Below are 56,353 nucleotides of genomic sequence, written 5' to 3'. Positions count from 1 at the left end.
GTGATCGGTCGATATGATGGCAGCGCGAGAAAAATCCGTGCCGGCAGCCGATTGACCCAATCGGAATCGCGGTCGACGGCATCGAGGATCGCCCGCTTCGCGCCCGGAGCGGTTAGCACCGCGAACTCGCCGGGGTCGTCAACGAGTCGCACCTCGTGTCCTCGACCGATCTTTGCGCCGACTGCGTCCCGCAGGCCAGCCACCGTCGATTGCAGGAACTGTTTGGGCTGTCGCAGCGAGCGACGGAGTTCCTGCCGGCCATCAACGAAGGGAGCCGTTGCGATCACGCCGGCGACGCGGAAGTCATCGGCAGCGACCGAGAGGACGTGACCACCGGAAAAGGAGTAGCCCCAGAGGATGAGCCGATTGCTGTCGACAGCGTCGGTGTCAATCATCGCTTCGATCGCAGCCTCGTAGTCGGCGATCTGTTTTTGTGGATCGGCGAGCCCCCGTGGCTTACCCTCGCTGTCACCGTGATGGCGGAAATCAAAGACGAAGGCAGCGAAGCCAGCAGCCGCAAACCGCTCGGCGACCGCGGGGAGGACAAAGGATCGCCACATGCCGAGCCCAGGTGCCATCACCACAACCGGTGGCGTGTCGATGTCGGCGGGCAGGTACAGCGTCCCGACACAGGTCTCGCCGTCGCTGTCGAACTCGATGGTACGGATCGAGTACGCTTCCCGCGTCGGACGGCGAAGCGACTGCTGGGCTCGTGCGTTCGGGCGTCTCCGACCACGGGAATGGGCTGACTCGCTCATGGGGCCTCCAACTGTGGGAGTGCTGTGGCTGTCATACGTCTCATCTGTCGGCTGGGAACTAAACCGTTGACCCTGAAATGAACACAAAACTGATCGACAGTCTCGACTGTGGATGCCTCCCATGCCAAATGTTGGGTATGATCGACGCTGCGGGTCGTTTTCGAGGGCTTTTACTTGATAGCGACAGCATGTTTGATCACTACCCCGCTATGAGAGCCCATCTCCAACGTGCGTTTGAAACGATCGGGTGGGCCGGAACCGCCCTGCTGTTGGTGCTTTTCGGCCTCTATCAGGGGATCCAACAGCAGGTGCTCACCGTCGAGCTGCTGTGGCTCTCTCTCGAAATCGTCTGGCTCGATGCCATCTCGGCCAGCCTCGTCTTTACCGGCTTTCTCCTGTTTAGCGGGCTGTTGTTAATCCACGAAGTCTCGACGCCTGCGACCAATGTCGCCGAACTCACCGACGGCCCGAAGCTGACGGCGATTATTCCGGTCTATCGAGACGCGAATGTCCTCCATCGGAGCGTCGACAGCCTGCGAGCGTCGACCTACGAGAATCGTGAGATCGTTATCGCCTGCGAACCCGACGACGAAGCGACGATCACGGCTGCCAGATCCATGACCGACGATACCGTGTCGGTGATGATCAACGAGCATCCGGGCTCGAAAGCCGGCGCGATCCAAACAGTCGTTGAACGGGCTGAAAGCGACGCCTTCGCCGTCTTCGACGCCGACGAGGTCGTTGACGACTCGTTCCTTGCCAGCGGCATGGGCGCACTCCACATCGAGGGCCACGACGTATTCCAGGGTCGTCGGATCCCCGAGCCAACCGGCTTCGTCGAGACGTTGGCCTACTGTGAGCGCGTGACGTTCCACGCCAGCTACAAGCTGGTTGAGTTGACCGGGTTCCGCAACTGCCGGAGTTCGTCGACGGTCTTTACCCGAGAAGCGTACGAAACAGTCGGCGGCTACGACGATCTGCTGACCGAAGACCTTGCTTTCGCCCACAAATGCTACCGCCATGATCTGTCGGTACGACAGGCCCGAAACTACACGAGCCTGATGGAGGCCCCACACACGCTCACAGACTTCTGGGGACAGCGCAAACGATGGCGCATTGGACAGGTCGAAGTGCTGCATGCGACGCTGATGGGGCGGCTCACCGACGGGATTCGACACCGCCGCTGGATCTCGATGTCGCGGATGATCACGAGCATCGGCGGCAGCATCTTCCTGTTGGTGTTGCTCTCGAAGCTCTCGGTGTTGGTGCTGTTCGATGCCACGCTGTTTTATCTTCTCCCGATTTTCGCGACCGCGCTTATCGCCGCCGGCGTCGGCTGGGCGGACACCCGAGCCGGCGACATCGACTCGGTTGTCTCGATTACGCTCATCGCACCGTTTGTCTACCCGGTTTTTGGCGTCCTCATGCTCAAATCAATCCTTGAGTACGCCGTCAGCTGGGACGGCACGTGGTACCACGTCGAGAAGACCGGTGCCTGAGCGGCATCGCGTCACTTATTGAACTCGCCGGCGCACCGCCGGTATGTCCCGGCTGCTGCGTGATCGACAGTCACTGCCCGCTCGTGATGACCTGCCGTGGTGGCTGTCGCCGGTGCCAACCACCCAGGAATCTCGGCTTCCGGCTCGTCTGGCTCGTTGTCGCCATCAACCTCGCGGGCACCGCCTTTGGGTTCTGGTACTACCGCGCTCAATTTGCCGCGACGCCCACAGAAATGTGGCTCTTTGTCCCTGACAGCCCGATGGCAACGCTATTTATCGCGGGTGCGTTCGCGCTGTGGGCTGTTGGGCGAGCCAACGACACGCTGACGACATTGGCCTTTTTTGGCAACATCAAACTCGGCTTGTGGACGCCGTGGGTGTTGGTTGTCTTCGCCGAGGAGTTCCTCGCGTTCACACCGCTCCCGCTGTATGCCTTCCTCCTCGTCAGCCATCTCGCCATGGTCGTCCAAGCGTTCGTCCTCCACCGAATAACCGACTTTCCGGTTCGGGCGGTCAGCCTCGCGGTACTGTGGTACACAGTCGACCTCACGGTTGACTACTTTATCCCCATTGTCGGTGAGCCACACCATACAGCGATCCCGCTGGCCCGCGAGACACCGATCGCACTGGAGGCAACGGCGTTTCAACTGGCGGGGTGGGCTGCGGTCGTCCTGACGGTACTGCCGCTGTTGTGGGCGTTGGCAACGCGGGTTCGGAAGCTGAAAGCGGGGGATTCATTCGATCGCTGAGACGGCAGCCGACGAGAGGTTTTACCGGCTGGCGCGCTATCGGTCTGTATGTCCACAGACGACGAGAGTCGCCTCTGTATCGTGGGTGCCGGACTCGCCGCGGCGGGGATGGCCGACGCACTCAGCGACGAGCCGGTGTCGGTTACGGTGCTCGAAAAGAGCCGCGGCGTCGGCGGCCGCGCCGCGACCCGTCGCCGAGACGGCTGCCGGTACGACCACGGCGCGAACTATATCAAAGACAGCGACGAGCGAACCCGTGAGCTGCTGAAGTCGCTTGGGGCCGACGGCCTCGTCGACATCGACGCACCGGTGTGGCCCTTCGACGGCGAGGGCACGATCTCGGAAAGCCAGCGGCCAGAGTCACACAAATGGACGTGGGAGGCCGGGATCACCCAACTCGCCAAGCGACTGTTTGGCCGCACCGATGCTGAGATCAACAAAGAAACCCGCGTCGACGCACTCGAAGAAGGCGACTCAGGCTGGACAGTGAGTGATACGGACGGAGCAACCCACGGCCCGTTTGATGCGGTCGTGTTGACACCGCCGGCCCCCAGACGGCCGACCTCCTGCGGGCGACCGAACTCGTCGATGGCGACGGCGACCTCGCCGCGGCCATCGATGCCGTCGATCAGGTGCCGTATCGGACGATTCGATCGCTGCTGTTGCACTACCCCTTCGAGATCGATCGCCCATACTATGCCTTGGTCAACGACGACCGCGACCACGACATTGGCTGGCTGGCCCGGGAATCCTGCAAACCCGGCCACATACCGGACGGCGAGGAACTACTGGTCGTCCAGATGGCGCCCGACTGGTCGACAGCAAACTACGATAAGCCGGTCGACGACGCCGCAAGCGAGGTTGCTGCGAAGGCCGCCAGGCTCCTCGATGACGACCGCCTCACGGAACCGGACTGGGTCGACGATCAGGGCTGGCGATACGCCGTCCCGGATGCTGGCGTCGACAGCGAAGCCGTCGAGCCGCTGGAGGCACACGGTCTCTATGTCGCCGGCGACTGGGTTGTCGGCGAGCCACGGGCTCACGAGGCCCTGTGGTGTGGCGTCGACGTTGGCAAGCGGCTGGCGGCGACGGTGTGATCGACGCCGAGTGCCGAGCTTTTTGTTCGTGTAGGGCGTTTTGAATCGTATGTCAACCCTCCAGCTCGATTTTCACGTCCACTCGGAGGGCTCCTACGATGGCCACGAGCCGGTCGACCTCATCCTCGAACACGCCGCCGACATCGGGCTCGACGGCGTCGTCATCACCGACCACGACGTGATCCACGAATCCAAACGTGCGGCCGCTCTCGCAGCCGACTACGGACTTATCGGGATCCCCGGCGTTGAGGTGTCAACCGCCCACGGCCACCTGCTTGCGATCGGCGTCGATGAGATGCCGCCACGCCGTGCGCCGTACGATGAAACGGTCGCGTGGATCCGCGACCACGGCGGCGTCGCCATCGTCCCCCATCCATTCCAGCGAACCCGCCACGGCGTCCGCAAGAAGAACATCCCCGATGTGGACGCGATCGAGACGTTCAACGCTTGGCTGTTTACCGGCTACAAGAACCAACGCGCTCGGCGGTACGCCGAGGCCTACGGCTACCCGACTGTCGCCGCCAGCGACGCCCACACGCTGCCGTACGTCGGGCGAGCGTACACAGAGATCACGATCCCGGAAGTCGATCGCGAGGCGGTTACACGCGAGGATGTGCTCACGGCGATCCGCAACGGCTCAACGGCGGTGCAGGGACGACGGGCGCCGGTGCCGATGGCGGCCAAACATTACGCGATCGGTGCAGCCAGAAAAAGCGGCTACTACGCGAAGGCAGGCACACTACAGACGGCTTCCTATGCCAGATTTGGGACACTCAAGAGCGGGTCGCTCCTCAGAACAGGCGTCGAAAAGGGCCTCGCGGGGATGGAAAAGCTGGTCGCAGCACTGCGATAACGAGGTGGATTAGCGGGTCACCGGGAAATCAAGCACGTCGTCGAACTCTTCACGGAGGGCTTCGGTGTCGACCGGTTTTGTCACATAGCCGTCGGCACCGGCGCGGGCAGCCTCTCGCATCTTCTCGTTTTGGGAGACGCTCGTCACCATCACAATCGTCGTTTCTGGGGAGCGAGATTTGATTCGGCGGAGGGATTCGATGCCGTTGAGCTCCGGCATCATGATATCCATGGTGATGACATCCGGGCGCTTCGCCTCAAAGACCTCGATGGCCTCCTTCCCGTTTTTCGCCGTCCCGACGACATCAAACCAGTTCCCGATCGTATTCGAGACGATATTTCGCTGAAACGAGGAGTCATCGACGACGATCGCCCGCTGGGTCATAGCGGTACGTTACTGGGCGACTATATAATGGTTGCTCATCATGTTTCAGTAGTGGATAGTGTCGATTGCGGTGCCCATATCAGTCGTCTTGTGATCGCGGCCGAAAAGAGAGCGTTGGGCCGTCGAGGTACCAGCCACGGAGAAATCGGCCGAGTACCCACAGTCCGGCGACGAATGAAATGATGTAGAGATACCGCAGTTCCCATGACGCTTGGAGAAGGGCCCGGTCGACTGCAACAGTGTCAGGCGACTGCAACGTTCCGTGAGCACCAATTTCAGCCCCGATCGATGCGTCAGCCACCGGCTCACCGGTTAGCGTGAATCGAACACGTTGCCCACGTGGTTCGGCTTCGATGATGACAGGATCAGTTGCAACGACCGTTCCCCACACCGTCACCGTGTCACCGACGAGGGCATCACCACCGGTTGCGATAGCTTCGGGACCGGGATATCGCCCGTCTGCCGCATGTGGCACAAGCGTGCCATGCCACACTGAGAGACCGGCCAACAGCCCAACGAGGAGTGCGACGGCGAGCAGTCGGCGGCCGCGAGGCGTCATTGACCAGTATATCGACAGCACGCTCAAAGCTATTGGGATCACAAATTAGAGCAGAAAGATCCAGGGGCGAGAATCGAACCGAAGCCAGACGTGCTCGCTGACGCTGCGCGCGACTGGCAGGGTTCGATCTCTTCAGATGGACTTGTAGCTCCTCGCGTAAGTTCTCGGAGCAAAAGGTCCAGGGGCGAGAATCGAACCTCGGTCGTTCCGCTCGGTATCGCTCACTCCACTCCCTGCTTCGATTCTCTTTCGTTGAACCTTCTCCTCACAGCGTTCTGTTCGCGGTGCTCCATACGGAGCACACGCTCACAAGGAGAGAAGTTCGGAGAAGGTCCAGGGGCGAGAATCGAACCCGCGTCTCAGCCTCCACAAGGCTGAAGGATAGTCCACTACCCTACCCCGGACACGCATTCCATCGTATTCCGTTCGGGAAGATATACGTTACGACTCGGGGACTCCGCGGGAACGCCTGGCATCCAACCGCTGGCCGCCGAGCGCGACGCTTTTGTCGTCGCCGCCGTTACGGGCAGGTAGCTGTGGCCATCACGGACAAGATCTACGTCAAAAACCATCGCCAACTCGCCTCGCAGTTGGACACCAGTTTCCCGAAAAGCGCGTTTGCCGGGGCAACGCTTGATATGCTGTTTACCGGCGATAGCCTCGCCAAACTCGACAGCACGACTCGTGATCGCGTCCTCGATTTCTCGGAGGATTTCCTCGACTGTAGCTGTGAGTCTCACCCCTACTGTGGCTGTGCCGAACGGAAATTCATCGACTACCTGCTGGAGCTTCGCGCGCAAGGATTCGGGCCCGACGCTATCGTCGATGTAATGGGCGACGACTACATGCTGTATGCGTACTCCGGGGATATCCTCTCATTTCTCGACCAGTCAGTCCGCACGCTGGAGGCCGCCGAGGCACTCGCCGACATCGAAGACACAGGCCGGAGCGAAGCGATTCGCACCGCAAAACGTGATCTGACAGGGTAACTTACCCGAGTCGGAAGGTCGGTTCGTCTTCCTCGCCCGTGTCGACCTCTGAATCGAGATCTTCCAGCCGGACGACCTCCTCTTCGTCTTCGGTTTGCTCATCAAGCCGGTCGTGGAGATACGTCACGTACTGTTTGTGCTCTTCGAGCTGTTCGCGGAGGTGGTCGGCCTCAAGTTCGAGCCGTTCGTGTTCGCGGACGAAGCTTTTCGGCACCTCAACTTTCGGCGGGAACGCATCGGTGTCGTCGGCGTCGTCGATGCGCGCTTCGGGGACGACCTCGACTTGGCCATCGTGGGCGACGAGGGTTTCGACGTACTCCCGGAAGACGGCCGACAGCGAGATGTCACGCTGTTCGGCGATCTCCCGCAGTTTCTCGAAGGAATCCTCGTTGACACGGAAGGAAATGGTCTTGTTTTTGTTTCCCATGGTGTGCGCTCAGTTGTCCACATATGGCAGGCGCGAATACTTAATGATTCGTCAGACGCAGCACAGATACGGCGTGTCGACGCGGAACCCACAATAAACGAGGGTAAAAACGGATCGCTAACAGCTACGAGGACAGTTACGGTTGCGGGCTCGGGTCAGCCGTATCGACGGCGTCGCCCTCGGCGTCATCGTCGGTCGCATTCGCAGTATCACCGTCGGTGTCGGCAGCCACATCCGCATCGAGTTCATCCGTTGTTTCGAGACTTTCCAGCCCTTCGACGACGGTCTCAGTGTATTTTGCGACAGCATCGCCGTACTCATCGCCCGCCATGCGGGCGTACTCGTTGCCAGCCGCATCGAAGGCGTCGATCCGGTCGAGTGTTCGGTCAGCGGTTTCGACAACCCACTGATCCCGGGTTGCGGCGTCAACCTCGGTGATTGACTCGGGACGAACGGAGACGTTGATATCGCCTTCGTCAGTTTCGTAGGTGCGGGGCTTGCCGACGACCGCAACGTAAGCCGGCGGTTCAAGCTCTCGCAACGCGCTTGCGGCGTCGGGCTGATACTGACCGGCGTAGACGAAGAACGTCCCCGTCGGATCGACGATCCGGCCGCGCCAGTACTCGTTGTCTTCGCCGACATCCTCGGTTTCGGTGAGGGTGCCGACGACGAAGATCCGGTTGGCGCGCTCGCCGGTCGGCAACAGCAGATAGACCGGCGCGCGGTCGTCGTCGCTTTCCTTGAATGTGTAGCTGGCGTCGTTGAACTCGGCGGCGAACACACGCTGTGCGACCTCGCGGCTGACGGATTCGGATTCACTTTCGCTCATGTTAGATCGACCTCGCTTTGATCAGCACGCTCTCGGCATCCGCTGGCCCGTCGTGTTGGTCGAACTCGTTGGCCAGCACGTAGCGGCCAAGCGTCGGCCCTGTGACGGTGTAATACCGGCCGAGGATGTCGGCACGCATCTCGTCGGCAACGACGGTCGTATCGAGAGCGTCCTTAGCAAGCTGTTTGGCTTCGTCCAGCTCAATACCAGTGAGCTCCTCGGTCGCCTCGCGGTTGAAGATCACGTCTTGTACCGTCTGGCCGTCATCAAGCACGGCTTTGATGCGGAGGTCGAACTCGCCGTCGACCTCGCCGTGTTCGGCACACCGGCCGTTCTGGAGAACGCGCGTACAGTCGTCCTCGGGACAACGTTTGATGAGCCCGCTGCCAGACTGGACATCCACCAACGCACCCTCGACGGTGTCGCTGTTGTCGCCGACCTCGATTTCCTCGTCGATCTCGGTGATCGTCGTCGTGCGGTTGAGTTTGACCGAGTATGTGCCCTCGTACTCGTCGGTGACGACATTCGAGAGCTCGTAACTCTGGCCTTCCGCCAGTTTCTCCAGTTCGGAGGTTTTGAACGCGACGAACTTGATCGTCCCCGATTCGTCGCCCAGCAAACCGACCTGGGAGATGGAGTCGCTGCGGGGATCCCAGAGGTCGACCAGTTTGACGCGGAGGTCGACCCACTGCTCGTCTTGGTCGATCTCGTTGACCAGCACTTGGTCGCTGCCGCCCTGGCTGATCTCGTCGCGCTCCAAGCCGGCCTCTTCGAGGTAGCTGTTTCTGACACTCCGGGTGGCCTCATCGAGGGGGACTTGGTACTCCTCGACGAGCTGTTGGAGCTTGGATTCGACCTCGTCTTCGGTGACCTCGACGTGGTCTGAGAACTGTTCCGCAATCTCGGCTGCGTGTGTTCGCAATTCGGTCATAGTGGTTGCCTCCGCGGTGTTTTCAATGGGAGACATACGTCGATTGATGCTGCATCGTATAAAAGATATGGGGAGCAGGCTGAAAGTGAAATTCGACAGCAGGCGGCGAGGACGAACGACAGCGCATCGACCTCCTCGATGACCCTGCTTCGACCCATCCCTGCGGGCCGCCAGCAACGAGCCTATACCGACTGCCGTCGAAAACCGACCATGGACGAGCGGCTTGAAGCGTTCCTGCGGGAGCGGCTCCGCGCAGTCGGCCGGAACGTCGAACGCACTCGCGCTGCCTTCAGCGAAGGGAAAGTCGGGGGTGACGACGACGCGATCGCAGCGTTGCCGACCGACGATGTCGGCCGTGCGCAACTCGTGTGTCGCCGCCATGCAGTGAAGCGCGCCGCCACGATCGACAGCGAGGGCCGCCCTGCCTGTTTCGACGCCGAGCACGTCGACTGCCGTGGCTGTGTCGAGGATATCGACGCCGGACGGATCGAAACCTGGGAGGCCGACGGAAACCAAAATACCGACAGCTAGTGCGTTGCCTGTCGGACGCGAATCGCGCCCTCCGAAGTGACACTAACGAACAGCCGGGTTCTGACGTTGCGGCCTTTGATCGCCGCGGAGGCCTCATCGCTGATCAATTTCATCAGATCGGGGGCGGTGTAGGTAACCTTCACGTTCGCCTCGTCGGCCGCATCAAAGATCAGATTCGGCACATCATAGAGATCCGTCTCGGCGGGGATTTCGACGCGAACCGGTGCCGACAACGCTTCGGCAAACCCGACCGTCTCGGTCGCCTTCTGAACATTTTCGCGCGCACTGCTCTCGATGTTTGAGACGTTGGCCCGGGAGGTGCCGAGTCGGTCGGCGATATCCCGCTGGCGGAGGCCGTGTTCCCGGAGCGCGAGTACCTCGGCTTGCCGCTGGGTCAACACATTGGTCTCGGGATCGAACCCGATCCGATCGAGGAGTGCGGCCACATCGAGTGACGCGCCGTCCTCGTCCGGTGGCGTTGCGGTTGGCGTGCCATCGCTGTCGGTCATTGCTCACGTATTGTCGGGGAACTGCAAAAAGCTACAGACTTCGTTGTCCACGGCGGCATCGCTCGGTGACCGACCTCAGCCACCCCAGAAGTTCTCGCGGCTACCGAGGCGGTCGCGGTCGGGACGATCTGGACTGTCGTCGCTGTCGTCCGTGTCTCCCTCCTCATCGGCTGATTCCTCGGTATCGCCGTCGTCGTCACCGGTGTCGGCGGCGGTATCCGCATCGTCGGTCTCCTCATCGTCCAAGTCGGCATCGGCGTCTTCCTCGGATTCCTCGTCGGCTTCCAGTGGGAGCCGTTCGACGATCTTCTTTGCGCGGGCGTGACTGCCTTTGACGCGATCGATCCGCACCTTCGCCCGAGCCGGCGGCAGCAACCCATCGACAAACACGATAAACCCATCCTCGGTGCTGCCGACGCCGGCCCCGCTTTCGTGGATATCGTCGATGTCGACGATAACCTCCTCGCCGGGGGTGACCGGCTGCTGTTTGAGTTCGGTGATCGGCATCCCGTAGTGTTGGCACCACTCCGCGCCGCCGCGGTTCTCCTCGTAGTGTTGACACCCCATGCCTTGCATCCGCTCGGAGAAGCTTGGACAGTCCTCCGCCAGTGGACAGTTCGCCATACACCGTCGTAGCGAATCCCCCGTCTAAACGCTTCCGCTGCCGGGATCGAGAACCGCGTGACTCTTTGGCACCCGCCGCGAGGTGGCTGTATGAACCGGTATGCGCCCGAGTTGGCCCTGATCGCCGGGGGAATCCTCGGGGGCGGGATCGGTGGATTCGTCCTTTTTTCACTTGGCGATCCGGCCGCAGCGATCGTCGCCACCGTTGTCTGCTGGTACCCCTTCGGGGCCTACGCGGTACGCACCAGCGACTCGCCGACGGGCGTCTTACCGCCGCGATTCCTTACGATCATCGCCAGCGGTGCATCACTTGTCGTCTGGGGCGGGATCGTTCGCCAACAGCCACCAACCATCGACACGGTCGTGTTCGGCTGGCTGTTGGCACTCGTCGTCTTTCTGCCGGTTGCGGGCTACGCCAGCAGCTACGGCACCCCACCAGCGAGCCTCAAGCCGCGTGTTGTCGTTGTCATAACAACGCTCGGTGCGGCCGGGCTGCTTGCTATCGGAACGGTCGCCGCCACCGGCCCGGCGGCGATCAGCGCGCTGTTGGTCTTCCTCGCCGGCTGGCTGTTCTACGTCGGCGGTGTACAGCCGACACAGCAGCGACGCCGAAACACATTGCTCGGTGGCCTCGGCGTGGCTGCCGGCTTGGTTGTCATCGCCGGAGTCACGGCCGGGCCATCTGAGCCGCTTGTCGCCGCCGCGTTAGTCGCCGCCTTCGGGCCGCTGTTTGGCTATGTGTTGACGACAGATCCGCGGTGAAGTCGCCGCGACCTACATGAAGTCTCGTACGTCAGAGTACCACATATCGTGGTGATCAATCGCATCGATTCGCTCGGCGATCTCGACGGCCAGGGCGTGCCAGCACTGTTCATCCGCGTCGAGATTGTACTGGCTGTCCTTGCAGGTGCAGCCGCCGTCTTCGATCACGTATTCGGATTCGTAGCCGACGACGACGGTAAAATCGCGGTACCGCTTCACCCGTTGTTCAGCCACCGCGTCGATGGCTTTGCCGCCGCGGTCGCCGTGGGCCGAGAGGATGGCGGTAACGATCGCCGGCTGTAGCTCACCGGCCGCATCGAGTGCCGCCCGCCAGTCGTCGACCTCGCTCACAGCGGGCTTACAGGACACCGGGCCTAATCAGGTTCGGTGTCCTTTTTCCGGCGGCGGCACCCACGGTCGCTATGGAACTCAGCGAGGGCGGCGTCGAGATCGACGTCGAGCAGCCACGAGACGGCACCCGGGAGGGCAGCGGCGACGGCGTGTTCTTCAACCCGACGATGGAGCTCAATCGGGATATCACGGTCGCCGTGCTGCGGGCCTACCAGGAGCGGGAACCCCGTGTTGCCACCTATCTCGATGGGATGGCTGCCTCCGGGATTCGTGGCGTGCGAGCCGCAAACGAAGGGTACGACGTGACCTGCTGTGACACCGACAGCGAGGCCGTCGCCCTCGCCAGACAAAACCTCGCTCACAACGATCTCGACGGTGCGGTTGTTGAGCGCAATGTCAACGCCCTCCTGCATGAGGAGATGTTCGATATCGTTGATCTCGATCCCTTCGGCACGCCGATCCCCTTCGCTGACGCTGCCTTCGCTCAAACCCGCAATATGGTCTGTGTGACGGCGACCGACACCGCACCGATCTGTGGCGCGCATCTCAATAGCGGGAAACGCAAGTACAGCGCGGTGCCGCGCAACACCGACTACCACCCTGAGATGGGGCTGCGAACGCTCATCTCCGCGTTAGTTCGGACGGCCGCCCGCTACGATGTCGCCGCCGAACCGATCTGCTCCCATGTCAGCCGCCACTACGCCCGCACGTATTTGGAACTCGACCACAGCGCGAGCCGTGCCGACGACCTGCTCGAATCGCTGGGGTTTGTCCACCACTGCGAGGACTGTCTCGCCCGCGAGCATGAGTTCGGCTGGTATCCCGAGTCGGTGCCCGAGACCTGTCGGAACTGTGGGAGCAATCGCGTCGTCACCGCCGGCCCGATCTGGCTCGGCGGGGTCGCCGACAGCGAGTTTACCGAACTGGTTCGTCAGCAACTCAGCCCAGAATTGGGCGAACGAAAACAGGCTGACAAACTGCTGGCGACGGTCGCGGACGAACTCGATACACCGACCCATTACGACCAACACCGCCTCTGCAAGCAGTGGGGCGTCCCGGCCAACGCGATGGACGACTTTCTTGAGGATCTGCGAGCCGCCGGCTACGAGGCGACCCCTGCCCAATACAGCGGGACGGCGTTCAAAACCGACGCGGATGTCACAGAGATCCGGGAAGCGGCGGCTCCCGACGCCGACAACTGAGCCGCGAGAGATCACCCGCTGAGTCAACACACCAACCCCTTTTCGGCGATCCACGATAACGGACGGTCGTGAACGCGCGAACCCGGACGATCGTGGCGACAACAAAAGCGGTCGTGGCGACGGCCAGAGACAGGGAGATCACGTTTCTGGCCGCCGCGGTCGCCTACTATGCCTTTGTCTCGTTGTTGCCCGCGCTCCTGTTGTTGCTCGTCGTGGCGACAAGCGTCGGCGGCGCGAGCGTCGCCGAACGGCTCGTCACCCTGACCAGTGGGTTTCTCACACCAGCCGGCCAGGAAGCCGTCGCAGGAGCGATTGCGAACGCGCCTGGAGCCGGCAGCGCGACCATCGTTGGGCTCGCTGTCCTCGCCTGGAGTACGCTCAAAGTCTTTCGCGCGCTCGATACCGCCTTTCTGACCGTGTACGGCCAAGGCGACACCGCGAGTCTCGGCGGCCAGCTCCGGGATGCGAGCTTGGTTCTCGTCGGGATCGGCGGCGGCATCGGGATCATGGTCGTGCTTGCGGTCGTGTTGGCCGCGCTGCCGCTCGACACAGGCAGTCGGGTGGTCGGCGTCCTCGGCCTCCCTGCCGTGTTGACGCTGCTCTTGGTGCCGGTCTACCGGCAGTTCCCGAATCCCCCGATACCGATCCGAGACGCCCTCCCGGGAACACTCTTTGCGGCTGTGGGCTGGACACTGCTGCAGGCCGGCTTTCAGCTCTATGCCGCCAGTGCAACCCAGTATACGGCGTATGGGGTTATCGGCGGCATTCTGTTGCTGGTGACGTGGCTCTATCTCGCAGCGAATATCGTCATTCTGGGTGCGATCATCAACGCGGTACTGGCCGGCGTCGACAGCGTGGCGACACCGACCTGAGACAGCACCCACCAGCCGATCGCGGTTCCGGATCGGCAGTTACAACACCCCGGCAACCGAGGTGTCGGATACATGTCGCCTGAGCGAACCGCCGAGGAGTCGATCGCTGACGATGGGGCAGGTGGCGGCGACACCCCCGGTGCCGACGAAACGACCGCCAGCGACGGCGGTCACGTCGAGCCGGAGGGGGCCCCGGATATCAGCGATCTCGACGCCCGTCTTGCGGAGCTTCGCGCGGAGTTCGACGACTTCGAGGCCGATATCGAGGATCGAACCGTCGACAAGCCAGCCCTCAAAGCCGACCTCGAACGCTATATCCGCCGGAAGCGCCGCCGCGGCCACGCCCGCGGCTGGGACCATATCTAGTCTTGTTGTACGGCACCGTCATGACCCTCGGGGCGTTTTATTGGCTCCAGAATGACTGGCTGGCGATCCTCGCCATGGTGATCATCTTTCTGTCGACGCTCGGCCTCTATACCCTGTTTGTGCTTGTCGGCGTCGGGTTCAACGCCCTCGGCGCACCGGGGAAGGCCCTCGATGTCGTCCGCGATCGGCGGGACTGATCGTCGGCTGCTCGCCTGAACTGCTTGGAGTCTATCCCGCCACATCGGCGGCTGACGGGCGTCTGACGCTGGGATAGGCTTACGTAGCTGCCACCCAACACCGAAGACAAATGGTCAAATCCACAGTCAGGTTCTCCGAGACGGTGATGGATCGGGTCGAGGAGCTGGTCTCCGGCGACCAGTTTTCCAGTAAATCGGAGTTCCAGCGGTTTGCCGTCGAGTACGTCCTCTCCGAGATTGACGACTACGAACCCGAAATGCTGGATTTCGAGGACGTCCGCGATGAGGTCTTTCCCGACCACGCTCTGGGTCGCGAGGAGCCGGAAGGCGAGGGTGACGGCGAATTCTATCAGGTCGCCGCCCGCGTCCGGCAGTTTGCTCTCCGCGGTGAGGTCGACACCGCCCGCGAGCTGATCGACACGCAGTATCCCGCGACCGACCCGCGGGCGATGGTGCTCGACGATATCATCGAAACCTATCGCCACGGCGAGTAAGGCTCACCTGTGGCAGTCCAGAGAGCCGGAAGCAGACCGATTATACTCATCCAGCCCCCAGACAGACCATGAGCGAAGATCCACTGGAGACGGTGCAGACGCTGCTTGAATCGGTGATCGAGGAGACCGACGACCAAGAGGTACACTACAAACTGCGCTCGGCACTCCAAATACTGGAAGCCAGCAAGGTGGAGGTCTCAACGCTCAAAGAGGCCGTCGCAGATCACCCCGAACTCGAAGACCGACTCAGCGATCTCGGCTACCTCTGAACTGATTAGACCGGCCGGAGATGTTCACAATCGCCGGCATGGACGACTTCTTCGCCGCTATCGGTGTCGACGACGAGCGCGCCAGGGAACTGAACGTCGACAGCCCTCCCCTCGATTTGCTCGCGGCCGGTATCGACACGCACCGCGCGGCCGAGCGTGCTGCTGTAGGCCCGCCACTGCTCGATGATCGTGTCCGGGGCAGCTACCAACGTCGACAGCGATTCAAGGATCGTCTGGATCACTGCCCGACGATCAACGTCGCCGCCCTGTTCCTGGAGGCTGGTCGCGCCGTCCGGCAACGCCTCGCGTGCGATGTTGGCGTTGAGTCCAATTCCCACGAGGAGCCAGGAAACGCGGTCGGCTTCCCCTCCATCTCGGTGAGAATGCCGGCGAGCTTCTGACCGCCACGGTCGCTGTCAGGGTCGTCGCCGACGAGCACGTCGTTGGGCCATTTGAGCGTCGCCTCAACACCAACGGCGCGGCAGGCGTCGACGACAGCGACGCCAGCGGCTAATGTGACCAGCGGGACATGAGCGGCCGGCAACGTCGGATCGAGCACCGCCGAGGCCCAGATCCCGCCAGGCGGCGAGTCCCATGAGCGCTCAAGTCGTCCCCGACCGCCAGTTTGTTCGTCGGCAACGACGACGATATCGCGGTCGCCGTCGGCCGCGAGCTCGCGGGCACGATCGTTCGTGCTTCCGATCGAGTCGTGGTACTCGACCGTATAGGGCGCGTCGAGTTCATACTCGATTGCGGCCGCGCCGTACGCCGGGACGCTCGTGACGGCGTAGCCGTCCGGTGTGCTTTCGATCTCGAAGCCGGCCTCGCGCAGCGCGTCGACCTGTTTCCAGACGGCGGCCCGCGAAACGCCCAACTCCGCGGCGAGTTCCGGGCCCGTTGCCGGCCCCGCAGCGAAAGCCGACAGCAGTGTTCGGCGCGTCTCGTTCATGTGGCTGGCTTTGTGTGCGGTGGCAAAGAGCCGTCGGATACAAACGGACTGGGGCCGAACCGGAGGTATGCGCACGCTGCTCGCCGGCGGGACGGGGACGCCGAAGCTGCTGGCCGGCGCGAAAGCTCACGTCGATCCCGCCGAGGTGACCGTCGTCGGCAACACCGGCGATGATGTCGAGCTCGGCGGGCTGCTCGTCTGTCCGGATCTCGATACGGTGCTGTTCCACGAGGGCGGGGTGCTCGATACCGACCGCTGGTGGGGGATCGACGGCGACAGCCACGAGACAACCGCGGAACTCCACCGACTAGCCGACGCCGCCGGCCTCGACGACGGGCCGCAATTTCTGCCCGACGACAAGCAGACCACCGGTCGCGAGATCGCTCGCTGGCGACGCTTTTCGGGGATTGCGGAGTTCATGACGATCGGTGACCGCGATCGAGCGGTTCACATCACGCGAACGAGCCTGCTGGACGAGGGGCACTCGCTCACCGAGACAACTGCGATCCTCGCTGACGCCTTCGGTGTCGAGGTGACGCTGCTCCCGATGAGTGACGATCCGGTCGCGTCGCTCATCCACACCGACTCGGGGCTGATGCATTTCCAAGCATACTGGGTCGGCCACCGCGGCAACGTTGCTGTCGACGATGTGGAGTTCCGCGGAGCCGACGACGCTGAACCAACCGACGACGTGCTTGACGCCCTCGACAACCCGGTCGTCATCGGTCCTCAAACCCGGTGACGAGTATCGGCCCAATGCTCGCCCTCGACGGCATCGAAGCCGCACTTGACGAGACCGATGTCGTCGCTGTCTCGCCGTTTATCGAGGATCGTGTCTTTTCAGGGCCAGCGGCTGATCTCATGGCCGCGACCGGCCGGGAACCGAGTACACAGGGTGTCGCCGACGCCTACCCGTTTGTCGACGCCTTCGTGCTTGATACCAACGACGAGACCGATTTGGATCGCCCCGTCGTTCGCACTGATACCACGATCGAAACGGTCGCCGACAGCGAGCGCGTGTTCGCGGCGATCCAGGAGGCGTTGGCGCGTGTTTGAGCCACCGCTTGCGCTGGCCAGCCTGAGCGGCGAGGCCGACGCCGAGTGGGCACTGGCTGCCGCCGATCACGCTGGCGCGGCGTTTCTCGGCGGGATCGCCCTTGATGAGCCCGCCCGCGAGGCCGCCCGCCAGCTTGTCACCCGCGATCGCGAGGAGTTCCTCCCGGCTGATCCACTGGCGTTCATCGACGACCAACTCCAGACGGTCGCCACCGATACCGCGTCGATTCGCCCAGCCATCAACGTCAGAACCACGACCGCCGACCCGATCAGAGCGGCGGCAGCGATCTGTACCGACTACGACGCGATCCTGGAGATCAATGCTCACTGTCGGCAGGCTGAACTCTGTGCGGTCGGCTGTGGCGAGTCCCTGTTGGCCGACAGCAGCCGGCTGGCCAACTACGTTGCCGTCGCCGCCGAGGAAGGGGCAGCTGTCAGCGTCAAGGTCAGAGCCGCCGTCGACGGCGTTGATCTTGTCGCGGTCGCCGAAGCGATCGAGGCGGCCGGTGGCGATGCGATCCATATCGACGCGATGGACGCCGAACCCGTCGTCGGTGCGGTTGCCGACGCAACCGAGTTGTTTGTTATCGCTAACAACGAGGTCAGAGACGCCGACAGCGTCCGCGAATATCGTCGCTTCGGAGCCGACGCCGTCAGCGTCGGGCGACCGAGCCGCGATCCCGACGGCCAGGTAGTGCGCCGTGTCGCCGACGCCGTTGCACAGCACAGCCCGGAGCCAAACCCATGAGCGACGATACTCAGCCGGCGGCCGGCACCGACCGAGACCGAACCCCAGCCGAAAACGCACAACTCGCCCTGCTGCTCGAAGTCAGTGGCACCCCAAAGCCGGGGAATGTCGACCGCCACCGCGATCTCGATGAGCTCCGATTTGAGCACTTCATGGCCGGCGCGGTCGGCGCAGCCGAGGGCTCCGTCGGGCGGAAGCCGGCGATCCCGTCGGCGTCGCCTTCGAGGTGGCGGTCGCCGGCATGGCAGCCCAACAGGGCGGCAACACGCAGTTTGGCTGCCTGCTGTTGCTCGTGCCACTCGTTCGGGCTGCGGCAACCGACGATCTCTCACCGGCCGGCGTTAGCGAGATCGTTGCGGCAACGACCGTCGACGACGCGGTGCAGTTCTATCGGGCCTTCGAGCATGTCGATGTCGCCGTCAGCGACCTGCCGCCGGAGGCTGACGCACTTGACGTGCGCCGGGGCGCTGCGGCCGCGTCGACGCTCCGAGAGCGAGAGCTATCACTGGGTGAGATCATGGAACTTGCGGCCGATCCCGCCGAGGGGGTTCCTGATGGCAACGCCCGCGAGTGGGTCACCGGCTTCGACCGCGCGTTCACAGCAGCCGACAAATTGCTGGCCGACAGTGGGCCGGTCGGCGATCGCACGGCGCGACTCTTTCTCGACTTGCTGGCTGCGCAGCCGGATACGCTCGTGGCGACAACACACGATGCAGCAACCGCGCGCAAGGTCTCCCAGCGGGCCGCCGCAGTCGCCGAGCGCGTCGATACCGACGGCGACCTCACGGCCGCCGAGGAACTCGCCGCGGAGTTCGTCGACGCCGGCTACAACCCCGGCACCACGGCGGATCTGACCGCCGCCGCGCTGTTTATTGCGCTTGAACGTGGGCTGTCTGTATGACCAGCGACGGCGGGCACCCCGACGATGGCGTCGCCAGCGACTGGCCGGTCGCGCTCCGCGGCGTCACCGAGTCAATCGTCGCCACCCTCGGCCCGAACGACCGCTGGAACATGGCTGCCCTTGGGTTGCATGCCCCCGACGAGTCAGGCGAGCCGGTCGAAGCGACAACCTGGGGCAACACCCGCACCAAGCGCAACTTTCACCGGCAGGGCGGTGGTGTCGTCCAGTTCACCCCTGACCCACGAGCGTTCGTCGATGCTGCGGTGACGATCCGAGAGGAGGAACATCCCGTATTGCCGAGTGCCGACGCATGGGTCGACGTTGCAGCCGAATCCGTCGCAACCGGTACAGATGGCGGCACCGAGTGGGAGCGGTGGAAGCTTCGGCCAACCGACACGGGGACTGTCGCCGCCGAACGACCACACACGATCAACCGCGGTTTCGGGGCCGTCATCGATGCGACCGTCGCCGCCTCGCGGTTGGATGTCCCGAGCTATGACACTGAAACGCTGCTCGATCGACTGGCATACTTCGAGGAAACAGTTGAAAAATGCGGGGGCCCCAGGAGCGGGCGGCCTTTGAGGCCCTGAGTGAGGCGACCGACTGGCGGTCGCTGACCGGTGATGAGTGCTGAACGACGACTGTCGCGGAACGAATCGTTTTAGTGGTGCTCCGGGTAATCCCGTGTATGGCAATCAAACCGAAGTACGTCAAGCAGCTCGGTCGCACCCTGCTTGAGGACTATCCGGAGGCGTTCAACACGGATTTCGAGACGAACAAGGAAAACGTCAGCAAGCTCACCACCGTCGAATCGAAGGGTGTCCGCAACCGGGTCGCCGGCTACATCACCCGGAAGAAGGCCGCGAAAGTCTAATCGGATCTTTTGACGACGTTGTCCCCGCAAGCGCGTGTCACAGCACATCGCGTAGCGACCGTATTCGCCACGTCGCTCAGTAGACGTAGTCGTTCTCGGTCAACTGCGTGTATCCCTGCTTCCGCAGCCGGCGTTTCTGTTTTTTGTACTGATAGAGGATCTTCGCTCCTGAGAGCCCGGAGCGGAGCGTGTTCATCTCGAAGAGATTCACGCCCTCGGCGGTGAGCATCCCTCGTACCGATTTAAACGTGCGATCCCAGTCGTCCGGGCCGTAGTCCCGACACAACTCCGCAAACGTCACATTCCGAAGCAACTCGTCGCCGATCGCCGATCGCCAGCGGTCGTTGTACGCCGCCAACTCACCGGCCGCCGCCAACTCGCCGGCGATCTTTCCAGTTCGAACGGCGACGTGGTCGCCACCCTCATGGAAGGCCGACGTGGTTCCCATCGCCCCACCGACGACGGCGATCCCGGCGTCGACTGGTGATTCGATCGGCTGTGTCGAGGAGATGCTGTAGGTTTCGGTGCCGTCGCGTTTGCCGCAATCCTCAACGATCGGGAAGTCCGCCTCGATATCGTACGCATCGCCCCACTCCAGTTCGAGTAGGCGGCGGATGTAGGTTGCCCCGTTTGGGATCGTCTCGTCGTCAGCTTCGAGTAGCGGGTAGGCGTCGCGATCTTCGACCGCGTCGATGTCGAGCCCGATCGGCATCGTTAGCCCGATCCGACAGACGCCGTCGTCGTTGGGAAACACCCACGGGTAGGCGGTGTGGCCGGGCATATGCCCCCACCAGAAGGTGATCGCGGTTTTGAGCTCCTCGAAGACGGCGTCGGGCACCCGACGGTACTCCTGGTAGGCGATGTGGTTGGCTTTCGGGGCGGCCAACCGCTCGGAGGCCGGCGTGTCGGCGGGGAGGTAGTTGTCGAGCACCTGGTTTGTGACGGTTCGTTGTGGCCCGTCGGCAAGGATCACGACATCGGCACCGATGTCCTCGCCGTCGGCGACCACGACCCGGTGGCGAGGCTCGTCGCCGGCGGCATCGAGGGTACTCTCGACAGCTCTGACCCGCACGCCGACCCGGTAGCTCGCGCCGGCGGCTTCAGCCCGTTCCCGAAGCCAGTCATCAAAGCGGGCGCGTTGGAAGGTATAGCCGAAGTGGTCGTATGAGGAGTCGATGCCGGTGCTCGTCAGCGTGCAGGCCTCGGTCGGGCCGACAAACTCCGCGCGGTCGAGTTCCTGGCAGACGACATCGTCGGGAAACTCATCAGGGTGAATCCCCATGAGATCAACCCAGTAGTCGAGAATCCCGGCGGCGTCCGTCGAATCCGGGCCAAGAAAGTCGCGGTCGGCTCGAGGGACGCCCTTTTCGAGGACGACCGCCTCGGCAGCCTCACCGGCGGCAGCGTGGGCTGCGGCCGCCCCAGCCGGGCCGCCACCGACGATGGCGACATCTACGCGTTCCATACAGTCACCCGGCCTGATCGAGGCTTAAACCCACTGAAACAGCCCGCTATTTTCCGAAACGACACCGCCGCGAGGATGGATCTCAACGCCTACATGGCTCGGTCGCCAACCGCTGGTATGGCTGAATCAGCGGACATTGGGGCTCTACTTCGGCGGCATGTCGACGACGACGGGCCGACGATCCCATCGACAGCCGTTGCCGACTCGCTGGCGGCGGCCCTTGGTGAGATTCGAACGGCCGCAGCGCCCGAAACATACGGCGGTGGCGACGAGCCGGCGATCGGGTGGGCGACGCCCGCGATGGACACCGCCCCGATCAGCATGGTGATCACCGGCCCAGCCTACGAGGACAATCCGGTGTGGTACGTCAACGACGCCTTCGAGTCGCTGACCGGGTACGCCGAAGCAGACGTGCTGGGGGAGAACCTCCGGTGTCTGCAAGGCCCCGAGACGGCCGCCGAACCGGTCGCTACGCTGCGAGAGGCGACCGAGATCTGGACAGCCGCGATTACCGAGTTGCAAAACTACCGCGCCGATGGCACACCATTTTACAGCCGGGTTGCCATCGCACCCATCCCCGACGAGACAGGGACGATCAGCAACTGGGTTGGGTTTCAGGAGCCGATCGAGGAAGCCAGCACAGCCGAGTCGCGTTAGGATCGGCGGTCCGGTGCGTTGGCCTCGTGTTGGTCGGCCGCCTGCTGGTTGATCTCGTCCAGTGCAGCCTCTTGTTCGCCACGCGCTAATCCACCGGAGTCGGCGTGTCGACCACCATACTGTCGGCTCGGGATCAGCTTCCAGACGGCCGAAGCACTACTGTCGGTGGTTTCATCGGCAGGCGAGGATTGCAGCCGACGAACCCCCAGCCAACCGGTGACACCGACGGCGACGAGAGCCAGGCCTTGCCAGCCGCCGCTTGCCCACAGCGCGGCCGGAAGCCCACCACAGAGGAGGACAGCGACGATGATGACGCCGAGCCGAGACTGCCCACGGTCGTCACGGCGGAGCGCACCCATAGCAATCGTTCCACGCACAACAGAATATGTGTGTCGGCTGATGAGACGTGTGGGTGTGGAACCGCCCAGCAGCGAGTGGCACATTTTAATGTGGCAGACAGCCGAACCGCCGGTATGGGCTCCCCAACAATCGCCGTGTTGCGACAGAAGATTCACGGGCTGTCGGCGAACGACTACGCGACAGCGTTGCGGGCTGAACTCCCGGAGACCGACATCGCCGTCGCAGACACGCCGGCTGCGGAACGCGAGCTTGTGGCGTCGGCACCAATCGTCACCGGCTACGACCTCGATGCGGAGCTGATCGAGACCGCCGAGAATCTCGATCTCTTCGCCGGTGTCTACGCGGGCGTCGACCACCTCCCCTTGGATACCTTCGAGGCCAACGATGTCGCGGTGACAAACGCCTCCGGAGTTCATGGGCCGAATATTGCGGAGTACGTCATCGGCGCGATCTTGAGTCACGTGCGTGGCTTCCCGCGAGCGCGACGACAACAGGAGCAACGTACCTGGCAGTCGTATCCCGCCCGCGAACTACAGGGCAGTACGGTGACAGTCGTCGGCCTTGGGGCGATCGGCTCAGCAGTCGTCGACCGGCTCGATCCCTTCGGCGTCGAAACCCTCGGTGTTCGCTACACCCCCGAGAAGGAGGCCCAACCGACGAGGTATTCGGCTTCGACGAGCTGCATACGGCCCTTGCTCGCACCGACTATCTCGTCTTGGCCTGCCCGCTGACAGAGACGACCCGTGGGCTGATCGACAGCGAGGCGCTGTTGACGCTGCCGACCGAAGCGTTCCTCGTCAACATCGCCCGCGGTGGCGTCGTCGACACCGATGACCTCGTGAGCGCGCTGCAGGCCAACCGGATCGCCGGCGCGGCGCTTGATGTGACCGATCCCGAGCCGCTACCGGAAGACCATCCGCTGTGGGGGTTCAACACCGTCTCGATCACGCCACACAACGCCGGCCACACGCCGCGGTACTACGAGCGCACCGCCGAGATTCTCGCCGACAACATCGAACGATACCGAAACGGCGAGACCGACTTTGAAAACCGCGTCGTCTAACGCATTTCAGGGACTCACCGACACCACGACCGCCGGTACGACCACCAGCACCGTCAGCCCATAGACAAGGGCTGAGCGGAGCCACTGGCCGCGAACCGCCGTTGCTTGTTCCTCGTAGGGGCGACCGCCGGCCCGCGGAAGAACGAGATGGGCAAAAAAGGCGTAGATGAAGCCGACAACGACGATCACGCCGACCAGATGCGCGGGCAGGCCGACACCAACGGTCGGCGGCAGCGTCGGCGTCAGTCGGTCAACACCGAGGGCGACAAGCGCGTACAACAGGCCGGCCAGCCCGCCAGCGAGATGGTGGGCGAACATTGCCGTCCGAAACCGAACGTCGGTTGGCGGCGTTCGGGTCAGGACGCCGGCAGCGATATACGCCGGCGTAAAGCCCTCGGGCTGGCGGCTCATTGGCCAATCCATCACGAGTGCGGCTACGACGCCGGCAGCGATGCCGATAGCCAGAAACCACAGCGGGGCCAGCCCGCCGGTCGTGAGGCCACTCGTGAGCGATTCCATACCCGACACACCGTGTCGATCCGTAAATAAGCACGTCAGACGAGAGACGCCCGCCGACGCCACGCGACGTTAGCTGTCAGGCAGCGTGATGTAGAACGTTGTCCCGTCGCCGGGTGTTGACTCGACACGGATCTCGCCGTCGTGGCGGGTGACGATCCGCTCACAGACTGCCAACCCGATCCCGGTGCCGTCGCTGTCGCCACCTTTGTCGAAGAGCCCGAAGATCTCATCCTGCTGGTCGGCCGGGATGCCGGGCCCGTCGTCGCTGACGGCAAACTCGACGCCCTGTGTCGTTTCAGTGGCGGTCACCTCGACGGTCGTTCCCTTGCCGCCGTGATCGATCGCGTTGGTGAGGAGGTTCTGGAACAGTTGACCGAGTTGATCGAAGTCAGCGGCAACCGTCGGGAGATCACCGACGATGATCTCGGCGTCGGCCTCCGCGATGGCCAACTGGAGGTCGTCGACAACGCCGTCGACAACGGCCTCGGCGTCGACGGATTCGAACGCCTTGCCTTCGGTTTCGACCCGGGAGTACTCCAACAGCCCGTCGATCATCCCCCGCATTCGCTCGGCGCCGTCGACAGCGAACTCCATGTACTCTTGGGTGTCTGCGTCGAGATCGTCGCCGAGTTCACTTTCGAGGAGATCGACGTAGCTGGAAACCATCCGGAGTGGTTCCTGAAGGTCATGGGAGAGGATGTAAGCGAACTCCTGGAGGCGTTCGTTTGAGCGTTTGAGGCGTCGTTCGTACTCCTTGCGGTCGGTGATATCCTTCGAGATGACCGCCAGCCCGTCGTCGTCGGGATAGATCTGCAGAACCGTCCAGTAGTCCGCCGGCTCGTAGTAGTACTCACAGGTCGTCGACTTGCCGGTGGTCATTGCCTCTCGCAGCCGCTCTTCGACGACGGTGTCGGTGATCTCGGGGAAGTACTCCCAGAGATTCTCACCGATAACTTCCTCGCGTGGCACGTCCAATCGGTCGGCGATCGCGTCGTTCCAGTAGGTCACGGTGAACTCGGTGTCGACCGCGTAGTAGGCATCGGAGATCCGCTCGGTCAGCCGGCGGTATTTGGCCTCTCGTTCGGCCCGTTCGATCTCGTAGGTCACCCACTCGGTCAACAGTTCGACGAACGTCTCTTGGATCTCGGTAAACTCCTTGTCGGCAGGATCGCGGTCGGCAAAACAGATTGTCCCGGTCGTCTCGCCGTCGATCGTGATCGTCGCGCCGGCATAACACCCCAAGCCGAACCGTTCGTAGGCGGGGTCGTCTTCCCAGCCGTCGTTGGCGGCATCGGTGACGACCAGCGGCCCCGCCTGGTCGGGCGCGACGGTGTGTCGACAGTATGATTCCGCAAACGGCGCGCTGGCGCCCGTTTTGAGCTGTTGATTCGGGCCCACCCCGACGACGATCTCTTGGGTGTCGCCGTCGATTTTGGTGAGAAACCCCTGCTCGACGCCCATGTAACCGCGACCAAACTCTAACAGTTCGGCGACTTTCTCCTCGAAGGGAACCGATTTCGCGGCTGTCTGGTGGAGCTTTCGGAACGCTTGCTCCTGGGTTTCGAGCCGATCGAGCCGCTCCGTGCGGTCGGAGATATCCCGGCCGATGCCGATGATCCCCTGAATGGTGCCGTGGTCGTCGGTGAGCTGTGTGCCGGTGAACTCGTGGGGAATCAACTCGCCGTCAGCGGTGCAGAATGGGGCTTCGACGATCACCGAGCCGGTTTCCCGCACTTCGGCGATGGCGGCTTCGATCGTTGGCTGATCGGCCTCGTCGAAGAGATCAAACGCATGCATCTCATCGAGTTCGGCATCGCTGTAGCCCGTCGTTTCGGCCAGCCGTTTGTTCCATCGTTGGAGGGTGCCGTCGACATCAAGGAGATAGAAGGAATCCTCAGCGTTTCAAGGCTCTGTTCGATAAACGCCCGTTCGCTGTCGAGGGCCTGCTGGTGGTGTTTGCGCGCCGAGATATCGCTGATCTCCGCGAGCACGTAGTCCTCACCATCGAGAGTGGTGCGGGCCAGCCGTACCTCAGCCCAAAACCGCTCGCCGTCGGCGCGTTCGATCCGCCATTCGAACTCCTGTGGCTCGCCGTCAGCGGCCGCCTGAATCCGCGCTTCGGCGTCGGCCTGGGTAAACCCCTCGTCGGTCGCGGTGTAGTCGGCGACCGAAAGCTCGCGCAGCTCGGCTTCGGTGTAGCCACACAGCTCCGCAAGCCGGCTGTTGGCCCCGACGATCGCCCCGGTTTCGGGATCGTGCAGCGTGATCCCGACACCCAAATCGTCGAAGACGGACTCGACAGTCTGTTGCATCGGTTCCATCGTCGTAGGCGGCGTCACAGTATAAACAGTTGGGCGGGCGACCGCCGAAACCGGGTGGATCGTTCACTGCAAGCAACATGTTTCCCGTCGCCTGACACGAAATTTGAAACCAACGGGGTGTGTATACTCACCAATGCGAACTCGTTTTGAACGGCTGGGTGGCGTCACGGCGACACCAAATTTGCCGGAGGGAGACAGATGACGAACGTTGACAACCCCGTCGAGATCTTGCTGGCTGAAGACAACCCTGGCGACGTGGTGTTGACGAAGAAAGCCCTCGAACAGGGCAAACTCGCCAACAATCTCCACGTCGTCGAGGACGGCGTCGAGGCGATGGAATATCTCCGACAGGAAGGCGAGTACGCCGACGCCGTTCGGCCGGATCTGATCTTGCTGGATCTCAACATGCCGCGCAAAGATGGCAAGGAGGTGTTGGCAGATATCAAGGAAGAAGACGGGCTCAGTCGCATCCCGGTTGTCGTGTTGACCAGTTCGGAATCCGAGGAGGATATCGCCAAATCCTACGAGCTGAGTGCCAACGCCTATCTGACAAAACCGGTCGATTTCGACGGCTTCGTCGAGATCGTCAACCGACTTGAGGACTTCTGGTTTCAGGTCGTCAAACTCCCGGAGGACTGAATGTCGGTCAGCGTTGACGACACACTCCAGCTGTTGTTGGTCGAGGACAACCCCGGCGATGCGACCCTGTTTGAACACCATCTCACGACCGATCGCCCGGAGTCGTTTCCGCCGGCAACAGTCACCCACGTAACACGGCTGGATGCCGCCATCGAGGCCCGCAACGAGGGCGACTACGATCTCGTTCTGTTAGATCTTGGGCTACCGGAAAGTACGGGGTTGGCGACGCTGGATCGGTACAACGCGGCTGTCGAAGACAGCGATTCCCTCTCGGCGTTGCCGGTGATCGTCCTCACCGGACTGAAGGACGACGCCACCGCAGTCGAAGCGATCGAACGAGGGGCCCAAGACTATCTCGTGAAAGACAGCGTCGACGCCGACGTGCTCCATCGGACGATCCGGTATGCGCTCGAACGCCACCGCCAACAACAGGAGCTTCGCCGACAGAACGAGCGGCTCGAACGGTTTGCCCACGTCGTCAGCCACGACCTTCGGAATCCGCTTGGCGTCGCTCAAGGCCGCATTGAGCTGATCGATGACGAGGAACACGCCCCTATCGTCGCCACGAATCTCGATCGGATGGAGGCGATCATCGACGACGTGCTCACGCTCGCCCGGGAGGGGCAAGCCGTCGAGGAAACGGAACCGGTCGATCTGGAGGTCTTGGCCGCCAACTGCTGGGCAAACGTCGAGACCGCCGGCGCGGCACTGTCAGTTGCCGATGGGCTGGTCGTCCACGCGGATGAGGGCCGCCTCCAGCAGCTACTCGAAAATCTGCTGCGCAATAGCATCGAACACGTCGGCGACGACGTTTCGATCACGATCGGCGCGCTTTCCGATGGCTTCTATGTCGCCGACGACGGCCCGGGGATCGACCCCGACAACCGCGAAGAGATCTTCGAGGCCGGCTACACGACCAACCCTGATGGGACTGGGTTCGGCCTCAACATCGTCAAGGAGATCGCCGCCGCCCACGGCTGGGATGTCGCCATCGCTGACAGCGAGGACGGCGGCGCGCGCTTCGAGTTTACCGGCGTTCGGCTTGAGATGTGAGGAGGTATCTGCGAGGCGTGTACCGGAAGTAGTGAAACAACTCTTTCGGATTTCAATCAGGAAGTGCAGTGCAAGATACAACGCGCGAATCTTGTAACAAGGTCAGCTGACAACATCTAAACACCTATTTGTCAGTTCTAGTTGGCACAAAAAACGTTATCGTACTTCCATTGGGGCCGCTATCGGTGAGTTCAACTGTACCGCCGAGTGCTGTCAGCGTCCAATACATCAGCCACACGCCGATGCCACTCCCGTGAATGAGGGGCGTCTCCTCACCACCAAAAATCACATCCCACTCGTTGGGGGAATTCCGGGGCCGTTGTCTGAGATTTGGATTGTTATCTCCTCGTTGTTCTGACAATTAGTAATCAGAATTTCAACCATCGGCTGCTCTTGATTGTTGTGAACCACTGCATTCTCAATTGCTTCTTCGATTGCAACCTGTAGGAGACTGCCATTCCGGATACGCTGCTGGTCGTTGGTCTCAATAGCACATTCAATACTCGCTTCGGGGAAGTCGTCCGATATTGTGTCAATAAATGTGGCAACTTGGGAGAGTTCAACAGTCTGTTCCTCTTGCCGTCGTCGGAAGAGCGCACGAATGTCCTTTGCTTTCTCACTTGTTTGTCGTAAATTGCTTGCTCGTTCTTGAATCGCCTGTAGTGCCGTCTGATGGCTCTCTTCGCTTTCGTCTCGTTCTAACCGCTTGGCGTAGCCTTCGATCGCTGTAAGCGAGTTCCGTAGATTATGTCTGAGCACACGGTTCATTACACCCAGAACCTCCTCGACGAATTGTGAATCAGTGATATCCTCTTCAATACATACAAAATGAGTTATTTCTCCCTCCACCTCGGTTATCGGAACGATCTTCTGATCAACTTCGTACCGCTCTCCGGTTTTCCGCTTGTTCGTGATTGTTGCCTGCCAGACCTCCCCGGCTGTAATCGTCTCCCAGAGGTTTTGATAAAAAGAGCTGTCTTGGGCGTCAGATTTGATGAGTCGCGGGGTGTTGCCAATTGCCTCGGCAGCAGTGTATCCAGTCGTCCGCTCAAACTGTGGATTCACGTACTCAATCGTTCCCTCAGAATCGGTGATAAACACGCATTTATCGACCGATTCAGCTTGGATTTCGAAGAGGGTTTTCTCTTGTTGGTACGCTTTTCGATCCGAGATATCCTCCTGATAGCCGAAAAAATGGGTCACTTCACCAGCATCATTTCTAACCGGTTGAATAGACACGCGACTCCAAAACATCATGCCTTCCTTGCGATAGTTGCGCAGCTCTACAGTGACAGGCTCACAGTTTTCGATAGCTCGCCGTATTTTTCTGACAGGCTCGTTTCTCGTTTTTTCACCTTGGAGGAACCGACAATTTCGACCAAGCACCTCTTCGCGGGGATAGCCGGTCAGTTCAACAAATTCATCGTTGACATAGATGAGCGGCAAATCCGGCTGATTGGCATCAGCGATAGTGGTCCCCACTGGTGTCGTGTCCATCGTCTCCGCAGGAAGCCCAGAGGGGAGATGCGAATTTGTGTTAATAAGGACTGTTTGCAGCCGGCCCTGTCCGTTCCAGTTGACTTGTGAGGTGACCACGATTACGTCAGATATCTGTGTGTCGTGAGAGACAACCGTTACTCTGAGTCCCAGGGCAAGTGCTTCTCCATTCTCAACGCGATTGAATTGATCTGCCAAAGCGTGCCGATCAGACGCAGCTATATGATCAAGTAGGGCTGTATCTAATAGTGACTCTCGAGATTCGATATTAAGTAATGAGAGGGCAGCTTGATCAGCGTAGATTATGCTATCGTTGCGATGAATGATGATCGGTGCGGTCTGCGTATGCGGCTTTGGGTTGGACACTGACTTATCTGGGGCTGGCATGCAAGTACGCTATGGGTGTAGTGCGGCTTACTGTGTGAGACGGTTAACTGTTTGAGATATTTCTTGGATCTGTGCTGCTTGTTCTTCATTCGCCGCAGCGATCTCGTCTATTTCGTCAGCCATCTCTTGTAATTCGTTGACAAATGAATCGGTCATACTCGCTACTTCTTCGGTTGAAGCCGCTTGATCGTCTGTTGCGCGAGTCACCTCGTTGATGCCCTGTGCAGTCTGTTGAACACTGTCAACAATCTTTTCGAGTCGCTTTCGGGTTTCTTCGACCTGCGGTACGTGTTTACCCCGATGACGCAACAGCGGGTACGGCCTGAGCTCGGGAGATCATCTCGTTGTTTCGAGCGATTCGCTTGAACTCTTCGTAGGGATTGCGTCCCTGCTGGCGGCAGGTCGCCAGCAGGGACAGCAGCGTCTCATGCACGAACATGCCACGGTCGTTCCGGAGTGTTCCGATGAGTTTCCGGAGAACCACCGGCTCACGAAGCGCATTTTCAGCGGCGTTGTTCGTCGGGGAGACCGCTGGCTCACCGACGAAGGTGAGCCAGTGGTCGAGGCCGCCTTCTATCTTTCCGAGTAGTGTTGCCACTGGTCCGTCGGGTACTGACAGCTCTATCAGCGATTTAAGCTCCCCCGCGCCACACGATGGAGTTCTGCTCGCTCACGGACTGTCAAGTCGCTCTCCAGGCGAGTCTGGAGAGCGACGTATAGCTGTTTGAGGGAACGGTGGATCGGTTCGCCTTCTGTCTGTTTCTCGGCGGCGTCTTCAGCCTCCCGGAGAATGTGCGCCCAACACCGCTGGAGGTTGCTGCTGAAGGCCGGATACGCCGTCCAGCCATCACAGACGACCGTTCCCGAGAAGTCCTCGCCGAGGACTTCTTTGGGAACATCGCTTCCTCGACTCTCCCTGATCGCGTACAGCGTGTGGTTTTCGGTGGTGAACGTCCAGATCCACGCTTGTTCGCCGTCGCGTTTGATTCCGGTCTCGTCAACGTGGACAACGTCGGCTTGCTGTATCTGGTGACGGATCTGCTCGTACTCACAGCGACCGGCGCGCGCAGCGCGCTCGGTCGCGTGCCACGCGGCCGCGCCCGACAACTCCAGTCCATGGAGTTGCTCGAACCGGTCACCGATCTTCCGGTAGGGAAGACGATGATCGTACCGAGAGAGTGCTGCCTGTGCGATGACATTCACCCCGAACTGCCCCTCATCGGGGCAGTCGGGGTGTGAAGCAACGGTCTCAGTTCCACAGGAGTGGCACTCGTAGTGGTGCCGGTTGTACTGTGTGACTTCTGGCGGCTGTGGATCGGGAAGTTCCTCAACGAATCGGGGGCTGACGCCCGCCGACTCGTCAAATGTTCCACCACACTCTGGACAGCAGTCACAGGTGACCTCGATTTCTCGATCTGGATCAGGAGCGTCGCGCCATTCCGGTTTATGACCGGATTTTCGGCCAGGTGTACCGCCGTCGGTACGTGGTTGTTCGTCGTCCTCGTCACCGCCGGACGAGGACGACTCCTCTTCATCGGCTTGTTCCTTGCTCGGCGGTGTATGCGGCCCTTCGTACCATCGGATCTTGGCTCTGAGCCGCTTGTTCTCTTTACGGAGTTGCTGATTCTCTTGCTCAAGCTCTTCTTTCTCTTGCTCAAGTTCGTCAACGCGATTTTCGAGAGCAGTGATTCGCTTAAGCAGTTGCTCCACTTTCTCGTCAGTGACCATCACAACTCTCCTCGGCCAGTGCAGACGATACGGGACGGTCTCCCTGCCGGAGACCGTCCCTCGAAAAACGCTCTGTCGTCTGCATTGCTCTACTGTGAAGTCAGGAGCAACTTACGAGAGCGTGGCGAAATCGTTCTGGGGGTAAACACGTACGACCTGCGTAATCCCCTGTCGAACCTGCTCTGTGGCCTCTTGTAGACTCTCTGCTGTATCTTCGGTTCTATCCTGCACATTAGTGACGGTTTTTTCTATCTCTTCGGCATTCTGCTTCGATTCTTCAGCTAAATTCTTTATTTCTTCTGCAACCACGCTAAAGCCATCGCCGGCCTCACCAGCCCGTGCAGCTTCTATTGACGCATTCAATGCAAGTAGATTTGTCTGGTCTGCGATATTATTAATAACCTCTGTAAACTCACCGACTTCGCCGATCTCACTTTGCAATTCACCCATTTCATCGCCGACTTCTTGGACAGCATCCTGAATGCCCTCCATCTGATTGATCGCATGATCTGCTGATTCCGACCCTTCTTCAGCCATTACCTTGGCTTCAGAACTAGTGTCGCTCACTTCACTTGCTGTTGAGGCGATCTCCTCAATTGTCGCGCTCATATCCGAGACCTCGCCTGCCACCTCATCCATCGAATCAGTTTGTTCTTGAATTGCCTTGTTGACCTTATTCGTACTCTGTGTTGCATTCTGGGCAGCATCTGCAACTTGCTCAATGGGTGCTTGAAGATCAGTTTCAACCTGTTGCATCAACTGCTCTTGTTCAGCCATCGCGTCTTTGACCTGCTCGTTGTACGAATGAATATAGGTATCCATGGCAATTTGCTGGTCAAGATTGATGAGCTTCTGAACCGCCAGCGTCTGAGAAATGAGTGTATCAACTGCATCGTCGAACTTACGAGAGTCAAACTGTGACTTGATCTCTTGGCCAAATCGTTCGAGAATGCCGGTGTAATAGACGGAGTAGGCCCCAAAGTATATTTTTGGCCCTAAATCGAGCATATCATGAATCTTTCCAATTCGGGCACGCCGGTCAAAGTAACGTTGTCCGTATTGGCCGCTTCCTAACTCCTTTAGATATCGTTGTTGATCTTTTTTGAGTGCTTTGACCGGTTTTGATGATGAATCTAAGATTGCGATTGTCTCGTTGTAACTTTGGAGGCGGTCATAAAAATCATCTACAAGATCTTCAGCAATGTCATCAAAAAGGTGGCTAACAGCTTCGAGTTGTTGGGCATCTTGATCGGTAAATTGCGTATATTCCTTTCGCCACTCAATCTCACCTTCATCAACACCAATAGCAGTGGTAAGTTCACTGCCATCAACCATTTGACGCTCTGTCTCAGTTATTTTTTGGGACGACTCTGACATAACCATTCCCTTGTGGTACAATAGTATAAAATTATGCGTTTGTAATATAATATTAGTAAAATGAAATTTTTTGACTTGAGCGTTTGCCCTACTAATGATTTTAGCACAAACGTAGGAGTGCGTATCTTTGAGAGGCCAGGATTAATTATACGTAAGTTGAAATTTCTTCCCAGCTAGTCCTCAAATTATCTGTTTCGCTTCGAGAGGTGGACAGAACAACTTGATCCGAAGGAGCAGAGGAGTAATTATTATTACGACTGCTTGAAGATATATATTGTGTGAATCATCTCGTTTTATTTGTTGGTCTCCCGGAATTTGCCTCAGCTGTTGAATCTCACATAGACTGTAGTATCGTTGAGCGAGATTCAGTCGAAGATGCAGTAGAGATTTTCTCTGCCCGCAGTGACGAATTCGATTGCGTCATAACAGATCATAATTACCCAGCAATCGATGCTACCCGCCTTCTCGACCATGTGTTAGATCAGACTCCCGTCATCGTGATACCCACAAATGGGAGTAGTTCCGTAGCAACTAGGATGTATGCGAACGGGGCTGCTGGCTACATTGATCCCGATACAACAGATACTCCTGTGGAAACGGTGAGTGATTTGATACACAAACAGATAGCTGAAGCGGGAAGTGCCGATAGTTCATTGGCGGAGGAAAACAAGCGACTTGAAGAATTTGTCAGCTTCGTTTCTCACGAACTCAATAATCCGATACAGAAGTCACGATCAGGCTTGGATCTAATCGCAGCAGAATGTGATAGCGACTATATTGACGAGGTCGACAGAACGCTTGATCGGATGGAAGAGTTGGTTGATGATTTGCTTGCATTGGCAAAATATGGATATAATTCACCGGACGTAACTGACGTAGAACTGCGCGAGGTAATCAGTGATTCATGGCCAACATCTACGACGGCTGATATTGAAATTGATTCGCCTCTCCCCAATATCAAAGCTGAAGAGTCAATGGTCAAACAAATTTTTGAAAACCTATTTCGCAATGCAATCGAGCACGGAGGCCCACGTGTACAAGTTCGAGTCGGAACGATAGACTCACCACCCACAGACGAGGGTGATTCGGTTAGCATCTATGTGGCTGATAATGGCCCGGGGATTGATCCAGAAGCCCGATCAAAAATTTTCGAATTTGGGCACACTGACTCACGAGATGGAACTGGACTTGGATTAGCTATCGTTGATCGGATTGTTGAGACATTTGGGTGGGAGATTATCGTTACCGAGAGCAGCGACGGCGGAGCCAGATTTGAATTACACGGGATACCGACCGCCCCAGCCAAATAAAAAACACTTTTTATATTTCGGAGTTGACTATAAATCATGAGCAACGGGGATAGCAAGACAATATTGATCGTTGACGACGAGGAGATGGTTGCTGAATCATACGAACTCTACCTGAGTGATAAATACGAAACTCGTGTCGAAACCAATGGAGGCGCAGCACTTTGTGAACTGACCCCAAGCGACCGCGAAATAGATCTTATATTACTTGATCGCCGCATGCCTGGGATGTCTGGAGATGTGGTGGCAGAACATATTGATGAGTATGAACTTGATTATCAGGTTATTATGATTTCAGCTGTCGATCCAGATCTCGATATTATAGATATGCCGGTTGACGGGTATCTGAGTAAACCAGTCTCTGAGGAAGAAGTTGTTGAGGCGGTCGAGCGAGCCTTTTTGATCGCCGATTACCGCGAGCTCCTGTTACGCTACAATGAAGCAGCTGAGAAACATGATATCTTGATGTCTGACTTTTCTTCTGGTGATGCTCCAGCACAGCTTGAGCAACTAAAAAGCAGGATGCAATCGTTGGAAGGAGAGCTCAACGACCTTACTGAGAGCTTGTCTGAGACAAATGTCGGAGCGGTCTTCAACTCCTAAGACTTCACATTTTTACTGGAAAGCAAACCAGGGATCGTTAGTAAGTTCACCCTACCGTCTACCCAAATTGGCTACAAGTGTTCCTCAATATATCGGTTGATCTCATTTACCGTGGCCGTGTCGTACGTCCAAAACGCTTCCCAGCAACGTGGACTGGTTTCGAGTGCAACTAATGCAGCGTGCTGAGCGGTCTGCGATTCTGGTTTGAAGACAACGAACCAAGAGTCCTGAAACGCCTCAGACCAGCCTCCATGCATTGTCACCTCAAATTCAGCAGGAGGGTCCAATCTGGAAGCCCATAGACATGCGTATCAACCGCCGACTCTGCTAGTTGCTTGTATACGTGCTTTGTGCCTAGTTCATCGTCAAGCCGTGAAAGTCGCTGGAACGAAGCTCGATGTCTCCCATTATCACTTTCAAGTGCAAGTCGTTCAATATATCGAGAAATAATAATCAAAAGTAATTTTTCGTTGTTCGATTCGGGGTAGCCACGAAGTTCAAACCGGACATCTTCCAACTGCCTGATTACGTCTGGTGGATCAACAGCAGACACCTCGCGGTTGCCCGTGATATAGAGGTCGGAATTAACCAACAGAATTGATTCTTGGATCGCTTTCAATGGTGATGAGGCAATAACCTCGTCGTCTTCAACCAGATAGACTGTATCGGTTTCATCAGACGGTTCCTGTTGTTCTGTGACCGTTATTGGTTGGTCGTCAAACACTTTTTCGAGCATTGACTGAGCAGGCAAAGGCGACTCTTGATTGACCGTGACAAGAGAATAATTCTTAAAATCCGCATTCCGGATAAACTGGTTCAGTGTCACGCAATAGTTGATAAGTTAGTTCTGTATATAATTGACTCTACCGGTCGGAGCGAGACCTTTCTCCCGAGATGCCGATTCAATACGATTAGTCTATCGAGGCAACATGAATTATAAATATCATATTCTAAGAAATAGAGACCGCAGCTGAACTTGCTGAACTCACCCTCTATCTGCAGCACTCCATACAACTATATCACATATCCAATATTTTCTGCCAGGTCAGACAAGAGCCTCTGTACGTTATCTACATCAGCCGCCAACGACGGTGAACAACAGCAGATTGTGGACGCCCGGGCCGAGCCCGACGGCGGCGACAAAGCCCAACAACGCGTATCCCTCCGTCGGCTCGGCGTCGACGTACTCCCGAAAGAGCACGACGACCCCGCCGGCAACGCCGATTTTCACAAGGACGAACAGCCAGCCAACGCCGATCGTCTCGGCGGTCGGCAAGGCTGCCGCGGCGTCAAGAATCACCTGCGACAGCGGCGTGCGCTCGCCGAATCCCAACACGTCGACGCCGATAGCTGTTGAGACGCCATCCAGCGTGTGGCCGAAAAGCGCAAGCAGCCCGACCGCGCCGGTTGTTGTTGTCGCCGCCGGTCGAACCCGCCGGAGTCCCAGCCAACCACCGGCGGTCAGCGCGGCCGTCAGCAGCAGGCCGGCGGCCGGCCACGACGGCGCAAGCGTCCCGCGAGCCAGCCCGGCGCGCAAGGCGACGGCGACTGTCGCAAGCAGCGCGGCGAGCCCTCCACCAGCGAGCACCGAGGGAACCCGCGTCGGGCGAACGGCGTCGACAGCGAGCCAGCCCGCCCCGGCCAGGATCGCGGTCGTCAGATACACCGCGGCCGTCCCACCGAACGGGGCGATGATCGCCGGCAGGCCATCGATCCCGTAGAGGACGTGCAGCGTCGAGCCGAGGGCCATCCACGGCGTCAGCGAGAGGATGTGACGAGCCGTCACCGGTGGCCGTCGCCGGGCAAATCCGACGGCGACGGCGGCTCCACCAGCGAGCAACGCGAGGGCGTAGGGCAGCGGCGGGAGGCTGAAGCCAGCCGGAAGCAACACCATACCCCCGGTTTCGGTGAGTCGGTAGAAAGGGTTGTGGTCGCCGGCGTTGCGTGTTGCCCACCGGTGGGGAGCTTTTTGCCGATGGATGGTCTCCGGGGCGTATGAAGCGCGCCGACCTTGCAGCGAAGATCGACCACACTGTCCTCGGGCCGACGACGACGGCCAACGACGTTGCACGCGTCGTCAGCGAGGCCACCGAGGCTGGCATGAACGTCTGTATTCCGCCCTGTTATGTCGACAGCGTCGCCAGCGACGCCGGGGATGAGCTCACCATCGCCACCGTCATCGGCTTCCCGCACGGCCAAGCCGACCCCGAGATCAAACGCGAAGCCGGCTCAGTCGCCTGGAAAGCTGGCGCGGACGAACTCGACGTGGTACTCAATGTCGGCCGCCTCAAAGCCGGCGAGGACGACGCCGTTGCCGACGAACTCGGCGCGGTCGTCGCCTCGGTACCGATCCCGGTGAAGGTCATCATCGAGGCTGGCCTGCTGACAGACGACGAGAAACATCGTGCCTGTGAGGCCGCCGTCGACGCCGACGCCGACATGGTAAAAACGTCGACCGGCTTCGCCGACAGCGAACCGAGCGGGGCGACCGTGGCGGATGTCAAACTCATGGCGGAGTACCTGCCCGTCAAAGCCAGCGGCGGGATCGGCGACTACGAGACGGCGATGGCGATGATCGAGGCGGGAGCCGAGCGGATCGGGGCCTCCAGCGGGCTCGCTATCCTCGATGGTGCGCCGTCATAACCGAGATTTGGCCGAAAAGACAACCTCTTAGGGTGCCGCCCGAATGAGCTTCGGCAATGAGCGACTCCCCTCCGATCCCGAGGATTCCGTTCGGGAGGCGGTTGAGCGATCCCGCAGCGGCGCGCCGGCGGTCGGCGAAGTCCTCCGCGACCGGTTTTCGGCCGACGAAGTGTTTCAGCGGGTGGTCGCCGCCGCCGACGAGGAGATCACCTCCGGCGTTCGGGAGCTGTTTTTCAGTGCGGTCGCCGCCGGCTTTGCGATCACGATCACGTTTCTGCTGTATGCGTCGCTGTCGGCAGCCAGCGACAACCCCGTCGTCGGCGTCATGCTGTACCCGCTTGGCTTCATCTACATTATCGTCGGTGGCTACCAGCTGTACACCGAAAACACGCTGCCGCCGGTCGCGCTGACCATCGAGCGATTGGCCAGCATTCCGACGCTGTTGCGCCATTGGTTGATCGTGCTGACAGGCAACTTCACCGGTGGCGCGATCGGTGCGGTCGCCTTGGCCTACGGCGGCGTCTTCGACGCAAAAACGACGACGAAAGCCATCGAGCTGGCGGAAAAGGGCGCCTTCGAAACCGGCTGGTGGTCGCTGTTTTTCAAAGCGGTGTTCGCCGGGTTGATCGTTGCCGGCGTCGTCTGGGTTATCTTTTCGGCAACCGATACGGTCTCCCGGCTGCTCGTTGTCTACATCGCGTTTCTGGCGATCCCACTGGGGAATCTGTTCCACGTCGTCGTCTCCTTTACCGAGGTCATCTATCTCGTCTTGCTCGGTCGGCTGGCTCTCCTGCCGGGCCTCACCGAGTTCGTGCTGCCGGTCTTACTTGGGAACACGCTTGGCGGCGTTGTGTTGGTCACCGTCGTCAACTACTTCCAGACGAGCGAACGACGGCTGGAAAACGCCCGCTTCGAGGGGCTGAGTCGCCGGCTCACGCTCCCCGAGTGGGCGTTCGGTCGGTTCGCCGGGCGATCGTACGTACCGATCCTCGATTCGGTTGAGGCGACGCTGGTCGGCGAGGATCGCTACCGGGTGATGGTGCCGATCACGAACCCCCGAACCGACACAGAACTCGTCGAACTTGCCGCCCGGGTCGCCAGCCAACAAGAGAACGCCACCGTCCACGTTGTCCACATCATTCAGGCCCCCGAACAGCTCTCGTTGGTCAGCGGTGGCAACGTCGAACGGATCGAGGCTGAATCCAACAAGCGCATGCAGGACATCTACGCCCTCGGCGATGAGTGCGAGGTCGACATCACCGTCACCTCGCTGGCGAGTCATCACGCCTTCGAGGAGATCTTCGATATGGCGCGCCGAACCCAACCGGAACTCGTCGCCATGGAGTGGGGCGACGATCAGCTCTGGCATGCAGCCCGTGCTGAGCGGCCGCTGGATGAGATCACCAACCGGCTCCCCTGTGACTTTGCGATCTTCAAGGATCGCGGCCTCGACCCCTCCGAAATCCTCATCCCGACGGCCGGCGGCCCCGACTCAGGGCTGAGTGCGGAGATCGCTGCCGCGTTGCAGTCGGCCGTTGGGGCGTCGGTGACGCTGCTCCACGTCGTTGACGATCCGAGCGAAACGGCTGCTGGCGAGGCGTTCCTCGACAGCTGGGCCGCCGAACACGGCCTCGATGATGCCGAGCAGATCGTCGACACCGGCGGCGATATCGAGGCGGCGATCAAGCGGGCGGCCGACACCGCGACACTCGTCGCCATCGGCGCAACCGAGCGCGGTCTGCTCTCCCGGCTCGCAAGCGACTCCTCCATCTCGATGTTGTCAACGAGGTTGAGTGCTCGGTGCTGTTGGCCGAACGTCCTTCCTCACGATCGATCCTGAAACGGCTGTTCGGCGGCGGCCAGCGCGATAAAAGTCAGTCAGAGATCACCCCGGGCAGCCACAACGCCAAGACCGGCGGTGACGACTCGATTGTGGGCCCGAACGAGTGAGCGATCGTCAGTCGTCGCCTCGGGGGAGTGCGATGACGGGGCGGTCGGCGTGGGTGACAAGTTTAACCGAGAGATCACCCGAGAGGAACTGCACGAGTCGGTTGCCGCCACGAGAGCGGTAGGCGATCGCGCTGGCGTCGATCTCGGCGGCGACCTCGAAGATCGCATCGACCACATCCCGACTGTAGGCTGTGTGTAGCTCTGCATCGGGGAACTCCTCTCGAATGGCCTCGACAGCGGCTTCGGCGATCCCCTCTGACTGTTCGACCGGTGTTTTGTCGGGGGAACCGCCGCCTTTCTCGACGACATGGAGGACAGTCACCTGCTCGGGAGCGTACGGCGCAAGCGCGCTGGCGGTGTGTTCGGCGTCAGCCTCCGTGGCGACAGGGAGGAGGACATGTGACAGCATCTCGGGTGTGGTGTCTGCTGAGTTGTCCATACGAACACCACCGAGGGCGGTTGCATAAGGATTGTGTCAGAACCTGACAATCTGCAGCCGAACCGATTAAGACCGGTGGCCGCGACCACTCCGGTATGCTGAATCGTCGTTTACCCGGTACCTCGCCTGTATCGACCGTGTCAGGCCGTCGCCACGCTGTCTCCCACCAACCCCACTGCGATCGGGGTGATCCCGATGAGTGAGGACGAACTCGCGAAGGATCTGACGCTCACGTCGGCACTCACGATCGGCATCGGGACGATGATCGGCGCTGGCATCTTTGTGCTGCCGGGCACGGCCGTCGAGATGGCGGGGCCGCTGTCGGCCGGGGCGTTCATCCTCGGCGGCACTATCGCCATCTTCACCGCGCTGTCGGCCAGCGAACTCGGCACCGCGATGCCGCGCTCCGGCGGCGCGTACTTCTATGTCAACCGCGGACTCGGGCCGCTGTTCGGCTCGGTCGCCGGCTGGGGCAACTGGATCGGCCTCACCTTTGCCTCGGCGTTCTACATGTTTGGGCTCGGCGAGTACGTCAACGCCTTCGTCAGTGTTCCGGGACTGGCTCTCGGCCCGTTGTCGTTGTCGGGCGCGAAGATCGTCGCGCTGCTCGGCGCCGCGTTTTTCGTGACGGTCAACTACGTCGGTGCGAAGGAAACCGGCAAACTGCAGAATATCATCGTCTTCATCCTGCTCGGCATTCTCACGGTATTCACGCTATTTGGGCTCTTAAACGCCGATATTCAGACCCTCCGGCCGTTCGCGCCCAAAGGCCTCACGCCGTTGTTGCCGCTGACTGGCATCATCTTCGTCTCCTATCTCGGCTTTGTCCAGATTACCTCCGTTGCCGAGGAGATTCAGGATCCGGGCCGTAATCTCCCGATTGCGATCATCGGTAGCGTCGTCATCGTCACCGCGATCTACGCGCTCGTCCTGTTGGCCGTGCTGGCGGCCGTCCCCAACGAGGTCGTCGCCGGCAACGACACCGCCGTCGTCGAGGTTGCCCGGATACTGATCGGGCCGATCGGTGCGGCCGCCCTGCTGTTCGGCGGCCTACTTGCGACGGCGTCGTCGGCGAACGCGTCGATCCTCGCATCCTCGCGGATTAACTTCGCGATGGGCCGCGATAAGATCGTCTCGCCGTCGCTCAATGAGGTGCACGAACGGTTCGGCACGCCGTACAAATCGATTGCGCTGACCGGCGTGTTGATCCTGCTGTTCATCGTCGTCGGCAACCTCGAACTGCTGGCAACGGCGGGTAGCGTCCTCCATCTGGTCGTCTATGGCCTGCTCAATCTCTCGTTGATCGTCTTCCGTGAGGGTGATCCTGCCGAGTACGACCCAGAATTTACCGTGCCGTTGTACCCGATTACGCCGATTCTTGGGGCAGTGTTGTCGTTCGCGCTGATCGCCTTTATCGAGCCGTTTGTCATCGCGCTGTGTGGGCTGTTCGTCGCTCTGGCGTTGGCGTGGTATATGCTGTATGCCCGCTCGCGGACGACGCGGGAGGGTGTCCTCTCGGAGTATATCCTCTCGCGCTCCGAGGAGATGCCCGATGCGGCAGTGTCGGCGGCGAGTTCGGTCAAACCTGATGGCGGCGAGTATCGGGTGATGGTGCCGTTGTCGAACCCGCGTACCGAACGCGACCTTATCGAGTTAGCGAGTCTCATAGCGAAAGCCAAGGGCGGCAGCGTATTGGCGACACATATCGTTCAGGTTCCCGATCAGACCCCGCTGTATGCCGGCTCCGAACACATCGAGCGGATCGACGCCGAATCGGAGAAACTCCTTGATGCGGCCCGCGAGGACGCCGAGACGTTTGGGGCCGATGTTGAGACAAAAACGATCATCTCGCATCGATCCTTCGAGGAAGTCTTCGACGCTGCCGAGACGAACAACGCCGATCTGGTCGTGATGGGCTGGGCCGGCGATACGCCACTGTCGGCAGGTCGCGTCGAGAGCCCGCTGGATGAGTTGACAAGCAGTCTCCCGTGTGATTTCCTCGTGATGAAGGATCGTGGCTTCGATCCCTCGGACGTGTTGCTGCCGACGGCGGGTGGCTACAGCTCCGATCTCAGCGCAGAGGTCGCCGAGGTGTTGCTTGACAGCGGCAACGACGTATCGCTGCTGTACGTCGTCGACGACGACACCGAACAGGCCGAGGGTGAGGAGTTCCTCTCGACGTGGGCTGCAGATCACAGCCTCGACGACGCCAACCGGATCGTCGATACGTCCGGCGACGTTGAAGATTCCATCGCCCGCCACGCCGAGAACCGCTCGATGGTCATCATCGGCGCGACACGCGAAGGCCTGCTCTCGCGGTTGATGCGTGGCTCGCTGGCCTTCGAGGTACTCAATGATGTCGACAGCACCGTCTTGTTGGCCGAGCGGCCACACAACCGCTCGTTGCTCGAACGGCTCTTCGGCGAGTAACGACGGGACGGGCGGCAGGGAAAACCACAATTTTTCACCCCGAAACGGAATACCCCGAGTAAATGTATCTCATCATCGTCGGTGCGGGCGACATCGGCGGCCAACTGATCGAGATTGCGATCGAAGCCGGCAACGAGGTCGTCGTCATCGAACGCGATTCGGCCCGTGCCGATAGCGTCGCCGGCGACCACGACTGTCTCGTCATCAACGATGATGCGACGGTCAAAGAGACGCTGGCGGACGCCGGTGCCGACCGCGCCGACGGCATCATCTCGACGACTGAACAGGACGCAACGAACGTGATGGTCAGTCTACTCGCCAAGGAGTTCGACATCCCCTCGATTCTCTCGGTCGTCCACAACACCGACCATATGAACCTCTTCCGGGAGATCGGCGTCAACACGATGGAGAACCCCCAAGAACTCATCGCCGAACACCTCTATCGCTCGGTTTCACGGCCGGCCATCGTCGACTACCTCCGGATCGGTGATGTGGCGGAGGTCTTCGAAATCACTGTCGCAGAAAACGCCCCCATCGCCGGAAAGACACTGAAGGAAGCAGCGGATACAGGACTGATCACTGCTGATATGCTCGTTGTCGCCATCGAACGCAACTCAGCTGGTGAGCCGATTACGCCACGCGGCAACACCGAAATCCACGCCGGTGATCTCCTGACGGTCTACTCGGCTGTCGGCGCGACGCCGGAGGTCACGGACATCTTCGGCCATGACGAAGATCATCTCGCATAATGACACCACTCAGTCGCCCCGTCGGTGTTTGCTTATCCTCACCGGAGGCTGAGCAATGAGGGGTGCGACGGCGACGATCAGCCGGGATCTCGGTCGGATTCTGAAGCCCTCGGCGTCGTCATTTTCGCGTCGATCCTCGTTACCCTCGTCTGGGGAGAGTTCTACGCGGTTCCCGCGATGGTGATCGCCGGGGCCGTCCCGCTCAGCATTGGAATCGTGCTCAGACGCCGATTCAGCGACGCCGACCCACCGGGCAAACTCCATGGGATGATGGTCGCGGCGACGGGCTGGGCGGCTGTCGGCGTCTTCGGCTCGCTGCCGTTTCTGCTTATCGCGTGGACGATTGCCATCGACCCCGCTGGGCTTGGCGCACCGGATCTCACCGGGCGGGCGGCCTCGACGGTCGCGGCGTTCCAACACCCGCTGAACGCGCTCTTCGAGTCGATGAGCGGCTTCACCGGGACGGGGCTGACGATGACCGACAATGAGGAGGCCCTGCCGCGGACGCTGCAGTGGTGGCGGACGATCATCGAGTGGGTCGGCGGAGTCGGCGTGATCGTCCTCACGACGGCGATCCTCGCCCGCCCGGGCAGTGGCTCGCTGACGCTCTACGAGAGCGAAGCCCGCTCCGAGAAAATTCACCCGAGTATCGTTTCGACGGTTCGGACGATCTGGTGGATCTTCATCCTGTTTACGTTCACGTCGATCCTCATCCTCTGGCTGGCCGGGATGCCGATCTGGGGGCGATCAACCACGGGATGACCGGGCTGGCGACCGGCGGCTTCTCGATCACGGACAACTCGATTGCGACCTACGATTCAGCGCTGATCGATTTCGCGCTGTTGCCCGTCATGGTGCTCGGGAGTATCGCATTCCCGATCCATTACCTGATGCTCAATGGCGATCTCAAAAACGTTTATAGCGATCTGCAGACGCGTTGGATCTTCGGCTTCTTCAGCCTCGGCTCGGTGCTACTAACGGGGATCGTCTATCTCCGTGGCACGTACGATTCGCTGTTTACCGCTGTACGGTACGGGCTGTTCCAGTTCGTCTCGGCGATGTCCTGTACCGGCTTTCAAACCGCCGTTGACTCGACGAACGTCGCGCTCGGACGGTGGCCGATGGGAGCCCAACTCACCGTCACCTTCGGGATGGTCGTCGGCGCGGCCGCGGGATCAACGGTCGGCGGGATCAAACTGATCCGGCTGGCGACGCTACTCAAAGGGATCCGATTCCGCATTGTCGACGTCTTCTATCCAGAGACGGCAGTTCGTCGCCTCAAGATCAACAACCGGCGACTGACGGAGACGGAAGCGAGCCAGGAGTTCGAAGAGGCCGCGATCATCGCGCTGTTGTGGCTGCTGTTTCTGGCACTCGGTGCGGCGGTGCTGATGGCGGTGCTCCCGGCCGGCGAGTACACGCTCGAAAACATCTTCTTCGAGGTCGCCAGCGCGCAGGGCAACGTCGGGCTCTCGACCGGCATTACGGGGCCTACATCGCTGCCGACGCTCGGAAAGGTGATGTTCCTGTTCAACATGTGGATCGGCCGGCTCGAAATCATCCCCGTGCTCGTGTTGCTCCGGGGCGTGCTGAAACGCGGAGGGATGTACTAATGGAGCCCACTGAGTGGCCGCTTCTCAATGCAGTGCTTGATGCCGGTACCGACGACCCGGTGTTTCAGGGGCTCCTCATCGCTGGCCCGCTCGTAATCGGATTAATCGTTCTGCTGGGTCGCTCGCCCGTCATGACCGTGCTCACAGGCGGCTATCTTGCGGTGGTCGTCGCCAACACGCTTCGGAACGTGGTGCAGTGGCGATAACGTGTTGACCGTTGGTGGACGTTACTTCACCCGCGCCAGCCGCGTTTTCTTGGGATACTGTTCCAGAATTCGGTAGACCGCCCACCCCGCCCACAGGAAGAGTATCCCGCTGAAGACGGCCATCTCGATCCGGATGATCGTTCCGTGCCACACCGTAAGGACGGCTGCGACAACGAGAACACCGACGACGACCACGCCGAACACGTCGTAGAACGCTTTTGGATGGCGGATGCTTGGAAGTCGACGATACATATCCGATACTACGTCCGCAGCCTACATAACAGTATGTGACGGGTAAACACGGGCAGTTTCCGTGCTTAGTCGTCGAGTTTGCCGATGAACAGCGCGAGCACAGGGACGATCTCCAGTCGACCGATCCACATCAGGAAGATCATTAGTAGCTTCGAAAACGGCGAAAAGTCCAGATAGCTCCCGAACGGGCCAAGTGAGCCGAACCCCGGGCCGATGTTGCCGATTGTTGCCAGCGACGCACTCACCGCCTCCAATGTGGATAGCTCGAACCCGATCCGTGCGGAGTCAAGGCTGAGGAACACCGACGCGATCCCGAACAACAGGATGTAGAGCACGGTGAACGCCATGATCCCGCGAATCGCATCCTCGTCAACGATGGTGCCACCGAGCCGAACCGGGGTGACCGCATCCGGGTGGATCGTTGTATAGAGATCTCGTCGAATTGATTTCAGGACGACGATCCAGCGGACGACCTTCACCCCGCCACCGGTCGAGCCGGCTGACCCACCGACGAACATGGCGAACAGCAGCACGATCTGGGCATGTTCCTCCCACTGCGCGAAGTCGGCGGTAGCGTACCCCGTTGAGTTCAACAGCGAGACGATCTGAAAGGTCGCCTGTCGGATCGTGTTTTCAGTGAGTCCGGTCGTGTTGCCACCCAGCTCGATTGTCGGCGCGGCACCGAAGACCAATACCCCAGAGAGGACGGCCGTTAGGGCAGCAATCGCGCCCGTGTAGACTCGGAACTCGGGATTGTCGGTCAGTGCCCGGAACTCGCCTTTGAGGACGTGCCAAAACAGCGCGAAGTTGACGCCGGCGACCGCCATGAACGGGATGATGATCCACTGGGCGACCGCGCCGAAGGCAGCGACGCTGTCGGCTTTCGGCGAGAATCCGCCGGTCGGCAGCGTCGTAAAGCCGTGTGAAATCGCGTTGAACAGGTTCATGTTCGGCGCGTAGCCGAGGAGATGCGCGCCGTAGAGCAGCGCGATCAACAGCAGCGTGAATCCGAAGTAGATCAGCCACAGCGCGCGGGCGGTTTCGGCGATCTTCGGCGTCAGCTTCTGTAGATCGGGGCCGGGAGCCTCCGATTTCATCAGCTCCGCGCCGTTGACGGCGACCTCCGGCAGAATAGCGATCATCAGGACGATGATCCCCATCCCGCCGAGCCACTGGGTGAGCTGTCGCCACAGCATGATCGCATGCGAGTGGCTCTCGACGCTGATGCTGCCGAGAACTGTCGCCCCGGTCGTGGTAAACCCGCTCATCGACTCGAACAATGCGTTGATGATCGATCCGAAAAGCGCGCCTGTCGACGAGGGGTCGAGCCCGATCGTTGAGTCGGTTCCGTAGCCCGCGATCAGGTACGGTATCGCACCGACAACCGCAACCGCGATCCACGCCAGCGACACCAACAACAGCGCCTCTGTCGGCCCAAGATCCGGCTCCTCGTCAAGTTGTTCAAGCCCAATCCCGATACCGAGGGCGATCACCAACGAGGCCACAAACACCCAGATATCCTCGCCGTAGATGACCGCGACCGTTAACGGAACCACCATCGTCAACGCGAGGTATTTGACGACTGTTCCAAGCAAGCTGGTGCTCGCTCGCCAGTCGAGATACAGTGACATTATCGTCCCACCATCGTCGGTCGTTATCAGTGAGGTGGGTGTCTCCTCATTAAGCCTTCCGTCACATGCTCAGCGTCGCAGCAAGGACGCGTTCATGACTACCAAATGCGTCCCTAAACGACTGCATCCGAGCTTCCTATCGTTTTTCGGTGAGACTATCTGAGCCGAAATCCGCCGCTGCTTCCCGACCCGTGGTGCTGATTCGGGCGGTATCGAGGGTGACACCACCCGTTTCGATCACGGATAGACCATCGACCCCCGGTTATTATCACCCCGTGAACTGAGCGATTAGATAGCAATGCACGGGGACTCGGTGTATGCGTTCGTCATCTCGTCGTCGGTTCGGGTTGATATCGTGCAGCGACTTGCCGCAACCCCGCAGCCGACGGAGCAGCTCATCGACCACCTCGATGCGAGCACGTCGGCGGTATATACCGCACTCGCAGATCTGGAACGGCAGGGCGTGGTGTTTGATGGCGAAGCTGGCTGGCGGCTCACCGGACACGGGCGGCTGGTGGTCGATCTTATCGACCACCGAAAATCCACCGTTCAGACGATTACCCACGACAAAGACTACTGGGAGACGCACCGAACCGATCATCTTCCCCGTGAGTTTCGCCGCCGACTGCCTGAACTGGGAGACTACGAGGTCGTTCGATCCGAACCCCCCGACGTTCGAGCCCATGCCAGAGTCGCTGTCGACCTGCTTGAGCGGGCAGAGAGCTGCCGGACTGCCATGCCGATCCATGTCCCGGAGTATCGGAATGCCTTCCCGGATCATCCCGACTCTCAGCTGCTGTTCTCGCCGAGTGTGATCGACACAGTACGGGCAGCCTCCGGGACAGGAACCCGCGATGGCATTCGGCAGATCGATGCAGCCCAGTGCAGAGTGAGAGACATTCAGTTCGGATTCACTGTCAGTGATTCGTCGCTGATGCTGGCGCTCCGACCGATGACCCAGTCACCGGTTGCGTCGATGCTCATCGCTGAGACTGACTCCGCGATCCGCTGGGCCTCGGAGCTCTACGAATCGCTCTGGCAGGATGCGGAACCCGTGGAGTCGTACCTATATCGGGCGTGAGCCGTTTTGTGGGTGTTCGCCTCACTGCTTTCGCGTGTCGTTGCCCACGACACCGCCCCGGGCAAACACATCAAATTACATATGGTTAAAACTATTTTTACTACAATAGAATAATGAACTGGATCAAAAATTATTTTCTCCAAAATTCTATGGGTTTTATTATTCGAACATAGCATCTCCGAGGCATGGCTGAAACAACGACAGCCACGGGCGCACAGGCATTCAGTACACCAGCGAATTCCGCGGGGTATCTTGCGGTCATAGCTGGACTCACGACCGGCATCCTGCATCTGTACCTCATTCCGGGGGCACTCGCAACTGCAGGTACTACCGGCGGGGTGTTGTTTGCACTCAACGGGATCGGATTCGTTGGCGGAACAGTTCTGTATCTCTCGAAATACTGGCGGAAAGAGCTGTTTATTGTAGCCGCACTCTATGCGTTAGCTTCGATTGTGGCAATGTTCATGGTACACGGATGGACGATAGACTCGCTACTCTACAGAAACGGCTCCATCGCTCAGTGGGCGATAACCGCAAAATCCGCGGAGTCGATTCTCATCGGATCTTCGCTCTATCTGTATTCAAATAGCTAAACCGCCCAGACACACCGCTGATCACTGGCTCTCCACCCTACTTTTGTGCCAACGACGCTGTGACAGCCATCGCCGAATCACCGGATACGTACGCGCCACCGAAGCTAGTCCCAAAATGACTGCGTCCGGGCGTACTGTCGTTCTTCGGCGAGAATATCCCGGTAGAAATCCGCCTCGTCCTCACGGAAGTTATTGATGATCCGCGCGGCCGTATCCGGGCCGACGCCGCGAGCAGCCAGCGCGATGACGGCCTGCTTACCGTGACTCTGGACGAGGTTGGCCGCCCGGTAGGCCCGCTTGGTTTGCCGCTCCTGCCCGCTGTCTTTCTGTTCGGCCCGTACCGCCGTCACAACCTCCTCAGCCCACGGATTCAACGCGGCGATCCGCGTCGACCCACACTCCGGACACTCGGGGTGCTCGCGGACGCGCCGCACCTTCGTTGTGTGCTCCCACTCCGTGCAGTGACAACAACACAGCAGAATCCGATCGTTCCGCAGCCGTTTTTGCAGCGTCTCGATGACGCTGGCGTCGGCGTTTTCGGGCACCAACAGTTCCTGGCCATGCGTCGATCCCGAACCCCCAGCGGTGTCGCCTCGCCGACGAGTTCAAGCTCAATCTCACCGGCCTGCAACTGCCGGAGCACATCGGCAGCGTCGTCGACGGCGAGATCGCGATGAAACACTTCTCGGAGGGCCTCCTCGTAAACCGGCGTGTCTTCCAGCGCCTCCAGCAGTCGGTCGCCGCCAAAGCGGCCGCGACCCTGATACCGTTTCAGCGAGCCGAACTTCGCGGCGACCTGCGTGACAGTGAATTTCAGCGTCTCCGATCCTTTCAGTGCGAGTTCGAGATACGGTTCGAGGTGGGCAGGATCGGTCGACAGTAACACGTCGCGGAACGCCGAGAGGCCGACGCCGGACGGTACCTCGAATTCGATCCGATACGGATCGACACTCATCCCGACCGACGAGCCGGTGCGTTGGCCGACCAATGCCGCCAACAACCGGCCCAGTGTTTCGTTGACCTCGTGGCCGTAGGGGCTGTTGAGCCGGACTGTACTGGCTTGTGCCTCAAGGATGAGCCGTGACGCCGTCGGGATCGGGTGGTCGCCCTCGATCTGTCGCTTGATGGGGTCGAGTGCGGTTTCGATTGTCGGGCTGTCAGCCGGATATCGGGGTGCGAGATCACGGGCGACGGCGTCGGTTTCTGCGCCGCGGGCGAACTGCTCGCCGGCAATCTCGCGGATCTCGCCGCCCTCATTTGCGACGGCCGCGGGGACGGGGATCTCTTGGCCAACCCAAGAGGGTACCTCGCCGCCGGGATCAGCGATCGGGGCGACATTGACGCGGGCTTCATCCTCGTCGATATCGTTGATCCGCCACATCTCCCCGCGCTGGATGAACGTCTCACCGGGCGCGGCGAAGTTGACGACGAATCGCTCATCAAGGGTGCCGATCTGCGTTCGGGAGGACATATCGTAGACTTCGTAGCTCTCCTCGTCGGGGATCATCGAGAGGTTCTGGTAGAAATACTGCCACGTCCCGCCGGCGGTTTCCAGCCGGTCGGCGTCCTCGTCGAGCCAGCAAAGGCGGTTACTGTGGAGTTCGCGGACGACAGCGCGGAACCGCTCTTCGGCAAGCTCATGGAAGGGTGCGGCGCGCCGACAGATCTCATAGGCGGCTCGCGCGCTCACGTCGTCGAAATCCATCAGCAACCCGACGAGCTGGTTGGCGAGAACATCGAGGCTGCCGTGATGGATCGCCGTCGATTCGACCAGCCCCTCACTCGCTCGGCGGGCGATGACGAGCGATTCGACCGTGTCATCGGGGTCGGTGGTGATCACCGTGCCCCGTGAGACCTGATCGTGGCGATGGCCGGCGCGGCCGACCCGCTGGAGCAGTCGGGCGACTTCCCGGGGACTTCCGTACTGGACGACGTGATCGACGCGGCCCACGTCGATGCCGAGTTCCATCGAGGACGTACAGACGAGACCAGCAAGGTCGCCGTTTTTGAACCGATCCTCAACATCGATCCGCACGTCTCGGGCCAGCGAGCCGTGGTGGACTTCCAGCGAGACATCGAGCTTCTTGAGTCGTGAGCCAAGCGCCTCGGCGGTCTGTCGAGTGTTGACGAACACAAGTGTCGATTCGTTGTCAGCGACGGCGTCGCGGATCGTCCGGACGTGGCTCGCCATCTCCTCGGTCGTCGCCAACTCGCCAGCCAATCGTTCGTCTTCGGGTGTGATCTCGGGGCGCGTGACGGTGAACGCAACACGGCTGCCGACATCGACGCTGACGATCTCAAAGCTGCGATCCACACCTGACGGTGGCTCGCTGTCGAGAGCAGTTTCGACAGCTGGCGGCTTGTCGCTCGCGCGCTTGCCGGTCAGAAAGCGTCCGACAGCTTCGGGGTCGCCGACCGTCGCCGAGAGGCCGATCCGCTGGAAGCCACCCGACAGCAGTTGGAGGCGTTCGAGGCCGACGGTCAACTGCGCGCCGCGTTTCGAGGCCGCGAGTTCGTGCACCTCGTCGATGATGACGTGCCGCACGTCACCCAATGCGTCCCGGAGTTTCGACCCTGTCAACATCGCCTGCAACGTCTCTGGCGTCGTCACCAACACATCCGGCGGGTCGTCGGCCTGCTGTTGTCGCTGGTAGTCGGTTGTATCGCCGTGTCGCACGTCGATCTCCAAATCCAGCGTCTCGCCCCACCAGTCGAGTCGCTCCCGCATATCACGGTTCAGCGCGCGCAACGGGGTGATATACAGCGCGGCAAATCCGTCGGTCGACCCGTGTGCTGCTCTGTGAGCGACGAGCGAATCGAAGACGGGCAACATCGCCGTCTCGGTTTTGCCGGTGCCGGTCGGCGCGAGGACGAGTGCGTTGTCGCCGGCGGCCAGCGGCGGGATCGCGCGTCGCTGTGGCTCGGTCGGCTGCGAAAAGCCACGGTCGGAGAGCGCCGACCTGACGGTGTCGCCGAGGTGTCGAAAGGCGTCTGCACCCACCTGCGACCCCGAAGAACTCATTACCGAAGACAGGGCCGCGAAGCGATTAAGCCCACTGCTTGCCCCGCCCGGCGATTCACACGCTCCGATAAGCACCCAGTCGCGTTCCGTCCAGGAGGTAACTCTCGGCGTCCGGAATCGCCGCGGGGAGAAACGGCGCGAGAAAGCCCTGTTCCTCAACGTTGACCCACGTCCCACCGGAGCGCTCGTTGAACGCTGGAAACACAACCAGTTCCGGCGAATCACCAGCGTGATCTGGTGGGTCGCTGTCGTTTCGGTCTACCAGTGCTGCGGGATCAACACGGCCCCGGAGCCACGCCTGCTCGACGCGGTAGCCGCCGACGCTGTCCGCTAATTTGACCTGTGGATGTTCGTGACCCATACAGATCGTCGTCGCTGACAGTAACGCAGGATCTGGCCACGTGTGCCCGTGCACAACGCCCAGCGTTGCCGGTGGCTCACCAAGCACGCCGCCGCTGGCCGGCAGAATCGTCACGCCCTCGCGATCGCCGAACAGCGCCTCGATCTCGCCGTCATGATTCCCTGGTGCGATCGTGATCGCAACGTCACGGTCGACAACGACTGCCTCATAAAGCGCGTCGAGTTCCTCGCGTTCGACGCCCTCGGCCCCACCGATTCGATGGCCGAGATCGCCCAGCACGATCAGTCGGCTGGCGTCAGTATCGGCCAATAATGCGAGGACTCGCTGGCGACGCTCGGCGGCGTTGTTCGGCAGTTCGACGCCGCGCTCGTAGCGGAGGCCATCCTCGATGCCGGCGTGGTAGTCGGCGATGAGGAGGGCTCGCTCGTCGCCAAGCGAAGCAGTCGCCGCGGGTTCGCCGGGGATCGGCCCGACGAGTCGGCTGGGTGGCCGCGCCATCAGATCGGTTTGAGCGTGCCGTCGTCAGGCTCGTAACACCGACCACCCATCAGCGCGTCGTCGATGGCGTCCTCGACGGCCCCGACTTCGACACCGTGCTCGTCGACGACAGCTGCGACGACCGCCTCGCGGTCGGCCCCATCGCCGTCATCGAGGTCGCTCATCAGATCGACGGCCGCATCTTCGATATCAACATCTGCATCGCTGTCGGCTGTCGATGCATCCGATTCGGGGGCTCGTCAGTCGATGCCGCGGCATCGGCTGTCGCGTCGTCGCTGTCGTCGTCACCCCTGTCGTCGCTGCCGTCGCGCTCGACGGTATCCTCGAAGGAGCCGAGCGTGTCAGTGTCGTCAGTCGATGCTGTCGTCGTCGGCTCGGTATCAGCTGTGGGTTCGTCGGCTGCTTCGGCTTCGGCCGCGAGTTCGTCGGCGTCGGGGACGTCGATGTCGGCCTCGCCGGCCGGATCAACCTCGTTGCCGCTCGAAAAGTCCGCGCCGAACTCGGATTCCAACTCCTCGGCACGCTCCTCATCGAGTTGGTACATCTCTGGGTCGTCGGCCGCGTCGTCGGCGGTATCGTCGGGCTGATCCGACTCGCTGCTCGCTGGTGGCTCCGTGGCAGTGTCCGCAGTTGCCGACTGGGCGGTGTCAGGTTCCGTTGATGACTCCGTCTCCGTCGTCGTCGACGGCTCGGCTGCGGTCGACTCGGTCGCTGTGTCGGGCGTCGACGACTCGTCGCTTGTGGCGAGTGACGATTCGTCGCTCGCGGCGGTTGGGGTCGAATCATCAGGGGCTTCGGTCGGTGTCGCTGACGCAGGTGTATTCGCGCCTGTGGAGTCAGCTCCAGCATCCGCGGTCGCCGTTGTGTCAGGCGATTCGGTCGTCTGACTTGCCGGTGATTCGGATGACTCGGGTGTCACACTCGATGTCGAGTCGGACGACTCGGTCGTTGTGCTTGTCGTTTGGGCGGACGAGTCAGCCGATTCGCTTGCCGGATCAGTCGCCGCTGACGACGCCCCGGCTGTCGCCGGACTCGCCTCCTCGGACGTCGGTGCTGACTCGCTGGCCACACCAGCGAGATCGATGTCGACAGCAGGCAGCGAGCCGAGTGTTGCTTCGCCGCCCGCACCGGGTGCGACATCGACCGGGCGCACCTCGTCGCGCTCGTCGGCCACGACTTCGAGGGCGTCGACAGCACATTGCCGGATCGCTTCGAGGTACGCGGTCGTCGTCCCGTAGTGATCGATGGCGCGGGGGATGCCAGCCGCCAGCGACGCGTCGACGCCGGCGTCTGCCAACGCCGCCTCTAACGCATCGCCGGTACGTCCTGAATCGAGGGCTGCCGCAAAGACCGCAACCCGATCGAGGGTAGCCTCGGCGGCTGAGACCGTCCAGCGATCACGGGTGTCGGCGGTCACCTCGCTGAGGCTCTCGGGACGCACCGAGGTGAAGATCTGATCAGAGTCGTCGGGTTCGAAGGTGCGTGCCTTGCCGGTGATCGACACAAATGACGGTGCGTCCGCGCCATCGAGGAAGGCTTGCGCTTCGGGTTGATACTGGCCGGCGTAGGTGACAAACGCACCTGTCGGATCGACGATTCGGCCCCGAAGCGTGTCAGTATTCAGCCGCTCAACCTCGGTCAGCACGCCGACGGCAAAGAGCCGGTTGACCCGCAGGCCGGTCGGTGTGACGACGTAGTTAGGGGCGCGTTCCTCGTCGCTTTCGGAATACGAGAGGGTGGCGTCATCGAACTCGGTCGCAAACAGCCGGTAGGCGACCTCTCGGGTGCCCGGCCCCGAGTCGCCGCCGGTGGTGTCGTCGGCGTCGCCGGTGTCGTCGGTGTTTGCGCTCATCCGTGCACCTCCGCGAGGACGGCTTTGGCACGCGCAGCCGGATCAGTGTCGTCAGCCGCGAAGTCCTCAACCGTGAGATTCGCGCCGTACTCATCGATCGAGAGGCTGCCACGGACGCGGTAGCTATCACCGACCAGTTCCTCGCGGATCGTCTCGGCGACAACCTCCTTGTCCATCGCGTCACGGGCGGCCTCCTTGGCGTCAGCCACGTCGCCGCCATAGATCGCTTCGGTCAGCTCCGAGCCGATGATCGCGGTCACGGTCGCGGTGCCGTCATCGAGGATCGCCTTGATCCGGAGATCATCCTCGCCGTCGACGGTGCCGTGTACCCGACACTGGTCATTTTGGATCGCGCGGCCACACTCCGGACAGCGTTCGATCAGTCCGGATCCGTCACGCACCTCCAAGACGTTAGCGACGACCTCGACATCGAAGAGCCCGCCGCTGTCGACAGCTTCAGCAAGCGAGAGTTGCGGCGCGTCGTCGGTGACAGCCACCGACTCCGCGAGTGGTGTCACCGTCGCAAACTCGGAAACGTTGATCGACGGTGAGCCGCGGTATTCCCGGACGTACACGTCCTCGATCCGGCAACTGGCACCGGCGTCGATCTCGGGATGTGGATCCCAGTCGGTAAACGGGAGGCGTGCGGTCTCGTCGGCAACGACGCCCGAGAGGATCTCGGTTTCGCCGTTGCGACCGTCGATCGTGCGGGTTTCGACCTCCTGGATCTGCACTTCGATATTGCGGCCGCGGTCGCCCGGCGAGAGCTCGATCAGGTCGCTGTCGCCGCCGATCTCGGCAGCCGTCTCGACTGGCTCCTCGGCCATCGCGACCGACGTTGACGAGCCGAGATTGAGTTCAGGATTACCCTCCCACTCCCGAACACCGGCGTTGCCGACGACCAGCGAGTCGCCGGCCTCGAAGCCGAAATCCTGCCAGGCGGTGTAGGAGATTGTCCCGGTTTCGTCGCCGAAGCGACCCTCGCGGATCGTCTGTTCTTCGCCTTGATACTGGATTGTCCGAGTGCCGACGGTCAACACACGGACGCTGACGGTGACGTTGTTTTGACCGGGAGCGATCTCGTTGAGCGCGACCGATTCCGGCTGGGCAGCGTCGCCACCACCCTCGCCGCCACCGTGTTTCCGCCGGATGCTCTGTTTGGCTTCCTCCAGCGGGACACTGTACTGCAGCAGCGATTCCAGATCCTCTTTGACCTCCTGTTTGTCAACGCCGAGAGCGGAGGCAAGCTCTTCGGCAGGTGTGTCTACGTCCATCACACGGAGCTTCGGCGGCCCGGGATAAAAACTATTGCCGCGCCGACAGCCGACCCGGGGAACTGCTAAGTGGCTTCCCTCACCACAGAGAGATATGAGCGAAGCCGCAGCCGAACTGCCGACCGTAGAGTACACCACCCGCATCGAAGATGGCCAGACGATTATCGATGTGACCGGCGAGACAGAGGTCGCCTTTATCGTCCAGTCGGACGGCGGCGAACGCATCTACTTCCCGCCGGAGGATATGGACGAAAAGCCGGCCGGCGACCCCGACAGCCCGTATCAACCGAGCGATAGCCCCTACGAAGCCGACAGCCCCTATCAGCCAGCCGACGCCGACAGCCCGTATCAACCAAGCGAAGAAGAAGAGGAGACAAGCACGCGTGGGGTGACCGAGACTCGAACCGGCTTCAAGATCACGCATCCCGAGCCGGCACGTGAGATCACCGTTGTCCGTCGCACCGAAGTCTAACGGTTCACTGCGTATTTTGAAGAGAGATAGAGAGACCAGACGGCACCACAAACCAGGGTGCTGCGGATCGGTTACTCCAAGGCGTCGCTGTAGACCGCGAGCAGGTCGTCGGCGACCTCGTCCCACGTTCGCGGCTCGTACTCCGGCGGCCCTTCTCGGGCCAGTGCTTCCTTGATGCCCTCGGCGATCGAATCGGAGTGTGTCGTCACCTCAACCAGACAGCCATCGGGCAGCGTTTCGCGGACACCGCTTGGGGTGGCGACAACCTGTGAGCCAGCCGCCAGCGCCTCGGTGATCGTCAGGCCGAACGGCTCGGCACGGGACGGCGAGATGAACACGTCGGCGGCTTCGTAGTAGTCACCGAGTTCTTCCTCAGGGATGTAGCCCGCAAACTGAACGCGGTCGTCGATGCCGAGCAGCTCGGTGAACATCTTGAGGTGTTCGGTCTGATGGCCGGAGCCCCCAAGCACGAGCGTCGCGTCGGTCTCACCCAGCTTTCGCATCGCATACAGCAGGTGGGTGATCCCCTTC

The 56,353-nt window shown here is 60.9% G+C and carries 49 protein-coding genes, 1 tRNA gene and 13 pseudogenes (2 of these 63 running past the window's edge); 33 read left to right on the top strand and 30 right to left on the bottom strand.

Annotated elements, in window-relative coordinates:
• A protein-coding gene (locus tag ACFQJB_RS05070; RefSeq protein WP_379724661.1) for an alpha/beta hydrolase crosses the window boundary here: on the bottom strand, window positions 1-758 show its 5' portion. 217 nt of this gene lie to the left of the window's left edge; 758 of the gene's 975 nt are visible here — the first part of the coding sequence; the start codon lies at window positions 756-758; its stop codon lies off the left edge, out of view.
• A gap of 188 nt (window positions 759-946) precedes the next feature.
• Here ACFQJB_RS05070 and ACFQJB_RS05065 point away from each other — a divergent pair, with 188 nt between their 5' ends.
• From ACFQJB_RS05065 to ACFQJB_RS05050, 4 genes and pseudogenes are all read left to right on the top strand, one after another.
• Entirely contained in the window at window positions 947-2,257 is a 1,311-nt protein-coding gene (locus tag ACFQJB_RS05065) for a glycosyltransferase (protein ID WP_379724658.1), read from the top strand.
• A 43-nt stretch (window positions 2,258-2,300) separates the two neighbouring features.
• Window positions 2,301-3,006 (top strand): annotated as a pseudogene (locus ACFQJB_RS05060) (DUF1405 domain-containing protein).
• Window positions 3,007-3,054: 48 nt separating this feature from the next.
• Window positions 3,055-4,103: pseudogene (locus tag ACFQJB_RS05055) on the top strand (NAD(P)/FAD-dependent oxidoreductase).
• Window positions 4,104-4,152: 49 nt separating this feature from the next.
• Window positions 4,153-4,956 carry a CehA/McbA family metallohydrolase gene (locus ACFQJB_RS05050; protein ID WP_379724655.1) on the top strand — a complete coding sequence of 268 codons (804 nt, stop codon included), beginning with the start codon at window positions 4,153-4,155 and terminating at the stop codon, window positions 4,954-4,956.
• A gap of 9 nt (window positions 4,957-4,965) precedes the next feature.
• On the opposite strand, the gene ACFQJB_RS05045 is transcribed toward ACFQJB_RS05050, so the two are convergent.
• The 3 genes from ACFQJB_RS05045 to ACFQJB_RS05035 form a co-directional block, all read right to left on the bottom strand.
• Entirely contained in the window at window positions 4,966-5,340 is a 375-nt protein-coding gene (locus ACFQJB_RS05045; protein WP_120103095.1) for a response regulator transcription factor, read from the bottom strand.
• Window positions 5,341-5,419: 79 nt separating this feature from the next.
• Window positions 5,420-5,899: a hypothetical protein gene (locus ACFQJB_RS05040; RefSeq protein WP_379724652.1), complete on the bottom strand. Its 480-nt coding sequence runs from the start codon at window positions 5,897-5,899 to the stop codon at window positions 5,420-5,422.
• Window positions 5,900-6,230: 331 nt separating this feature from the next.
• Window positions 6,231-6,303 (bottom strand) — tRNA-His (locus ACFQJB_RS05035).
• Window positions 6,304-6,435: 132 nt separating this feature from the next.
• Between ACFQJB_RS05035 and ACFQJB_RS05030 the strand changes: the two genes are divergently transcribed.
• Entirely contained in the window at window positions 6,436-6,888 is a 453-nt protein-coding gene (locus ACFQJB_RS05030; RefSeq protein ID WP_379724649.1) for a DUF5814 domain-containing protein, read from the top strand.
• 1 nt (window position 6,889) lies between these two features.
• On the opposite strand, the gene ACFQJB_RS05025 is transcribed toward ACFQJB_RS05030, so the two are convergent.
• The 3 genes from ACFQJB_RS05025 to ACFQJB_RS05015 all read right to left on the bottom strand — a co-directional run bounded on the left by ACFQJB_RS05025 (window position 6,890) and on the right by ACFQJB_RS05015 (window position 9,075).
• Entirely contained in the window at window positions 6,890-7,315 is a 426-nt protein-coding gene (locus ACFQJB_RS05025) for a ribbon-helix-helix protein, CopG family (protein ID WP_120103092.1), read from the bottom strand.
• 136 nt (window positions 7,316-7,451) lie between these two features.
• Complete coding sequence (locus tag ACFQJB_RS05020; RefSeq protein ID WP_379724646.1) at window positions 7,452-8,144, bottom strand: RPA family protein; 693 nt, start codon at window positions 8,142-8,144, stop codon at window positions 7,452-7,454.
• A 1-nt stretch (window position 8,145) separates the two neighbouring features.
• Window positions 8,146-9,075: a replication factor A gene (locus ACFQJB_RS05015; RefSeq protein WP_379727958.1), complete on the bottom strand. Its 930-nt coding sequence runs from the start codon at window positions 9,073-9,075 to the stop codon at window positions 8,146-8,148.
• 210 nt (window positions 9,076-9,285) lie between these two features.
• Between ACFQJB_RS05015 and ACFQJB_RS05010 the strand changes: the two genes are divergently transcribed.
• Window positions 9,286-9,606 carry a DUF7091 family protein gene (locus ACFQJB_RS05010; RefSeq protein WP_379724643.1) on the top strand — a complete coding sequence of 107 codons (321 nt, stop codon included), beginning with the start codon at window positions 9,286-9,288 and terminating at the stop codon, window positions 9,604-9,606.
• Here the strand turns inward: ACFQJB_RS05010 and ACFQJB_RS05005 are convergent.
• Both ACFQJB_RS05005 and ACFQJB_RS05000 read right to left on the bottom strand, forming a co-directional pair.
• The gene (locus tag ACFQJB_RS05005; RefSeq protein WP_120103089.1) at window positions 9,603-10,115 is read right to left on the bottom strand and encodes a Tfx family DNA-binding protein; all 513 of its coding nucleotides are present in this window, start codon (window positions 10,113-10,115) and stop codon (window positions 9,603-9,605) included. The genes ACFQJB_RS05010 and ACFQJB_RS05005 overlap by 4 nt on opposite strands.
• A 75-nt stretch (window positions 10,116-10,190) precedes the next feature.
• Entirely contained in the window at window positions 10,191-10,739 is a 549-nt protein-coding gene (locus ACFQJB_RS05000; protein ID WP_379724640.1) for a TRAM domain-containing protein, read from the bottom strand.
• Between the two features lie 90 nt (window positions 10,740-10,829).
• Here ACFQJB_RS05000 and ACFQJB_RS04995 point away from each other — a divergent pair, with 90 nt between their 5' ends.
• Entirely contained in the window at window positions 10,830-11,501 is a 672-nt protein-coding gene (locus ACFQJB_RS04995; protein WP_379724637.1) for a hypothetical protein, read from the top strand.
• Between the two features lie 12 nt (window positions 11,502-11,513).
• On the opposite strand, the gene ACFQJB_RS04990 is transcribed toward ACFQJB_RS04995, so the two are convergent.
• Window positions 11,514-11,852, bottom strand: coding sequence for an SWIM zinc finger family protein (locus ACFQJB_RS04990; RefSeq protein WP_120103086.1), 339 nt, complete (start codon window positions 11,850-11,852; stop codon window positions 11,514-11,516).
• 71 nt (window positions 11,853-11,923) lie between these two features.
• Here ACFQJB_RS04990 and ACFQJB_RS04985 point away from each other — a divergent pair, with 71 nt between their 5' ends.
• The 6 genes from ACFQJB_RS04985 to ACFQJB_RS04960 all read left to right on the top strand — a co-directional run bounded on the left by ACFQJB_RS04985 (window position 11,924) and on the right by ACFQJB_RS04960 (window position 15,252).
• Window positions 11,924-13,054 carry a tRNA (guanine(26)-N(2))-dimethyltransferase gene (locus tag ACFQJB_RS04985; RefSeq protein ID WP_379724634.1) on the top strand — a complete coding sequence of 377 codons (1,131 nt, stop codon included), beginning with the start codon at window positions 11,924-11,926 and terminating at the stop codon, window positions 13,052-13,054.
• A 68-nt stretch (window positions 13,055-13,122) separates the two neighbouring features.
• Window positions 13,123-13,926 carry a YihY/virulence factor BrkB family protein gene (locus ACFQJB_RS04980; RefSeq protein WP_379724631.1) on the top strand — a complete coding sequence of 268 codons (804 nt, stop codon included), beginning with the start codon at window positions 13,123-13,125 and terminating at the stop codon, window positions 13,924-13,926.
• Between the two features lie 72 nt (window positions 13,927-13,998).
• Entirely contained in the window at window positions 13,999-14,292 is a 294-nt protein-coding gene (locus ACFQJB_RS04975) for a hypothetical protein (RefSeq protein ID WP_379724628.1), read from the top strand.
• Window positions 14,293-14,294: 2 nt separating this feature from the next.
• Window positions 14,295-14,489, top strand: coding sequence for a hypothetical protein (locus tag ACFQJB_RS04970; RefSeq protein WP_379724625.1), 195 nt, complete (start codon window positions 14,295-14,297; stop codon window positions 14,487-14,489).
• Window positions 14,490-14,599: 110 nt separating this feature from the next.
• Window positions 14,600-14,983, top strand: a complete 384-nt coding sequence (locus ACFQJB_RS04965; RefSeq protein WP_120103084.1) for a transcriptional regulator — start codon at window positions 14,600-14,602, stop codon at window positions 14,981-14,983.
• A 68-nt stretch (window positions 14,984-15,051) separates the two neighbouring features.
• Complete coding sequence (locus ACFQJB_RS04960; RefSeq protein WP_120103083.1) at window positions 15,052-15,252, top strand: hypothetical protein; 201 nt, start codon at window positions 15,052-15,054, stop codon at window positions 15,250-15,252.
• 5 nt (window positions 15,253-15,257) lie between these two features.
• Here ACFQJB_RS04960 and ACFQJB_RS04955 read toward each other — a convergent pair.
• A pseudogene (locus tag ACFQJB_RS04955) lies at window positions 15,258-16,201 on the bottom strand (biotin--[acetyl-CoA-carboxylase] ligase).
• A 67-nt stretch (window positions 16,202-16,268) separates the two neighbouring features.
• Here ACFQJB_RS04955 and cofD point away from each other — a divergent pair.
• The 5 genes and pseudogenes from cofD (at window position 16,269) to ACFQJB_RS04930 (ending at window position 19,780) form a co-directional block, all read left to right on the top strand.
• Window positions 16,269-17,257, top strand: a pseudogene (gene cofD, locus ACFQJB_RS04950) (2-phospho-L-lactate transferase).
• Window positions 17,250-18,005, top strand: coding sequence for a dihydropyrimidine dehydrogenase (locus tag ACFQJB_RS04945; protein ID WP_379724622.1), 756 nt, complete (start codon window positions 17,250-17,252; stop codon window positions 18,003-18,005). Before cofD ends, ACFQJB_RS04945 begins: the two are co-directional and overlap by 8 nt.
• A pseudogene (locus ACFQJB_RS04940) lies at window positions 18,002-18,906 on the top strand (triphosphoribosyl-dephospho-CoA synthase). The gene ACFQJB_RS04945 and the pseudogene ACFQJB_RS04940 overlap by 4 nt, the downstream one beginning before the upstream one ends.
• A pseudogene (locus ACFQJB_RS04935) lies at window positions 18,903-19,540 on the top strand (DUF447 domain-containing protein). Before ACFQJB_RS04940 ends, ACFQJB_RS04935 begins: the two co-directional pseudogenes overlap by 4 nt.
• A 54-nt stretch (window positions 19,541-19,594) precedes the next feature.
• Window positions 19,595-19,780: a 30S ribosomal protein S17e gene (locus ACFQJB_RS04930; protein WP_120103077.1), complete on the top strand. Its 186-nt coding sequence runs from the start codon at window positions 19,595-19,597 to the stop codon at window positions 19,778-19,780.
• 76 nt (window positions 19,781-19,856) lie between these two features.
• Here ACFQJB_RS04930 and ACFQJB_RS04925 read toward each other — a convergent pair whose 3' ends face one another.
• Window positions 19,857-21,245 carry an NAD(P)/FAD-dependent oxidoreductase gene (locus ACFQJB_RS04925; RefSeq protein WP_379724619.1) on the bottom strand — a complete coding sequence of 463 codons (1,389 nt, stop codon included), beginning with the start codon at window positions 21,243-21,245 and terminating at the stop codon, window positions 19,857-19,859.
• Window positions 21,246-21,362: 117 nt separating this feature from the next.
• Here ACFQJB_RS04925 and ACFQJB_RS04920 point away from each other — a divergent pair, with 117 nt between their 5' ends.
• Complete coding sequence (locus tag ACFQJB_RS04920; RefSeq protein ID WP_379724616.1) at window positions 21,363-21,902, top strand: PAS domain-containing protein; 540 nt, start codon at window positions 21,363-21,365, stop codon at window positions 21,900-21,902.
• Here the strand turns inward: ACFQJB_RS04920 and ACFQJB_RS04915 are convergent.
• Window positions 21,899-22,261 carry a hypothetical protein gene (locus tag ACFQJB_RS04915; RefSeq protein WP_379724613.1) on the bottom strand — a complete coding sequence of 121 codons (363 nt, stop codon included), beginning with the start codon at window positions 22,259-22,261 and terminating at the stop codon, window positions 21,899-21,901. The genes ACFQJB_RS04920 and ACFQJB_RS04915 overlap by 4 nt on opposite strands.
• Window positions 22,262-22,375: 114 nt before the next feature.
• On the opposite strand from ACFQJB_RS04915, the pseudogene ACFQJB_RS04910 reads away from it, so the two are divergent.
• Window positions 22,376-23,325: pseudogene (locus ACFQJB_RS04910) on the top strand (D-2-hydroxyacid dehydrogenase).
• 6 nt (window positions 23,326-23,331) lie between these two features.
• On the opposite strand, the gene ACFQJB_RS04905 reads toward ACFQJB_RS04910, so the two are convergent.
• The 3 genes and pseudogenes from ACFQJB_RS04905 to ACFQJB_RS04895 form a co-directional block, all read right to left on the bottom strand.
• Entirely contained in the window at window positions 23,332-23,844 is a 513-nt protein-coding gene (locus tag ACFQJB_RS04905; RefSeq protein ID WP_379724610.1) for a hypothetical protein, read from the bottom strand.
• Window positions 23,845-23,913: 69 nt separating this feature from the next.
• Complete coding sequence (locus ACFQJB_RS04900) at window positions 23,914-25,683, bottom strand: ATP-binding protein (RefSeq protein WP_379727956.1); 1,770 nt, start codon at window positions 25,681-25,683, stop codon at window positions 23,914-23,916.
• A gap of 110 nt (window positions 25,684-25,793) precedes the next feature.
• Window positions 25,794-26,156: pseudogene (locus tag ACFQJB_RS04895) on the bottom strand (PAS domain S-box protein); the annotation flags it as partial.
• Between the two features lie 207 nt (window positions 26,157-26,363).
• On the opposite strand from ACFQJB_RS04895, the gene ACFQJB_RS04890 reads away from it, so the two are divergent.
• Together ACFQJB_RS04890 and ACFQJB_RS04885 are read left to right on the top strand one after the other, a co-directional pair.
• Window positions 26,364-26,804: a response regulator gene (locus ACFQJB_RS04890; RefSeq protein ID WP_379724607.1), complete on the top strand. Its 441-nt coding sequence runs from the start codon at window positions 26,364-26,366 to the stop codon at window positions 26,802-26,804.
• Window positions 26,805-27,857, top strand: coding sequence for a hybrid sensor histidine kinase/response regulator (locus ACFQJB_RS04885; RefSeq protein WP_379724604.1), 1,053 nt, complete (start codon window positions 26,805-26,807; stop codon window positions 27,855-27,857). It begins immediately after the preceding gene.
• A gap of 285 nt (window positions 27,858-28,142) precedes the next feature.
• Here ACFQJB_RS04885 and ACFQJB_RS04880 read toward each other — a convergent pair whose 3' ends face one another.
• From ACFQJB_RS04880 to ACFQJB_RS04865, 4 genes and pseudogenes are all read right to left on the bottom strand, one after another.
• On the bottom strand, window positions 28,143-29,354 hold the full coding sequence (locus ACFQJB_RS04880) for a PAS domain-containing protein (protein WP_379724601.1): 1,212 nt from the start codon (window positions 29,352-29,354) through the stop codon (window positions 28,143-28,145).
• A 414-nt stretch (window positions 29,355-29,768) separates the two neighbouring features.
• Window positions 29,769-29,948 carry a hypothetical protein gene (locus ACFQJB_RS04875; protein WP_379724598.1) on the bottom strand — a complete coding sequence of 60 codons (180 nt, stop codon included), beginning with the start codon at window positions 29,946-29,948 and terminating at the stop codon, window positions 29,769-29,771.
• An 85-nt stretch (window positions 29,949-30,033) separates the two neighbouring features.
• Window positions 30,034-31,469, bottom strand: a pseudogene (gene tnpC, locus ACFQJB_RS04870) (IS66 family transposase).
• Between the two features lie 111 nt (window positions 31,470-31,580).
• Window positions 31,581-32,846 carry a methyl-accepting chemotaxis protein gene (locus ACFQJB_RS04865; RefSeq protein ID WP_379724595.1) on the bottom strand — a complete coding sequence of 422 codons (1,266 nt, stop codon included), beginning with the start codon at window positions 32,844-32,846 and terminating at the stop codon, window positions 31,581-31,583.
• A gap of 278 nt (window positions 32,847-33,124) precedes the next feature.
• Here ACFQJB_RS04865 and ACFQJB_RS04860 point away from each other — a divergent pair, with 278 nt between their 5' ends.
• Window positions 33,125-34,156, top strand: coding sequence for a sensor histidine kinase (locus tag ACFQJB_RS04860; RefSeq protein ID WP_379724592.1), 1,032 nt, complete (start codon window positions 33,125-33,127; stop codon window positions 34,154-34,156).
• 36 nt (window positions 34,157-34,192) lie between these two features.
• Window positions 34,193-34,756: a response regulator transcription factor gene (locus ACFQJB_RS04855; RefSeq protein WP_379724589.1), complete on the top strand. Its 564-nt coding sequence runs from the start codon at window positions 34,193-34,195 to the stop codon at window positions 34,754-34,756.
• 259 nt (window positions 34,757-35,015) lie between these two features.
• Here the strand turns inward: ACFQJB_RS04855 and ACFQJB_RS04850 are convergent, their stop codons facing one another.
• Complete coding sequence (locus ACFQJB_RS04850; protein ID WP_379724586.1) at window positions 35,016-35,582, bottom strand: histidine kinase; 567 nt, start codon at window positions 35,580-35,582, stop codon at window positions 35,016-35,018.
• Window positions 35,583-35,831: 249 nt separating this feature from the next.
• Entirely contained in the window at window positions 35,832-36,650 is an 819-nt protein-coding gene (locus tag ACFQJB_RS04845; protein ID WP_379724583.1) for a DUF63 family protein, read from the bottom strand.
• Between the two features lie 101 nt (window positions 36,651-36,751).
• Between ACFQJB_RS04845 and deoC the strand changes: the two genes are divergently transcribed.
• Entirely contained in the window at window positions 36,752-37,399 is a 648-nt protein-coding gene (gene deoC, locus ACFQJB_RS04840) for a deoxyribose-phosphate aldolase (RefSeq protein WP_379724580.1), read from the top strand.
• 43 nt (window positions 37,400-37,442) lie between these two features.
• Window positions 37,443-39,349: pseudogene (locus ACFQJB_RS04835) on the top strand (formate/nitrite transporter family protein).
• 7 nt (window positions 39,350-39,356) lie between these two features.
• Here the strand turns inward: ACFQJB_RS04835 and ACFQJB_RS04830 are convergent.
• Window positions 39,357-39,788, bottom strand: coding sequence for a universal stress protein (locus tag ACFQJB_RS04830; protein ID WP_379724577.1), 432 nt, complete (start codon window positions 39,786-39,788; stop codon window positions 39,357-39,359).
• A gap of 195 nt (window positions 39,789-39,983) precedes the next feature.
• Here ACFQJB_RS04830 and ACFQJB_RS04825 point away from each other — a divergent pair, with 195 nt between their 5' ends.
• From ACFQJB_RS04825 to ACFQJB_RS04810, 4 genes and pseudogenes are all read left to right on the top strand, one after another.
• A complete protein-coding gene (locus ACFQJB_RS04825; RefSeq protein ID WP_379724574.1) occupies window positions 39,984-42,218 on the top strand; it encodes an amino acid permease in 2,235 nt (744 codons plus the stop codon).
• 62 nt (window positions 42,219-42,280) lie between these two features.
• Entirely contained in the window at window positions 42,281-42,967 is a 687-nt protein-coding gene (locus ACFQJB_RS04820; protein WP_379724571.1) for a potassium channel family protein, read from the top strand.
• 55 nt (window positions 42,968-43,022) lie between these two features.
• Window positions 43,023-44,580 (top strand): annotated as a pseudogene (locus ACFQJB_RS04815) (TrkH family potassium uptake protein).
• Window positions 44,580-44,786, top strand: a complete 207-nt coding sequence (locus tag ACFQJB_RS04810) for a hypothetical protein (protein WP_379724568.1) — start codon at window positions 44,580-44,582, stop codon at window positions 44,784-44,786. The pseudogene ACFQJB_RS04815 and the gene ACFQJB_RS04810 overlap by 1 nt, the downstream one beginning before the upstream one ends.
• 21 nt (window positions 44,787-44,807) lie before the next feature.
• Here the strand turns inward: ACFQJB_RS04810 and ACFQJB_RS04805 are convergent, their stop codons facing one another.
• Window positions 44,808-45,038, bottom strand: a complete 231-nt coding sequence (locus ACFQJB_RS04805; protein ID WP_379724565.1) for a hypothetical protein — start codon at window positions 45,036-45,038, stop codon at window positions 44,808-44,810.
• Between the two features lie 65 nt (window positions 45,039-45,103).
• Window positions 45,104-46,669: a TrkH family potassium uptake protein gene (locus tag ACFQJB_RS04800; protein WP_379724562.1), complete on the bottom strand. Its 1,566-nt coding sequence runs from the start codon at window positions 46,667-46,669 to the stop codon at window positions 45,104-45,106.
• Window positions 46,670-46,967: 298 nt separating this feature from the next.
• On the opposite strand from ACFQJB_RS04800, the gene ACFQJB_RS04795 reads away from it, so the two are divergent.
• Both ACFQJB_RS04795 and ACFQJB_RS04790 read left to right on the top strand, forming a co-directional pair.
• Complete coding sequence (locus ACFQJB_RS04795; protein ID WP_379724559.1) at window positions 46,968-47,750, top strand: helix-turn-helix transcriptional regulator; 783 nt, start codon at window positions 46,968-46,970, stop codon at window positions 47,748-47,750.
• Window positions 47,751-47,935: 185 nt separating this feature from the next.
• Window positions 47,936-48,343, top strand: coding sequence for a DUF7475 family protein (locus ACFQJB_RS04790; RefSeq protein WP_379724556.1), 408 nt, complete (start codon window positions 47,936-47,938; stop codon window positions 48,341-48,343).
• A 104-nt stretch (window positions 48,344-48,447) separates the two neighbouring features.
• Here the strand turns inward: ACFQJB_RS04790 and ACFQJB_RS04785 are convergent.
• The 4 genes and pseudogenes from ACFQJB_RS04785 to ACFQJB_RS04770 all read right to left on the bottom strand — a co-directional run bounded on the left by ACFQJB_RS04785 (window position 48,448) and on the right by ACFQJB_RS04770 (window position 55,350).
• Window positions 48,448-51,365, bottom strand: a pseudogene (locus ACFQJB_RS04785) (DEAD/DEAH box helicase).
• A 55-nt stretch (window positions 51,366-51,420) separates the two neighbouring features.
• Window positions 51,421-52,224: a metallophosphoesterase gene (locus ACFQJB_RS04780; RefSeq protein WP_379724553.1), complete on the bottom strand. Its 804-nt coding sequence runs from the start codon at window positions 52,222-52,224 to the stop codon at window positions 51,421-51,423.
• Window positions 52,224-54,076 (bottom strand): annotated as a pseudogene (locus ACFQJB_RS04775) (hypothetical protein). Before ACFQJB_RS04775 ends, ACFQJB_RS04780 begins: the two are co-directional and overlap by 1 nt.
• Window positions 54,073-55,350, bottom strand: a complete 1,278-nt coding sequence (locus ACFQJB_RS04770) for a Single-stranded DNA binding protein (RefSeq protein WP_379724550.1) — start codon at window positions 55,348-55,350, stop codon at window positions 54,073-54,075. The pseudogene ACFQJB_RS04775 and the gene ACFQJB_RS04770 overlap by 4 nt, the downstream one beginning before the upstream one ends.
• Before the next feature lie 94 nt (window positions 55,351-55,444).
• On the opposite strand from ACFQJB_RS04770, the gene ACFQJB_RS04765 reads away from it, so the two are divergent.
• Window positions 55,445-55,822 (top strand): DUF7510 family protein, encoded by a 378-nt coding sequence (locus ACFQJB_RS04765; protein WP_379724548.1) that lies wholly within the window; start codon window positions 55,445-55,447, stop codon window positions 55,820-55,822.
• 71 nt (window positions 55,823-55,893) lie between these two features.
• Here ACFQJB_RS04765 and ACFQJB_RS04760 read toward each other — a convergent pair whose 3' ends face one another.
• Window positions 55,894-56,353, bottom strand: partial view of a glycosyltransferase family 4 protein gene (locus tag ACFQJB_RS04760; RefSeq protein ID WP_379724545.1) — the end only. The gene runs 587 nt beyond the window's last position; only the last 460 of its 1,047 coding nucleotides appear in the window; the start codon falls outside the window, past its right edge; its stop codon occupies window positions 55,894-55,896.

This window comes from Halonotius sp. GCM10025705 (assembly GCF_042662885.1).
Classification (GTDB): domain Archaea; phylum Halobacteriota; class Halobacteria; order Halobacteriales; family Haloferacaceae; genus Halonotius; species Halonotius aquaticus.
Note: the sequence above shows the minus strand (reverse complement) of the source record. Positions and strands in the feature narration are given on the sequence as shown.

Excerpts from the sequence above, each read along its gene's own strand:
- ACFQJB_RS05065 (WP_379724658.1), top strand. The coding sequence starts at position 947 with ATGTTTGATCACTACCCCGCTATGAGAGCCCATCTCCAACGTGCGTTT.
- ACFQJB_RS05050 (WP_379724655.1), top strand. The coding sequence starts at position 4,153 with ATGTCAACCCTCCAGCTCGATTTTCACGTCCACTCGGAGGGCTCCTAC.
- ACFQJB_RS05045 (WP_120103095.1), bottom strand. The coding sequence starts at position 5,340 with ATGACCCAGCGGGCGATCGTCGTCGATGACTCCTCGTTTCAGCGAAAT.
- ACFQJB_RS05040 (WP_379724652.1), bottom strand. The coding sequence starts at position 5,899 with ATGACGCCTCGCGGCCGCCGACTGCTCGCCGTCGCACTCCTCGTTGGG.
- ACFQJB_RS05025 (WP_120103092.1), bottom strand. The coding sequence starts at position 7,315 with ATGGGAAACAAAAACAAGACCATTTCCTTCCGTGTCAACGAGGATTCC.
- ACFQJB_RS05020 (WP_379724646.1), bottom strand. The coding sequence starts at position 8,144 with ATGAGCGAAAGTGAATCCGAATCCGTCAGCCGCGAGGTCGCACAGCGT.
- ACFQJB_RS05015 (WP_379727958.1), bottom strand. The coding sequence starts at position 9,075 with ATGACCGAATTGCGAACACACGCAGCCGAGATTGCGGAACAGTTCTCA.
- ACFQJB_RS05010 (WP_379724643.1), top strand. The coding sequence starts at position 9,286 with ATGGACGAGCGGCTTGAAGCGTTCCTGCGGGAGCGGCTCCGCGCAGTC.
- ACFQJB_RS05005 (WP_120103089.1), bottom strand. The coding sequence starts at position 10,115 with ATGACCGACAGCGATGGCACGCCAACCGCAACGCCACCGGACGAGGAC.
- ACFQJB_RS05000 (WP_379724640.1), bottom strand. The coding sequence starts at position 10,739 with ATGGCGAACTGTCCACTGGCGGAGGACTGTCCAAGCTTCTCCGAGCGG.
- ACFQJB_RS04995 (WP_379724637.1), top strand. The coding sequence starts at position 10,830 with ATGAACCGGTATGCGCCCGAGTTGGCCCTGATCGCCGGGGGAATCCTC.
- ACFQJB_RS04985 (WP_379724634.1), top strand. The coding sequence starts at position 11,924 with ATGGAACTCAGCGAGGGCGGCGTCGAGATCGACGTCGAGCAGCCACGA.
- ACFQJB_RS04975 (WP_379724628.1), top strand. The coding sequence starts at position 13,999 with ATGTCGCCTGAGCGAACCGCCGAGGAGTCGATCGCTGACGATGGGGCA.
- ACFQJB_RS04965 (WP_120103084.1), top strand. The coding sequence starts at position 14,600 with ATGGTCAAATCCACAGTCAGGTTCTCCGAGACGGTGATGGATCGGGTC.
- ACFQJB_RS04960 (WP_120103083.1), top strand. The coding sequence starts at position 15,052 with ATGAGCGAAGATCCACTGGAGACGGTGCAGACGCTGCTTGAATCGGTG.
- ACFQJB_RS04930 (WP_120103077.1), top strand. The coding sequence starts at position 19,595 with ATGGCAATCAAACCGAAGTACGTCAAGCAGCTCGGTCGCACCCTGCTT.
- ACFQJB_RS04925 (WP_379724619.1), bottom strand. The coding sequence starts at position 21,245 with ATGGAACGCGTAGATGTCGCCATCGTCGGTGGCGGCCCGGCTGGGGCG.
- ACFQJB_RS04920 (WP_379724616.1), top strand. The coding sequence starts at position 21,363 with ATGGCTGAATCAGCGGACATTGGGGCTCTACTTCGGCGGCATGTCGAC.
- ACFQJB_RS04915 (WP_379724613.1), bottom strand. The coding sequence starts at position 22,261 with ATGGGTGCGCTCCGCCGTGACGACCGTGGGCAGTCTCGGCTCGGCGTC.
- ACFQJB_RS04905 (WP_379724610.1), bottom strand. The coding sequence starts at position 23,844 with ATGGAATCGCTCACGAGTGGCCTCACGACCGGCGGGCTGGCCCCGCTG.
- ACFQJB_RS04890 (WP_379724607.1), top strand. The coding sequence starts at position 26,364 with ATGACGAACGTTGACAACCCCGTCGAGATCTTGCTGGCTGAAGACAAC.
- ACFQJB_RS04885 (WP_379724604.1), top strand. The coding sequence starts at position 26,805 with ATGTCGGTCAGCGTTGACGACACACTCCAGCTGTTGTTGGTCGAGGAC.
- ACFQJB_RS04880 (WP_379724601.1), bottom strand. The coding sequence starts at position 29,354 with ATGGACACGACACCAGTGGGGACCACTATCGCTGATGCCAATCAGCCG.
- ACFQJB_RS04865 (WP_379724595.1), bottom strand. The coding sequence starts at position 32,846 with ATGTCAGAGTCGTCCCAAAAAATAACTGAGACAGAGCGTCAAATGGTT.
- ACFQJB_RS04855 (WP_379724589.1), top strand. The coding sequence starts at position 34,193 with ATGAGCAACGGGGATAGCAAGACAATATTGATCGTTGACGACGAGGAG.
- ACFQJB_RS04845 (WP_379724583.1), bottom strand. The coding sequence starts at position 36,650 with ATGGTGTTGCTTCCGGCTGGCTTCAGCCTCCCGCCGCTGCCCTACGCC.
- deoC (WP_379724580.1), top strand. The coding sequence starts at position 36,752 with ATGAAGCGCGCCGACCTTGCAGCGAAGATCGACCACACTGTCCTCGGG.
- ACFQJB_RS04830 (WP_379724577.1), bottom strand. The coding sequence starts at position 39,788 with ATGGACAACTCAGCAGACACCACACCCGAGATGCTGTCACATGTCCTC.
- ACFQJB_RS04825 (WP_379724574.1), top strand. The coding sequence starts at position 39,984 with ATGAGTGAGGACGAACTCGCGAAGGATCTGACGCTCACGTCGGCACTC.
- ACFQJB_RS04820 (WP_379724571.1), top strand. The coding sequence starts at position 42,281 with ATGTATCTCATCATCGTCGGTGCGGGCGACATCGGCGGCCAACTGATC.
- ACFQJB_RS04810 (WP_379724568.1), top strand. The coding sequence starts at position 44,580 with ATGGAGCCCACTGAGTGGCCGCTTCTCAATGCAGTGCTTGATGCCGGT.
- ACFQJB_RS04805 (WP_379724565.1), bottom strand. The coding sequence starts at position 45,038 with ATGTATCGTCGACTTCCAAGCATCCGCCATCCAAAAGCGTTCTACGAC.
- ACFQJB_RS04800 (WP_379724562.1), bottom strand. The coding sequence starts at position 46,669 with ATGTCACTGTATCTCGACTGGCGAGCGAGCACCAGCTTGCTTGGAACA.
- ACFQJB_RS04795 (WP_379724559.1), top strand. The coding sequence starts at position 46,968 with ATGCACGGGGACTCGGTGTATGCGTTCGTCATCTCGTCGTCGGTTCGG.
- ACFQJB_RS04790 (WP_379724556.1), top strand. The coding sequence starts at position 47,936 with ATGGCTGAAACAACGACAGCCACGGGCGCACAGGCATTCAGTACACCA.
- ACFQJB_RS04780 (WP_379724553.1), bottom strand. The coding sequence starts at position 52,224 with ATGGCGCGGCCACCCAGCCGACTCGTCGGGCCGATCCCCGGCGAACCC.
- ACFQJB_RS04770 (WP_379724550.1), bottom strand. The coding sequence starts at position 55,350 with ATGGACGTAGACACACCTGCCGAAGAGCTTGCCTCCGCTCTCGGCGTT.
- ACFQJB_RS04765 (WP_379724548.1), top strand. The coding sequence starts at position 55,445 with ATGAGCGAAGCCGCAGCCGAACTGCCGACCGTAGAGTACACCACCCGC.